Source organism: Pirellulales bacterium (assembly GCA_035546535.1).
GTDB lineage: Bacteria > Planctomycetota > Planctomycetia > Pirellulales > JACPPG01 > JACPPG01.
The window spans coordinates 1-43,693 of record DASZWQ010000123.1 but is presented as its reverse complement, the minus strand read 5'-3'; the positions used below and the strand labels follow the sequence as shown (position 1 = coordinate 43,693).

37 protein-coding genes are annotated in these 43,693 nt (G+C 61.3%); 2 read left to right on the top strand and 35 right to left on the bottom strand.

Features of this window, described 5'->3' with window-relative positions; all coding sequences use genetic code 11:
- Positions 1–191: 191 nt before the first annotated feature.
- From VHD36_15400 to VHD36_15335, 14 genes are all read right to left on the bottom strand, one after another.
- Positions 192–1,133, bottom strand: a complete 942-nt coding sequence (locus VHD36_15400; protein HVU88706.1) for a polysaccharide deacetylase family protein — start codon at positions 1,131–1,133, stop codon at positions 192–194.
- Between the two features lie 17 nt (positions 1,134–1,150).
- Entirely contained in the window at positions 1,151–2,269 is a 1,119-nt protein-coding gene (locus tag VHD36_15395; GenBank protein HVU88705.1) for a hypothetical protein, read from the bottom strand.
- A gap of 79 nt (positions 2,270–2,348) precedes the next feature.
- On the bottom strand, positions 2,349–2,579 hold the full coding sequence (locus tag VHD36_15390) for an acyl carrier protein (GenBank protein ID HVU88704.1): 231 nt from the start codon (positions 2,577–2,579) through the stop codon (positions 2,349–2,351).
- Positions 2,563–4,356, bottom strand: coding sequence for an HAD-IIIC family phosphatase (locus VHD36_15385; GenBank protein HVU88703.1), 1,794 nt, complete (start codon positions 4,354–4,356; stop codon positions 2,563–2,565). Before VHD36_15385 ends, VHD36_15390 begins: the two co-directional genes overlap by 17 nt.
- Positions 4,357–4,398: 42 nt before the next feature.
- Positions 4,399–5,832, bottom strand: coding sequence for a hypothetical protein (locus tag VHD36_15380; protein ID HVU88702.1), 1,434 nt, complete (start codon positions 5,830–5,832; stop codon positions 4,399–4,401).
- 32 nt (positions 5,833–5,864) lie between these two features.
- Positions 5,865–7,259, bottom strand: a complete 1,395-nt coding sequence (locus VHD36_15375; protein ID HVU88701.1) for a hypothetical protein — start codon at positions 7,257–7,259, stop codon at positions 5,865–5,867.
- A gap of 95 nt (positions 7,260–7,354) precedes the next feature.
- Positions 7,355–8,560: an acyltransferase gene (locus VHD36_15370; GenBank protein ID HVU88700.1), complete on the bottom strand. Its 1,206-nt coding sequence runs from the start codon at positions 8,558–8,560 to the stop codon at positions 7,355–7,357.
- A gap of 131 nt (positions 8,561–8,691) precedes the next feature.
- The gene (locus VHD36_15365; GenBank protein HVU88699.1) at positions 8,692–9,543 is read right to left on the bottom strand and encodes a phytanoyl-CoA dioxygenase family protein; all 852 of its coding nucleotides are present in this window, start codon (positions 9,541–9,543) and stop codon (positions 8,692–8,694) included.
- A gap of 65 nt (positions 9,544–9,608) precedes the next feature.
- The gene (locus tag VHD36_15360) at positions 9,609–10,979 is read right to left on the bottom strand and encodes an oligosaccharide flippase family protein (protein HVU88698.1); all 1,371 of its coding nucleotides are present in this window, start codon (positions 10,977–10,979) and stop codon (positions 9,609–9,611) included.
- A 43-nt stretch (positions 10,980–11,022) separates the two neighbouring features.
- A complete protein-coding gene (locus VHD36_15355; GenBank protein ID HVU88697.1) occupies positions 11,023–11,979 on the bottom strand; it encodes an NAD(P)-dependent oxidoreductase in 957 nt (318 codons plus the stop codon).
- Positions 11,976–12,698, bottom strand: coding sequence for an acylneuraminate cytidylyltransferase family protein (locus VHD36_15350; GenBank protein ID HVU88696.1), 723 nt, complete (start codon positions 12,696–12,698; stop codon positions 11,976–11,978). The genes VHD36_15355 and VHD36_15350 overlap by 4 nt, the downstream gene beginning before the upstream one ends.
- On the bottom strand, positions 12,699–13,883 hold the full coding sequence (gene neuC / locus VHD36_15345; protein ID HVU88695.1) for a UDP-N-acetylglucosamine 2-epimerase: 1,185 nt from the start codon (positions 13,881–13,883) through the stop codon (positions 12,699–12,701). It abuts the gene before it with no gap.
- Positions 13,876–14,931 carry an N-acetylneuraminate synthase family protein gene (locus VHD36_15340; protein HVU88694.1) on the bottom strand — a complete coding sequence of 352 codons (1,056 nt, stop codon included), beginning with the start codon at positions 14,929–14,931 and terminating at the stop codon, positions 13,876–13,878. Before VHD36_15340 ends, neuC begins: the two co-directional genes overlap by 8 nt.
- Positions 14,932–15,075: 144 nt before the next feature.
- Positions 15,076–15,639: a transcription termination/antitermination NusG family protein gene (locus VHD36_15335; GenBank protein HVU88693.1), complete on the bottom strand. Its 564-nt coding sequence runs from the start codon at positions 15,637–15,639 to the stop codon at positions 15,076–15,078.
- A gap of 680 nt (positions 15,640–16,319) precedes the next feature.
- Between VHD36_15335 and VHD36_15330 the strand changes: the two genes are divergently transcribed.
- Positions 16,320–18,491, top strand: a complete 2,172-nt coding sequence (locus VHD36_15330) for an alginate lyase family protein (protein ID HVU88692.1) — start codon at positions 16,320–16,322, stop codon at positions 18,489–18,491.
- Positions 18,492–18,542: 51 nt separating this feature from the next.
- Here VHD36_15330 and VHD36_15325 read toward each other — a convergent pair whose 3' ends face one another.
- The 21 genes from VHD36_15325 to VHD36_15225 all read right to left on the bottom strand — a co-directional run bounded on the left by VHD36_15325 (position 18,543) and on the right by VHD36_15225 (position 42,566).
- Positions 18,543–20,690 carry a bi-domain-containing oxidoreductase gene (locus VHD36_15325; GenBank protein HVU88691.1) on the bottom strand — a complete coding sequence of 716 codons (2,148 nt, stop codon included), beginning with the start codon at positions 20,688–20,690 and terminating at the stop codon, positions 18,543–18,545.
- 52 nt (positions 20,691–20,742) lie between these two features.
- Complete coding sequence (gene wecC / locus VHD36_15320) at positions 20,743–21,999, bottom strand: UDP-N-acetyl-D-mannosamine dehydrogenase (protein HVU88690.1); 1,257 nt, start codon at positions 21,997–21,999, stop codon at positions 20,743–20,745.
- Complete coding sequence (wecB, locus tag VHD36_15315; GenBank protein HVU88689.1) at positions 21,996–23,177, bottom strand: UDP-N-acetylglucosamine 2-epimerase (non-hydrolyzing); 1,182 nt, start codon at positions 23,175–23,177, stop codon at positions 21,996–21,998. The genes wecC and wecB overlap by 4 nt, the downstream gene beginning before the upstream one ends.
- The gene (locus VHD36_15310) at positions 23,128–23,760 is read right to left on the bottom strand and encodes an acetyltransferase (GenBank protein ID HVU88688.1); all 633 of its coding nucleotides are present in this window, start codon (positions 23,758–23,760) and stop codon (positions 23,128–23,130) included. The genes wecB and VHD36_15310 overlap by 50 nt, the downstream gene beginning before the upstream one ends.
- 9 nt (positions 23,761–23,769) lie before the next feature.
- Positions 23,770–24,534 (bottom strand): SDR family oxidoreductase, encoded by a 765-nt coding sequence (locus VHD36_15305; protein ID HVU88687.1) that lies wholly within the window; start codon positions 24,532–24,534, stop codon positions 23,770–23,772.
- An 89-nt stretch (positions 24,535–24,623) separates the two neighbouring features.
- Complete coding sequence (locus tag VHD36_15300) at positions 24,624–24,863, bottom strand: acyl carrier protein (protein HVU88686.1); 240 nt, start codon at positions 24,861–24,863, stop codon at positions 24,624–24,626.
- Positions 24,864–25,084: 221 nt separating this feature from the next.
- The gene (locus VHD36_15295) at positions 25,085–26,146 is read right to left on the bottom strand and encodes a ketoacyl-ACP synthase III (GenBank protein HVU88685.1); all 1,062 of its coding nucleotides are present in this window, start codon (positions 26,144–26,146) and stop codon (positions 25,085–25,087) included.
- A 61-nt stretch (positions 26,147–26,207) separates the two neighbouring features.
- The gene (locus tag VHD36_15290; protein ID HVU88684.1) at positions 26,208–27,590 is read right to left on the bottom strand and encodes a fatty acid--CoA ligase family protein; all 1,383 of its coding nucleotides are present in this window, start codon (positions 27,588–27,590) and stop codon (positions 26,208–26,210) included.
- The gene (locus VHD36_15285) at positions 27,590–28,291 is read right to left on the bottom strand and encodes an SDR family oxidoreductase (protein ID HVU88683.1); all 702 of its coding nucleotides are present in this window, start codon (positions 28,289–28,291) and stop codon (positions 27,590–27,592) included. The genes VHD36_15290 and VHD36_15285 overlap by 1 nt, the downstream gene beginning before the upstream one ends.
- On the bottom strand, positions 28,284–28,595 hold the full coding sequence (locus VHD36_15280; GenBank protein ID HVU88682.1) for an acyl carrier protein: 312 nt from the start codon (positions 28,593–28,595) through the stop codon (positions 28,284–28,286). The genes VHD36_15285 and VHD36_15280 overlap by 8 nt, the downstream gene beginning before the upstream one ends.
- 128 nt (positions 28,596–28,723) lie before the next feature.
- A complete protein-coding gene (locus tag VHD36_15275; protein HVU88681.1) occupies positions 28,724–29,395 on the bottom strand; it encodes an acetyltransferase in 672 nt (223 codons plus the stop codon).
- Positions 29,392–30,240 (bottom strand): FkbM family methyltransferase, encoded by an 849-nt coding sequence (locus tag VHD36_15270; protein ID HVU88680.1) that lies wholly within the window; start codon positions 30,238–30,240, stop codon positions 29,392–29,394. Before VHD36_15270 ends, VHD36_15275 begins: the two co-directional genes overlap by 4 nt.
- 32 nt (positions 30,241–30,272) lie before the next feature.
- Entirely contained in the window at positions 30,273–31,322 is a 1,050-nt protein-coding gene (locus VHD36_15265; protein HVU88679.1) for a GNAT family N-acetyltransferase, read from the bottom strand.
- 390 nt (positions 31,323–31,712) lie between these two features.
- Positions 31,713–32,345, bottom strand: coding sequence for a sugar transferase (locus VHD36_15260; GenBank protein ID HVU88678.1), 633 nt, complete (start codon positions 32,343–32,345; stop codon positions 31,713–31,715).
- Positions 32,305–33,576: a glycosyltransferase family 4 protein gene (locus VHD36_15255; GenBank protein HVU88677.1), complete on the bottom strand. Its 1,272-nt coding sequence runs from the start codon at positions 33,574–33,576 to the stop codon at positions 32,305–32,307. The genes VHD36_15260 and VHD36_15255 overlap by 41 nt, the downstream gene beginning before the upstream one ends.
- Positions 33,577–33,711: 135 nt before the next feature.
- Entirely contained in the window at positions 33,712–35,244 is a 1,533-nt protein-coding gene (locus VHD36_15250) for an SDR family oxidoreductase (GenBank protein HVU88676.1), read from the bottom strand.
- Positions 35,245–35,544: 300 nt separating this feature from the next.
- Positions 35,545–36,516, bottom strand: coding sequence for an NAD-dependent epimerase/dehydratase family protein (locus VHD36_15245; GenBank protein HVU88675.1), 972 nt, complete (start codon positions 36,514–36,516; stop codon positions 35,545–35,547).
- A gap of 134 nt (positions 36,517–36,650) precedes the next feature.
- A complete protein-coding gene (locus VHD36_15240) occupies positions 36,651–37,826 on the bottom strand; it encodes a DegT/DnrJ/EryC1/StrS family aminotransferase (GenBank protein ID HVU88674.1) in 1,176 nt (391 codons plus the stop codon).
- A gap of 481 nt (positions 37,827–38,307) precedes the next feature.
- Entirely contained in the window at positions 38,308–39,027 is a 720-nt protein-coding gene (locus VHD36_15235; protein ID HVU88673.1) for an exosortase-associated EpsI family protein, read from the bottom strand.
- 78 nt (positions 39,028–39,105) lie between these two features.
- Positions 39,106–41,181: a polysaccharide biosynthesis tyrosine autokinase gene (locus VHD36_15230; GenBank protein ID HVU88672.1), complete on the bottom strand. Its 2,076-nt coding sequence runs from the start codon at positions 41,179–41,181 to the stop codon at positions 39,106–39,108.
- Positions 41,182–41,633: 452 nt separating this feature from the next.
- Positions 41,634–42,566, bottom strand: coding sequence for an exosortase/archaeosortase family protein (locus tag VHD36_15225; protein HVU88671.1), 933 nt, complete (start codon positions 42,564–42,566; stop codon positions 41,634–41,636).
- A gap of 751 nt (positions 42,567–43,317) precedes the next feature.
- Here VHD36_15225 and VHD36_15220 point away from each other — a divergent pair.
- The coding region (locus tag VHD36_15220; protein HVU88670.1) for a hypothetical protein at positions 43,318–43,693 on the top strand (376 nt) is incomplete at its 3' end.

The window sequence follows — 43,693 nt, the reverse complement described above, 5'->3', positions numbered from 1 at the left end:
CAGGTCGTATCTCCCTTGGGCCCGAAAAAGTCGGCGCGCATGTTGTTGTCGACGCCGGCGATATCGAAGCCTAAATCGTCGAAGAAACGAACCGCTTCGGAACCAATCAGCCCGCTGGAGCCAGTGACAAGGACGCGCATGGATGACTCTCGGAGAGTTGAAGCGTTGATGCGAAAGACGAAACCGTTCGTTCAGACCGCCAGCGGTTCACGGCACCGGCCGTACGGAAAGGCATTGCAATCGTAGCGGGGGATGGCTTGTGGACGCGTGCGGAAATCCGCTGCTTCCGCGTCCCGCGGTTCGACGTTCAGCGAGAACCGGCAGCCAGCGGCCTGGAGTAGCTCCTCGGTCGTGGCGTTGAACGAGTGAAACCCGCCATAAGGATAACAGAATGAGCGCAGCTTCAGACCGCCGGTGGCGCTTTCCAGGAACTCGAAACACTCCTGAATCTCGTGCTGCTGTTCGGCGCGAGAAAGCCTGCTGAAAACGCGGTGGCTGACGCTGTGACCGCCCAGCAGCATCTGCCGCTCTTCGAATTCGGCAAGCCGGTCGCGTGGGATGTAATACTCGTCGATCAGTTCCTCTTCGCAAAAGAACCGCGCCATCAGCGTGTCGAGAACCTGCTCGCGAAACTCATAGGAGAGGTAGTAGTTCAGAATACGCTTGAATTCGGCGGTGGCGGCATCGTTATCCTGGCGCGCGTAGGTCCGCTCGCGGAATTCGTCGACGTGGCTGTGCGACAGCATATCATCGGAAACTAGCTCGCCGAGCGCGTCGAGCATGGCCTGGCCACCAAAGCGGCCGAGCAGGCAGTGAATGCGGTGTACGTCCAGAAGTTTCCGCCGCGCGTAGATACCCGTAGGAATGTAGAACAGCCCCCACAGGTTTCGTTGCTCGAGCTCGGGCAGCACGTACCGGTAATGATCGATCAAGCCGTCGTCGAACGACAGAACCACGCCCGAGACTGGTACAGCGGTGCCTTCGAGCGTTGCCAGGAACTCGTCGCGGGGGACGAATCCATATTCGGCGGCAAAATAGTCCAACTGCCGACGAAAATCGTCGATATGTAGATGCTTGAAGTACGGCAGATCCGGATGCGACGGCCGGACATAGTGATACATGATGAATTTCATGCGAGCGATGTCCGACGTCAGTTGGGCCGGTCCTGGTCGCCGTCCGAACGCGTCACGTAGAGCGTTTCCGGATGAGCAGTGGCGGCCGCTTCGAGCGCGCCGTCGAGCATGCTGTATGCCAAACGCACGCGAGTCCGGCGATGATCCAGGGGCTGAAATAGCATGGGAATCGTGGCCGGAAGCGATCGTTCGCGGTGGAAGCCCGCCTCGGTAAGTGGTGCAGCAATGCCAGGCCGCGTGCAAAAAAAGTCGGCGAAGGCGGCTCCCGCGGCGCACGCTTTCTCGCGGACCGCTGCGGCCAGGAGTGCGCACGCGTCTTCATTGCCGAGCAGTTCTAGAATGCGAACCACCTGCAGGTCCGAGGCCGCCACGCGCTCGTAGCGGAAGACGACCAGGCCCGAGATGGCCCCGCCGGCATCTTCCGCAAAAAGCAGTTGATATTGAAACCGGGGATGCTCGGCATACCGCCACCGCAGATAGTCGAAGTTCCGCCACGTTCCTATACATTGCTTGGACAATTCATGGTCCCATTTCGCGTTCCACCGATCGGCGAGCCCTTCGTCCCAGGCGATCAGTCGCGCGGCTGCCGTCGTGTGGCGGCTCTGATCGTGGCTCAGCGCCGCGACGGTCGCCTGCAGGTCGGCGGCGGCGTGACTCTGCTCCATCTCTAAAAGTGCCCGGAAGGCATCGGCATTGGCCAGGCAAATCCAGCGGGGAAGTTCCTCGATGACCGTGAAACGCAGGCCGCGATAAATACGCTCCGCGATATCGTTGAAACCCAGGCAGGCCACGACCTTCGCGTCTCCTTCCATCGCGGCGCGCAACAGCATCAATCCGGTGCCGGCAGCCGCGTGCTTGATATTGAACCAGAGGGCCAGCCACACTCCCGGCGTGCGTCGCCCCTGGACGCTGAAGTCAACCAGGTTCGTACCCAACACGCCGGCCAGCCCCTCTTCATCCCGCGCCCGCAGCACGGACAACACCGAAGGGTCTGTCGGATGGCGATATTGCCAGCGCAACAGCTCGGCGTCGCGTGCTAACACATGTCCGTTCCGCCAATGCTCGTCGATCACTCCCTGCAACTGAGGGACCTCGTCGGCGGGCCACCAGTCGATCTTTAAGTTGCGACCTTTCACGATACTAACCGGCCGGGGCTCGCTATGACCTTTAATATTAGAGTCCGCAGGACGCAGGGTTCGCTGTCCCGCCGCCAGGTTACCGATTATGTTGCGCGCTGATATAGCTCTCGATGGCGTCGATCGAATGCAGCTCGAGCATAGCGGCCGTATTGATGCGCGTGTTGAAGGCCGCCTCGATCGCCATCATTAGCTCCAAATGCTTGAGGGAATCCCATTCGGCGACCGTTTCGGTCGATGCATCATCGGCGATCGCGTCGGGCGAGATGCCCAGCACCTCGGCGATGACCGTTTTAATCTGAGTGCGCATATTGCGGGGCAATTAATTTGATTTCCGAGGGAAGCGGCAATTGGGTGGCCGCCAGGTCCAGGGCGAATTTTCCGTCGCCCGTCGTCGCGAACCCGCGATCGGTAAAAAATGTGCTGACCTGACCGTTTTTCGGCGTGGCGATGTATTTACCCACGAACTGGCTGGCACCTCGATCGCGCGCTCGGCTCGCCAGAAAGGAGAGCAAGGTGTCTTCGACACGGCGCCCCAGCACGCGGCAACTGAGAAGCAGCGTGTCGATTTCCGCGCCGGCTTCCGTGTACCGGACGATCGCCAATCCGGTAATGCCATGATCGCCGAAGCGATCACGGACCGAAAGCGTGTGGAGCTCTACGGCCGGGTTGCGCAAAAACTGCTCGAGATCGGCAAGCGTGTACCGGGGTGTCGTTAGATTGAACTGATTCGTCCGCTGGCAAAGCTGCACGGCGCGACCGACCGATGCCTGATTGACCGGCTCGATCGTGACTTCCTGCGCCAGCGAGGCGAGAAAGCCCTCGAACGTCGCCGACGAGGCGCGCAAATCGGTGCCTAGTTTCTGCACGCGGTACGACTCGCCGCGCTGCCGATCTTCGCTGGTGACGCGCAGACGGTGGAACCATGGTGCGCTGCGCACGAAATCCGGCCGCAGGGCAGGGTCCTCGGGCAGCTCCGGCACTAGCACCTCGGGGAGCATCTGCCGAATCAATTCACGCTCGACCGGATTGTCGTCCAGGAACACGAAGCTGTCGATTCCCAGGTTCAACTCTTTCGCAAGCTCGCGTAGGTTCGTGGCCTTGTCCTGCCAGTTGACGCGCGACGCGACCAGATGCTTGCGCTGGAGCACCATGCCGGGGTGCTGGTCGAAGGCGCTCCACGCGTCTTCCGGATTGTTCTTGCTGCAGGCGGCCAGCAGGATGCCCGTGTCGGATAATTTCAAAAGCTCGCGCTGCACGTCCTGGAACGCGCGGCCGATGCCATCTTCACCCAGGGCCAACCCCGCGAGCCCCACTTCGCCCACCACGCCACCCCAGATCGTGTCGTCGAGATCGAAGACCACGACCTTGCGTGGTGGTTTGCGGATAGCTGCTACGTGCAGGGCCACCGACTCGGCGACCGACGCCAGACCGACCACGTTCAATCGCATTCGGGCCAGATACCACAGCCGAGTGTCGCGGCACGGTGACGTACCGTCGCCGCGGGTGAGCCAATCCCAGTCGACAACGACGACTCGCGGTGACAATTGTCCAAGTTGACGCAAGGAACGCAGCATCGACTCCACGGCAGCCTGACCGCGCAGTGCGTCGTCCGGAGCGAGAATCGAGCTGCTTGGCGCCGTCTCCGCTCCGACAACCACCGGGTAGATCGTGGCCTGCGGCAAGCGTTCGAGCAGTGCCGAGATTACGCCCCGCATGCGATCGGCTTGTTCCTGCACGAGGTTTTCCGCGGCATCGTCAAGGAACCCTGCCGGGCGAGCATACAAGGCCGATAACAGGTCCTCGACGCTCAGCACGAGTACGATGCCCTCAGGCGCGGTGGCATAAAGGGGAGAGCGATCGTTAAGGATTTCCTCTTCGAGCTGGCCGAACGGCCCCGACTTCACCTCGATCCGAATTTCCTCGCGATCGAGCGCTTCGACCAGCAGCGGTTCGAGCATTGCGACGTGAAATGTGCCCAGAATGTAGTAGCGACCGGCGGGCTGTGCGTCGGCGCTTCCGCCCTGCTGCAGCTTGCGACCGCGGTTCTGGCGGGCAAGCGCCTCGGGCATACTCGGAACGCTCATCTTCGATTTCCTCTTGCTTCCGACGCTCGCAACGGCGTGCTGCTATTTCTCAGCGAGCCGCCAGAGCTCGTTCGCCGTACGAACGCCGGCCTGGCCGTCCAGGCGATGCATCTGCTGGCGGATCAAGGCGGCGCGCTTGTCGGCGTCGAGCTCAGGATCCTTGATGTAGGCATCGACCAAACGCACGAATTCGTCGATGTTCCAGGCCTTGGCGATTCCACCAGTTGTGAGAATCTTTTCCTGGTGCAAGTATTTCGCGAACCGCCTGGTCGACATGGCCGGGTGAATCGGCTCGTCGCCGTCAAAGAGCACGTTGATAACCGGCGTCCCGGCGCACACGGCGTCGATCATCAGCGTCGAGCCTGGCGTGGCAACCACATCGGCGGCGGCCATCAGCTGCGCCAGGTGTTCGGTCTCGGCCGCCGGCAAATCCCACGGCAGTTTTTCGGACTGGACGGGAGGTTCTTCGACGAATACGTCCGGTCCCGCCATCTCGCGGTAGGGTGCCAGTGACGTCGCGTAGTAGCCACGCACGACCTGGGGGTGCAGGCGGATCCAGAAAAACGGTCGCTTGGAATAGGACTGCGATCCAGCCGTCGCGACGATCTGCTTCAAAATGTTCGGCTCGTGAGGGAGCAGGGCGGGGTTGATCGTGCCATAGACGACCAGCGGTCGTCCCTCGGGAACGCCGTGCTCGCGCCGCCACGCCATGCGATCGAAACGTTCGCGAATGCCCTGGTAGTTGTCGAACTGCGCGGCGCCGCACCAATGAATGCGCTGCTGCGGGAAGCTGTGATACTGCATGGCCTCGTCGGCCATCAGGTCACTCCACACGAGCAGATGATCGGGCGTCGCGCCCATATATCCCTTGGCTGTGAGATTGTCCCACGAGAGCATCACCGTGGCGGTCGCGATTCCCAGCCGCCGGCCGGCCCGCAACAAGTGCATATCGTACGGATTGACGCCCGGCGTGCCGGTGACGATCAGGCTGGGGCGGTGGCGCTTGAGCAGATCATCGAACTCGGTACCGCGATAGATAGCCGCCTCGCCGGCACGATAGGCCTCGCGCAGGGGGGGGATTCGCCCTAGCACCGAGTTGGCGATGCGTGTCATCCAGTAGCGCTTCGGCCAGGAACGACGCATCGCCTCGTTTTTGAAGTTCAGCGTCGTTCCCAGCGACGGATTCATCAGCAGATACTGCCGCAGGTTGATCAAGTGCGACTCGATCCTGGAAGATTTATGCGGCATGTCCTCCAAAATGATGCGAGGATGCGAGAACTCCTTGCGAAAGTACTCCTCGCCGGCGGCGCCCGATACGATCACCAACGTCGCGCCGCGCGCGAGCAGTGTTTCCGAAATCGTCGACCGCAAGAGCAAGCGCGCCTGGAAACCGTGGGTGATGTTAAAGAGAATTTTCGGCCCTGCCGGGGCACTCTCTTTGTTTGCGGTCGCGTTCTGTGATGGTGCGGTGGCCATGCGATTGATCAGCGAGGACGTATACGCGTTCCTTATTTGTTGCGGCGTACGGCGAGCTCTGCCAGCAATTCGGCGGTGCGGGCGCCGGCCTTGCCGTCCAGACGATTGAACTGCTGCTGCAGGATGCGCGCCCGCCCGTCGCTGTCGAGGCGCGGATTCTCGACATAGGCGTCGGTCATGCGCACGAAATCGTCGATGTTCATGGCCTTGGCGATGCCGCCCGTTTCGAGGATGTGCGCGTAATGGGTGTAGGACATGAACCGCCGGGCGGACAGTGCCGGATGCACCGCCGCATCGCCATCGAAAAAGACGTTGATAATCGGCGTGTCGACGCAAGCGGCATCAATGCTCAAGGTCGAGCAGGGGGTGACGACGACGTCCGCGGCCGCCATCAATTGGGCCAGATGCTCGATATCGCGCCGCGGCAGATCCCATGCCAGCTTCTCGCTTTGCACGGGCGGCTCCTCGATGCGCACGCTAGGGCCTGCTAGCTTGCGAAAGGGATCAACCGCGCAACTGAATTCACCCCGCACCGCCTGAGGGTGCATGCGAATCCACAAAAGCGGTTTGACTTTGAACTTGCCGCTCTCGATGGCTTCGACGATTTGACGGACGGTGTGAATCTCGTGCGGCATGATCCAGGGATTGATCGTGCCGTAAACGATCAAGGGCCTTCCCTCTGGAATCCCTTCGCGCTTGCGCCAGGCGTCGCGGTCGAAGCGCTGGCGGAACTGGTAGTAGTAATCGAATTGCGCGGCGCCGCACCATTGGATCCGCTCGCGCGGGAAGCTGTGATACATGACCGCCTCGTGGGCCATGAGGTCGCTCCACACGAGCAAGTGATCGGGGCGGGCTCCCATGTATCCTTTGCTGGAGAGATTATCCCACGACAGCATCACCGTCGCGGTTTCAATGCGAGCGCGGCGGGCGGCACGCATTAAGTGAACGTCATTGCGATTCAGCCCCGGCGTACCGGTCACGACAAGATCGGGCTGATAGCGCCTGAGCAGATCGTCCCATTCGGTGCCGGGAAAGGCGATCGCCTCGCCCGCCTGGTAGGCGCGGCGCAGCGGAGGGATGCGTCCCAGCACGGAGTTCACGGCCCTGGCGAACCAATAGCGGCGCGGTCGCTCGCGGCGAAACACCTCGTTCTTGTGATTCAACGTCGCGCCCAGCGACGGGTTCATCAGGAAGTATTGCCGCAGGTTGATCAGGTGCGATTCGACGCGCGAAAACTTCCCGCGCATGTCCTCGAGCGTGATCTGCGGATGCGTGAACTCCTGCACGAAGTACGGCTCGCGCGCGGCGGCCGAGGCGATGACCAGGCGCGTTCCGCGCGCCAGCAAGCTCTCGGCGATTTCCGAGCGCAGGAGCATGCGCGCCTGAAAGCCGTGCGTAATGTTGAACAGGATCGTCGGTCCGGACACACCCACTTCGCGTGGCTTGGCGGCGGATGACGACGTAGCGGAAGTCATAATGGATTGGACGGTGGCGTAACGTGTGAAAACTACAGGTCACCTGCTCAGGCAACGTCAACGGCGACTACGGTTGGCGCCTTATCTCGTACGCCTTGACTCGTGGGGCTTGTCGCGCGCCGCGGCGGGTTCAGGAAATGTTTTTCCACAAGGACATGGAACGCGTAGCCTGCCGAAACCCCGGCGATCAAGGAGAGTGGAACGGTGATCATCACCGTTCGTAATGGATCCGTTACGCCGTGGAGAAACATCCAGCGAGCCACGAGCAACACGGTCGGCCAATGCGCAAGGTACAGGCTATAGCACATCGTGCCGCAAAACTTGATGGGCGCGAGCAGTGGTACGTTGGCAAGGACCGCGTCCCACGGCTGTAAGATCAAGATCACCAAGGCGAACGCAATGCCGGTACCATACTCGGTCTTGTTTTCGGAATGGACGGGCGCGAGGATGAGCGCCAAGAGCAGCGCCGCGAGCGACCCCATCGCGGCGTAGCGAAAGAAAGTCTGGCCATAGTTGACGGCGTAGTACACCGCGATTCCCAAAGCGAACAAGAGCCAGCGGCCGTCGAAGAAGAAGCCGGCGACGCTGAAACCCATCCGGCTCGAAACGACACGCGCCAGGACGGTGCCGATGCTGACCAAGATCGCGGCGCGAAAGAAGCGGTTGGGCGTAAGCAGCAGAATGATGCCCGTCACGAAATAGAATTGCTCTTCGTAACAGAGGGTCCATGCGGGTCCGAACACAAGGCCCTGCTCTGGATCCCCAAAATGCCAACGCCATTTCTCAGTCAGCGTCAGGTTCCCGATCCATTGATCGAGGGAAAGCTCGAACGGGCCGCGGATTCTGTTCCGCCAATCGTCGAAGTATTCGGCGCTGACCACCAACGTCAAAAGCAGAACGATGGCCAGCCACACCCAATAGGGCGGGTAGATGCGCCGAAAACGGCGCGTGAAATAGTCGCGGACGCTATGTCCGCCGGGGCGCAGTCGGCTGGCGTCGGCCGTGGCGCTAATGCAATAGCCAGAGATGACAAAGAACATCGGAACGCCTATCCAGCACTGCAGAAAGACACGGACAGCCCAGGACGCCGCATCATCGCCCAGCGGAATCAACTGGCAGACCGAGTGGTAAACGACCACCAGCAGGCATGCCGCACCGCGCCAGATGTCCAAGGAATAGTAACGCGGCGCGCGCGGACGCGGCCCCTGGAGGGCCGCGGACGACGTCAGGCTCTCGGGCGAAAGCTTTTCCATGGACGGCTTCTCAGGGCCGGAGGCGAGCGGAAAGGCAAATCACACAGGGTTCACTCGGCGGCAACTCCCGGAGACATCCACGGCTAGTCCGCGGCCACCCGCCATCGGGAAATAACTGCCGCCGAACGCGGTCAACTGCGGGCAAAGAAAGGATTGGTGCGCATGCCCGCATGCAGGGCCAGTCGCTCGTGCCCCGGCGTGCCGCGGTTGCGCCGGTGGAAACCAAAGGTGTTTCCGACCACGAAAGTTCCCTTGGGGCAGGTGAGCACCATTTCCTCGAGGTGCAAATCGTCCAGCTCGCGCTGCGTGATGCGCCGCGATCCCTTGTTCCCGTTGCAGCTTTCGCGATACACGTACGAAAGCAGCTTGGGGGATAATCGATGTGATCCTTTGACGTAGACGAACGGTCCGCACTCGGGCGTGACGTCGGTCAGGTACAGCCAACCCTTGTGTGAGGTGAAAAAAATGTCGCTGTGCAACTGCGTTTCCGGATCTTCCATCTCGACGGGGCCGTTCTGGCACAACCGCTCGATATTCATATAGCCGTGGGTGGCGAATCGGCCAGGACGCCGCTCGGCCGCCTCGATCAAGGCCGGCACGCGCGGATCCTTGAAGAACTCCGGCAACTCGTCGGGGATTTCCGGACGAATCTCGCTGTTCAAGACGTTGAACGTATTCGGACCATGGTGATACACCTTGGTGCGGGCCCGGTCTTGCTCGCAAATCTTCTTGGCGCGGACGCGTAAGTCGTCGATGACGTCATCCGGCAAAAAATTGGGAATCACCACGAGGCCATCGCGTTCGAGCGTCGTCACATAATCGCGTACGCTTGCCGCGACATGAGCACGCGGCGCTCGCATGGTGTGCATCATTCGCGCAAGCACCGTGCGGGCGACTTGCGCGCCAAGGCGATTCAGGACCGGACTGTCGACGGTCTTGTCACCCGAGAAGAAGCGTACAACCGATTTGGCTGCCGAGGGCATCGTTTTTCTCCGCTACTGAAAACGTCGCACGATGTGTCGCATATCAAGTGGAGATGTCTGGTTCGTCAGGCTTCAGCAGGCTGCCGCCCACGAATCAGGCGAACCTGTCCTTCAAGCCACGACAGATCCCCGATTTTGAGCAAATACAGATGGGGTCGGCGCGGCGCGATCAGGCGGCGATAAATGTACACGGCCGTAACCGCGGTCATAGTATAACAGGCCGAGTGGGCAATGGCGGCTCCCGGCGCGCCAAAGAACTTGATCATCGGCAGATAAAGAACCAGCCCCGTCAGCGCGCCCATGGCTACTGTGGTTCCGGAATGATGCGGAGCACCGGTGCCGGCAAAATATTTCGTCAGCACCTTCTGCGTCGTGAACGTCACGGTGCCGATCATGAGCAAGGCCAGCGGCAGGGCACTGGCGGCGTATTGCTGGCCATACAACAGGGTAATGACCCACGGTCCTGCAACCGCCATGCTGACGCTGGCCAGCGTCATCGTCCAGAAGATGATGCGGTTCAGCCGTTCGACCAGGTCGGCTTGTTCCTCAGGATCTTTTGCAGCAGCGATCTTGTTAAACAGCACGAATCCTAGCGAGTCGGGGATCATCCATAGCAGTTCGGAGATGACAACCGCCGGCGCATAGATGCCCAGCGCTTGCGGCGCGTTGGCCATCCCCAGGATCCATTGATCCAGCCGCAAGTTCGTCGTTCCGGCCAGGTCGGCCAGCCAGGCCTTCAGGCCGTACCGCCAGGACTCGCGAACGTACTGCAGGTTGAGCGCAAACTTGGGACGATAATGCCGGATCGAGGCGATCAGGATGCCCGACGTGAGAATCAGGTTGTTCACGACAATGCCGACCACCGCCCCCTGCACTCCCAGCCGCAGGAAGACGACCAGGGTGAGTAGCATGCCGCCTGTGAGGAGGGCCGTGCTAAGCATGACTCGATTGTTGAGTGCGTACCACGAATCGCCCAGCGCTACGCGCGTTCCCATGTTGACCGCGCCCTGCAAAGGGAGAGCGATCAGTACCGGGATGAATAAGCTTGGTCCCGTGGCATTTGCTGTCGCTCCCAGCAGACCGAGCAACCACAGGGCTCCCAACAGGATGGCCCCGAGTGTTCCCTGCAGGATGCCGATCATAAAACAGGTTAGAAAGATGTCGGCCGCCCGATAGCGCTTGCTGGAAATGAAATACGTGGCCGACGCGCCCGAACCCAGCATGAGAATCGGGAGCGCAAAGGCGCCGATCAACACCATGAAGCCATAGATGCCGCGTTCCTGCGGCCCCAGGATGCGCGCGACCAGGATGCTGGTCACTACGGTCAGCGGTAACGTGACCACTCGCATCGTGAAGATGTTCACGGTGTTGCGCGCCGAGGAAACCGTACGCGCAGGCGCCGTTGGTTTTTCTTCCGCGGTCGGTACGTTGCTCAAATTCGAAATCCTTTGAATCTGACGACCCGGGGGATCGTGGCTGTCATGAGGTGGCGCCCGCCGCCAGCTTTGCCACGAGCCGGCCGGCCAGGAACCGCTCGGTCTTTTCCATCGATTCGTGGGTACAGCCGCCGATATGCGGCGTGATGATCAGTTGCGGGTGCGTTTTTGCATATTCGACCAGTTCGTTGTGTCCCATTCCGGTTGATTGCTCATCGCACAACACGTCGAGCGCCGCGCCCGCCAATCTGCCTGAGCGCAGCGCGTTGAGCAGGGCCTGTTCGTCGACCAGTTCGCCGCGGGCCGTGTTGATGAACCAGGCGCCGGGCTGCATGGCGTCGAATTCGTTGCTTCCGAAGAACCCATAGGTATCGTCGCAAAGATTGACGTGCAGCGAAACAATGTCCGAATCGCGCAGCAGCTTGGCCAGCGGCACGCGGGTCAGCCCCGGCCCGAGCTCTTCGGAGTCCAGATCCGGGTCCGTGACCAAGACGCGCATGTCGAAGGCTTGCAGGTAGCGTGCGACAATATGTCCGAGTCGGCCGTAGCCGATGATGCCGACCGTTTTGCCGTAGAGCTCATGACCCTGGAAGGCGTCGCGATTCCAATTTCCGCGCAAGCTATCGGTCGCCGCTGGCAGCAGGTTGCGCATGAGCATGAGCATCAATCCAACGGTCAGCTCGGCCGTCGCGCGCACGTCCTTCAGGAACGCAACCTCTCCCTTGAGCGAGACGATGCGGATGCCGCGGCGGGCGGCCTCCTGCTGATCGATATGATTCAAGCCGGTCGTGGGCGTGACGACCACTTTTAGTTGCGGCGCCGCATCGAATACTTCGGCATCGATCTGGTTTCGCAACCGCACCCACAGAATGTCGATGTCACCGCAGGCTGACAGCAAACCGGCGCGATCCAGGTCGGCCTCGACGACTTCGGCAACGCCACGCAAGGTTTGCAACGCCGCGGGCGAGAAACCGCGCGACTCGGCAATCAGTATCTTCACCGGGCGCCGCTCCCGGCGTGAGCCGCATGGTATTGCAGCAGGCACTCGACCAGGAACAAATCAAACGGGACGTCGACGTTGCACGACCGTTCGGGCGGAATCATCCAAGCGCGGCAGTCCTGTCCCTTGACCGAGTTTTGTTCCATCAATACGTCGCGTCGGGTGACATAGACCGATCCGTCGCGCAGATACAGTTTCGGCAAATCCTGACGGCGCTGCCCTTCGAAGGCTTCGGCAAAGGGTGGATCCTCCACGCGGCCGGCGGTGTCGATGAACTTCATCCGGGCCGGGTGCCGCTCGCCAACGTCGGAAAACGAGATGACCGAATCGGCGCCGGTCCGCTCCAATAGCTCGATGGCGCCGTCAATATCCTCCGGCAGCCGCAGGGGATTCGTTGGCTGCAAAATGAAGATGGCGTCGTAGCGCTCGCCGGCCGCTTCCAAACGCCGCACCACGTCCTGCAGGACCGGCAATGTCGGCGTGTCGTCCCGGGCAAGCTCGGCCGGACGCATGAAGGGAACTTCCAGTCCTAACTCGCGGCCGACGCGCGCGATCTCCTCATCGTCGGTTGACAGCACGACGCGCGTCAGGTGGCGCGAGGCGTGCGCCGCGTCGGCCGTATACGCCAACAGCGGTTTGCCGCCGACGAAAACCGTATTTTTGCCAGGGATGCCCTTCGAGCCCCCCCGGGCCGTCACGATACCAAGAACACGCAGCATTTAGCGGGTCGTTTGCCGGTCGTCGTGGATGAAGTGGAGTCGCTTTTGCACGTACGGGGTCAGAGCGACCAGTCCCTCAGCGATTCGTTCCGAGACATGGCCGTCGCCGTACAGCGTGCTCGGCGTGTAGCGGCCGTGAGCCAGGTGCTTGCGGACCGTCGCCTCGATCGCGTCCGCCTCGGGAATGGTAGGTATGACGTGAACGTCGTGCTCGCGCCCCTCCTGCCGATGTCCGACGAGCACGACAGGCGTTCCAAAGTAACCGGCGTCGCGGACGAAGCTACTCGAGTTGCCGATGGCACAGGCAGCGTTGGAAAGCACCTTCAGATATTTCTCAGGCGTGAGGTTCGTGAGCGTCCGCATCCACCCTGCGCTATGCTTCTCGCGAAAGATGCGGATCGCTTTGCTGATGTGATCCGAGCCGGCGTCGATATTCGGCCACAGCAGCACGGTTTGCGTCTTCAGGCGTTCCAGAGCCGTGAGCAATGCTTCGATTTGCGCCCGTTCGCCACCGAATTCAGTCGTCGTCGGGTGAAAGAGCACCAGCAGGTACGGCTTTGTAACGTCGATCGTGGCACCGCCGCCGCGGGCATTGATGATTGCCGGATCGAGCGTCCGATCCAAGGAGCGGGCAATGTCGCTCGACGGGCAGCCGATTCCCAGGATCGTGTCGGGGCGTTCTCCCATCCGCACCAGGTATTCGGCCGCGCGCTTGGTGCTGGGAAAATGAAAGTGCGCGAACTTGCTGATCGCGTGCCTAGCGCTTTCGTCGATGGACCCCGAGACTTCGCCCCCCTGCACGTGGACGATGCACAAGTTCATGTAGGCGGCCGCAATCGTGGCGGCCAAGGCCTCGTAGCGGTCGCCGATGATCAGCATCACGTCCGGCTTGAGCCGTTGAAATTCGCTGGAGAACTCCACAATGCCAAAGCCGACGCTTTTGGCCATCGTCGTGGGGGTTGAACCTTCGAGCTCCATGTAGACTTCGCCGTCCACGCGAAATCCGTCTTCGCGTACGACGTTGATCGGCTGATGAAAACGCTCGAGCACCATCGTGCCCGAGCAGACAACCTGCAAGTCGATTCCAGGTTGCGCCGCGATGGCGTGCATCACCGGCTTCAGTCGGCCGTAATTGGCGCGATCCACCAGGACCACGCAGACTTTGCGACGTGGGGCGTTACTCAAAATCGTCCTCCGACAAAAGTGTGTCGGCCGCGATACTTCGTTTGGTCGTCGTGCCAATCACGCTTTGGTAGCGACTGGCGGGAATGCCGGTCCCCGGCTTTTTGAAGGCCAGATCCTCGGCCGTGATCTTGTAGCCTGCGGGCAGGGGGCGGGCCGCTACCACGCTTTTGCCGAAGGTCAGCCGCAAGCTCGCCAGATCTTCAGCCATGGCTTGCTTGTCGACCGGATGCGCGAGCGCCGTTTCGATGAACCGCGTCCCTTCGACAAGCTGACGCAATTCGTCCGTCGTCAGCGACGCGGGGACGTCGGGCCCGAAGCACTCGCGCGAAAACGTGACATGCACCTCGATCAGATTCGCGCCGAGCGTGATGGCTGATAACCCCGCGTAGATCTTGCCCGAGTGATCCGACAGGCCTGCCGGGCAGTCATAGCGGCTGCGAAGCTCGGCGATGACATTCAGCCCGGTCTTCTCCGGGGGGCAGGGATAGGCCGTCGTGCATTGCAGCACAGCGACGGGTGCGTCTTGCTTACGCACGCATGCGACCGCCGCGTCCATTTCCGCCCACGAAGAGAGGCCACTCGACAACAGTACCGGCCGGCGCGTGCGCGCCATGCGCTCGAGCATGGGCAAGCTGCCGATCTCGCCGGCGCCCACTTTCCAGGCCGCCATATTCAGCCGCTCAAGCAGCTCGACCGCTTCCAGCGAAAAGGGCGACGAGAGAAAGATCAAGCCACGCTCGGCAGCATGATCGGCCAGGCCTTTCCACTGCTCGGCCGTGAACTCCATGCGCTTCCAATAGTCATAGCGCGTGGCATCCTGCGGCGAGAATTTGACGCGGAACTGTTCGGCCGGTGTCGATTCGGCGGCGGCAATGTGCGTCTGGAACTTGATGGCGCTGGCGCCCGTGCGCGCCACGGCATCGATATAGGCGTGCGCCGTTCCCAGGCTGCCGTCATGCGCTTGCCCGATTTCGGCGATCAGAAAGGCCGGGTGGCCCGCGCCGACGAGCGTGCTGCCGAGAGAAAATGTCGAGGGAAGTGGGGGCACGGGCAAGTGCGAGGTTTCCGGCCCGAGCTTAGAGATCAGCTCATGGCCTGACGTCGAGGCTCGCACCGCACCAGTTCCGTGTGCCGGCAGCCTATTTTTTTCGTACCGCCGACCGGCCGTGGTCAGCGAAGGAGGAGGGAGTTGTTAGCTGAGTCGTTCCAATTGACAATCTTCGACGAGCACGGACGCGCCGCGCTGCAGAAAATTGACCGCCACGAGCAAGCGAGTTTCATTGGCCCGGCGAATCACCACGCCCTCGAGCCCCAACAGCGCGCCCGAGCGGATGCGCACCGGCTGACCGGCTTCGAGCCGATCCTCGGCCGTGAGCGGTTCGCCCGAGGCGATCATCGTCTGAATCGCTCGTAGATCGCGTGTTAGCTCTTGGGCATTCGACACTTCCAGGCAGCGCGAAACGCAATTGGTCGTCATCGCCGCGTGCCGTTGAGTGCCGGTTCCGTAAAGAAATACGTAGCCGGCGAACAGTGGCACATGCGAGACGCGCACCCTACCCGACGGGGCGCGACTGCGCTTGGCGACGATCGGGGAATAGAACGGCGTGGCGAGCGCATGCAATCGGCGCATGAGCTGCTTTTCCTGCCGGGGCAAACTGTAGAGCGCCCACCAACGCGCCTCAGGATCGGCGGCCGCATCGGCGCGATCGAACAGGTCAGCGGGGTACAGGCTTAGTTCTGGGGCCAGAATGGGCATGATTCGATAAGGTCGCTCGTATCCGGACAGGCTTTTTCCGTGGACAATTCTATGCGGTGCGTCGGCTTGGCGATCGGTTTCGGATTCTCCTGCGGCACTACGATGCGTGCTCCGCTGGACACCCAGCGCCTGGCGACCAAGAATTGCTGGTTGTTGATCGGCCGCGCGCACTCCGTTCCCGTGGGTGACAGGTAGTCCCCAAAAAGACGAGCATAAGGTTGTTCGTACGCGTCTGCCGAGGGCCGCTTGCATTGTCCTGGTTCGACAACCGCGCGCCGCTCGAACTTCAATGGTAGCTTAGATTACCGGCTTGTGCCCGAAGCGCACCGGCTGGGCCCAAGGGAGCTCCGAAGGCAAGTCAATCCCGGCAGGGATCGACCGCGACGTTTCGGGTGTGTAGGCACTTGGAAGGGTGAAGATTTCTAGCTTTTAGACTACACATCGGGAACAGAATTGTCGATGGCCGGACGAGCCCGCGATCGCCGCACTCGGAGGGGAGAAAGAAGGCGTACTTTGCCTTGGTCTTGGATTCGTGCAGAAGACCTCTGCAGAGGGGCATTGCAGGTTGGCACGGTCCCGATCGGCCACCGTGCAGCCTGCCTAGCTTCGCGTGCTTCTCGGCGGAGCAACCGCACGGATCGCGCGCCGACCGACGGCAACGATTGCAACGAGCATAGTCGATGAATCGATTCGCCAAGATGTACTGGATGGTCCGCGCTGTCGGCTGGGAGAATGTCCCGCGCCGCGCTTGGCACATCGCCAAGGGACGCCTCGGGCTCGACCGTAGCGATCGCCTGAAGCACGAGCTTGCGGACGGCCATCTTGAACGCGCCTTCACCGAGGACTATGCGCCTGGCGAAGCTCTGACTCATTGGCGCCGTCGCGCCGAGCGGTTCTTCACCGGCCCCGCCCAGTTGGATCGCATACGCCCCGTGCTGCGCGAGGTCGCGGACGATGCCCGCTGGCACGAGCAGGTTGGTTCGCTGGTCGAGGCGCTGCCGACGGGCCGGATGCTGCTCTTTCACCATCATCTCGCCAACGTCGGCTGGCCCGTCGACTTTCATCGCGATCCGTTGCACGACGTGTCCTGGCCGGCCGGCCAATCGCGGCGCAGCTATCGACAGTTCGATCCGCGCTTCAAAGACCTGAAATGCCTGTGGGAGGCGTCGCGCTTCCAGGTTGGTTTCCTGTTGGCGCGCGATGCGGCACGCGATCCGGCCTCACCTGCCGGCGAGTTGTTCTGGCAGTTGGTCGACGCCTGGGATCGGCAAAACCCGTTCGGCGCGAGCGCTCAGTGGGTATGCGGGCAGGAGGCGACGTTTCGCCTGATGTCCTGGCTATTCGTGGCATGCGCGTTTGTCGGGGAGCATGACGCGCGGCCCGAACGATACCACCGCCTCACCGAGCTGGCTTATCTCACCGGCCGGTTGATCGAAGACAACATCGTTTACGCCCGCAGTCAAAAGAACAACCACGCCATCAGCGAGGCGGCAGGGCTGTGGACGCTCGGCCTGCTCTTTCCGGAGTTGCGTCGTGCCGAGGGCTGGCGCGCCTGGGGGCGCCGCGTCATTTGCGAGGAAGTCGCGCGGCAAATCCAGCCCGACGGCTCCTACGTGCAGCACAGCCTGAACTATCATCGGGTCATGCTCGACGACATGCTGTGGGCTATGCAACTGGGGGCGCTGCACGGCGACCCGATTGCCGAAGTCCACGGGCCCATCGGCAAAGCGCTTGCCTGGCTGTTGGCCATGATCGAGCCGACGACCGGCGGAGTACCCAACTACGGACCGAACGATGGGGCTCTGATCTTGCCCCTATCGACGTGCGACTACACCGACTTTCGTCCCGTGGCGCAAGCCGCGCACTACGTGCTGCACGGCACGCGGGCCTTTCCGCCCGGGCCCTGGGATGAAGAGATGCTGTGGCTATGCGGCGCCGGCTCGAGGGCCGCGCCGATCGAACCGGCGGGCCATTCCGCGCCTGGAAAGCGCCGCGCACCGCAGTTCCAGGCGCCGCAGGGAGGGTATTACACGACGACCGGTCCTAACTCTTGGTTGTTTACGCGCATCCACTCCTACCACGATCGGCCCACCCAGGCCGACATGTTGCACGTTGATCTCTGGTACCGCGGCGTGAACCTGTTGCGCGACGGCGGTAGCTTTCAATATTACTGCGAGCAGCCGTGGCAGCATTTCTTCGAATCGACCGCCGGACATAACACGGTCGAAGTCGACGAACTGGATCAAATGGAACGCGGCCCGAGCTTCCTGTGGTTCCGCTGGACCGAGGCTCGCTGCCTGGCGGATGCGTTTTCGCTGGACGGGCAGGCGAGCTTCATTGCCGGTGAGCACTACGGCTATCGGCGGCTACCGGGGCGCGTCGTGCATCGCCGCTCGATTTTCCGAGCCGTCGACACCTACGTCATCATCGACGATCTGCTCGGTTCCGGGTCTCACCAGGTGGCGCTGCGCTGGCGATTGGCGCCGCTTGCCTGGCGCGAAGAAGGGCATGCCTGGTGCGCGAGCGTGGAAGGACAAGAGCTGTCGCTCAACACGACGTGTCCTGACGGCTTTACAACCGAAATGTGCCGGGGCGTGGAGGGCACGCGGCCCGAGGGCTGGGAATCGCTGTATTACGCCGAACGCGTTCCAGTGCCCACGTTGGTTACGCGAGGGACGGCCACGCTGCCGGCGCGCCTGGTGACGGTCGTCGGGCCCGCCGATGCCGGCATCCGGCTGGCGAAGGGAGCGGCGCTGAACGCAAACGGCAAGTTGCGGCTCGCGGGGGTGGCTACGCGAGAGTTAGCGACCTTCGCGGCTCGCTACGGCATGGAAGCCGTGCCAGAAGACTGAGCCGTGCGGCAGCTTCCGTGCTGCTTTGCGGTCTTCGCGGAGCGCGCTTCGTCAGGACGAACATAATACGACGCGCGAATGGTCGGCCGCGGCTTCCTCGGCGGCGAACGAGGCTTCGGTGACGTTCCACAACTCGGCCGGTGGAATCAGGGGCGGGCCGCCCTCGGCGACCCGATCGATGAAGGCCGCGATTTCGGCCTGATGCCCCTTATCCTGGCGGAACAGATTGAACTTCTTGAACCCCGGCCAGCCGAGACCGCTCAGGCGGCGGAAGTTGTCCATTTCGAGCACGCGCCCCTGGCAGAAGACGGTGAGCATCTCCTTGGGGAACGCCCGGTGCCCGTTGGCCAGGTAGTGCAGGTTGGCGATCGAGCCATCCGCGAGCGACATGCTGATGGTCATAATATCGTTCGCGTCCGGCGCGCCACCGACCCCGCCGAGCATGTTCGCCTGCACGGCCACGACGGGCGAGCCGGCCAGGAAGCTCAACAAGTCGATCCAGTGGCATCCTTCGCCGATGATGCGACCGCCGCCGACGAGTGGATCCTGCGTCCAGTGGCTGCGGGGAATCTCGCCGGCGTTGACGAGCATGTTGAAAACGGCCGGCTGCGAGCGCGTGGAGAGCAGTTGCCGCATCTTCACCGCATGCGGCGAAAAACGGCGGTTGAAACCGACCATGAGTTGCAAGCCGCGGCTGGCGGCGTATGCCTCTTGCACGCGGTGCAATTCGCCGCGCGTGATCGCCAAAGGCTTTTCCACGAAGACGTGCTTTCCGGCGGCCAGAGCTTCGACAACCATCGACGCGTGCGAGTTGTGTCGCGCCGTGATGAACACGCAATTGATGCTCTTGTCGGCCAGGATCGTGCGATAGTCCGTCGTGCTCGACGCGAAATTAAACTTCCGCGCCGCATGTGCCGCGGTCACGCCGCCGGCGCTGGCAATCGTTGCCAGCCGGGCCCCGGTTTTGGCTAGTGCCGGCAGCACCACGCGCTTTGTGAATGCTCCGGCGCCGATGACGCCCACCGTGACCTGGCTCGTGGCAGTCGAGGGAGCGGCCGTTGCCGCCGAGCGAACGACGCGCTCGGTCAACGGTTCGCCGCTTGGGTAATCGAGGACGATGCCCAACTGACTTCGATCGCTGGAAAGCAGTTCGTAGGCCGTCGCCGCGTTTGCGTGCGGAATGTGCTTCGTGATGAGCGAGCTGACGTCCAGGCGTCCGGCTTCCATCATGCCCAGTACGGCCTCGATGTTGCGCTGCTCGGTCCAGCGAACGAAGGCGAACGGATAATCGACGCCCTGGTCCTCGTACTGCGTGTCGTAGCGGCCAGGGCCGTACGAGCAGGAGACCTGGAACGACAGCTCCTTCTCGTAGAACTCGGCCCGGTTGAGCTCCATGTTCACGACGCCGACCAGCACGATTCGGCCACGCTTGCGCGACATGCGCGCCGCCTGGCTGAGAATATCGTCGTCGCGGGCCGAAGCGGTCACAAGCACGCCATCCACGCCGCGCCCCGCGGTCTGTGCGAGCGCCGCCGCGACGACGTCACCGGCGGTATCGATCGGAGTAGCGCCGAATTCGCGGGCCATTTCGCGGCGACTGGGATCGGGATCGATGCCCAGCACCCGAGCGCCGCTGCCGGTCAGCATCTGCACGGTCAACAGACCGATCAGCCCGAGGCCGAAGACGGCCACGGTTTCGCCCAGCTCGGGGCGCAACAGGCGGATGCCTTGCAGCCCAATCGAGCCCAGCACGGCGAAGCTGGCCGCTTCGTCGCTGACGCCGGCCGGTATTTTGGCGCAGAGGTTGACCGGACGGCTGACCATCTCGGCATGCCCACCGTTGCTGGCCACGCGGTCGCCGGCGGCAAACTGCGTGATACCGGGACCGACCTCGACCACGACGCCGGCGTTGGAATAGCCCAGCGGCATGGGTTCGTCGAGCTTGGCAAAGACGGCTTCCATGGTCGGCATCAGGCCTTCGGCGCGGATCTTATCCCATACCTGCTTGACGCGTTCGGGGCTTTGCCGGGCCTTGGAAAGCAGCCCGGCCCGGCCGAACTCGACCAAGGCCCGTTCGGTGCCGGCCGAGATCAGGCTGGCGCGCGTCTGGATCAAGAGCTGCCCGCGACCCGCCGCAGGGCAGGGGACGTCGAGCAGCTCGAGCACGCCGGAGCCGAAGTTCTGTACGACTTGCTTCACTTTTGTTCGTAGCCGAGTTGCTTGAATGAAGTGTTGGCCGTCGTGGACGTCGTTACCGCCAGACGCCACGCGTGTCGACGACGACTTTTTCCTGCAAAACCTTTTTGGGAATGTCGCGGAACTGCCGGTGATCGGTAAGCAACACGAGCACCTGGCTCTGTTGCACGACGTCAGAGAGCGCGTGCAGCGGGAATTCCGTAAAGCGCTTGGGCGACACGTAAGGATCACAGGCCAGCACCTCGCCCAGGTTCAGCTTTCGCAAGTCGCGCACGATTTCCAGCGAGGGGCTTTCGCGCAGGTCATCCACGTCGGATTTGTAGGTCAGGCCGAGACAGCCGATCTTCGGCGCGTGGAACTGGCGCGCCAGGCGGGCCACGTGCTCAACCACGTGATGTGGCTTGGCGTCATTGACTTCGCGGGCCGTGCGGATCAAAGGCGTAAATTGCGGCGCCGTGTGTACGAGGAACCACGGATCGACGCTGATGCAGTGTCCGCCCACGCCGGGACCCGGATTGAGAATGTTGACGCGCGGGTGGCGGTTGGCCAGCGAGATCAACTCCCAGGGGTCGATTTCCAGGTGATCGGCCAGGATCGACAGTTCGTTGGCGAACGCGATGTTCACGTCGCGATAGGCGTTCTCGACGAGCTTCGTGACCTCGGCGGTCTTGGCGCTGGTGGCGAAGATCTCGCCGTTGACGAACGTCTGGTAGAACTCCTTCGTGATGCGAGCGCAGGTCGGCGTTATGCCGCCCACGACACGGTCGTTTTGCACCGCTTCGAGCAAAATCCGGCCCGGCAAGACGCGCTCCGGGCAATGAGCGACGAAGATATCGCGACCGGGCACCATTCCGTCAGGAACGGCGTGACGCAGCACGATGTCGTCGGTCGTAAGCGGAGGGCTGGTCGATTCGAGAATGATCAAGTTGCCCTGCCGGACGTGCGGCCGAATCGCGCGCGAGGCCTGCTCGACAAAGCTCAGGTCCGGCGAATGATCGGGATTGATCGGCGTGGGAACGCAGATGAAGAAGATATCTGCCGGTTGCGGTTCGAGCCCGGCCTTCAATTGGCCGCTGTTGACGGCCGAGCGCACGAGAATGTCGAGGTCAGGTTCTTCGATATGGATCTGGCCACGATTGATCGTGTCGACAACATCGGGGCGCACGTCCACGCCAAAGACGTCGTAGCCCTTGTTGGCCAGAATGCTGGCCGTGGGCAGGCCGATGTAGCCCAATCCCATGACGCAGACTTTCGATTGGCCTGGGGCGAACTTCCGGCCGCCACCGACCGGACGGTTCTCTTCTACACTCATGAATTCCAACCTTGCTGGAGCATAATATCTACGATGCGGCGGGCTGCCTGGCCGTCGCCGTACGGATTCTTGTCGAGCTGACGCCGCGCGTATTCAGTCGGATCGGTAAGCAGACGGCTGACCGACGCCACGATCCGCTCGACGCTGGTGCCCACCAGTTCCACGGCGCCGGCATCCAACGCCTCCGGACGCTCGGTCGTTTCGCGCATCACCAGGATCGGCTTTCGCAGCGACGGCGCCTCCTCTTGCACCCCTCCCGAATCGGTGAGGATGACCGTGCTACGATCCATCAGCCACACGAATTCAGGATAAGGCGCCGGCTCGGTCAAGTGTACGTTGGGCTTGTCCCCCAGAAGTTGGCGGACGGGGGCCTGGACGTTGGGATTCAAATGTACCGGATAGAGGAACTGCACGTCCGAAAAACGCTCGGCCAGCGTGGCGATCGCCTGGCAAATGTCCTGAAAGCCCTGGCCGAAATTCTCGCGACGATGGCCTGTGATGAGCACCAATCGCCCCTGGCCCAGCTGCGCGTACTTGTCGCGCCAGCGGGCATCGCCGGCCCGCTCGCGTTCGACGGCCCACAGCAGTGCGTCGATGACGGTATTGCCGGTGACGAAGATGCTTTTCTCAGGGACGTGCTCAGCGCGCAGGTTTTGAGCGGACTGTTCTGTCGGGGCACAGTGTACTGCCGTGACGACACTCGCCACGCGGCGGTTCATTTCCTCGGGCCAGGGGGCCTGCAGATTGCCGGTTCGCAGGCCTGCCTCGACGTGGACGAAAGGAACCCGCCGGTAAAAGGCCGCTAGCGCCGCGACCATAACGGTCGTGGTGTCGCCCTGCGCGACGACGCAGTCGGGCGAAAACCGATCGAGCGCCTTATCGATGCCTAGAAAACAGCGCGACGTCAGCTCGGCCAGCGTTTGATTCGGTTGCATCAACGCCAGGTCGAGGTCCGCGTGCAGGCCAAAATAGTCGGTCACCTGTGCGAGCATCTCGCGGTGTTGACCGGTGAGGCATACGATCGGCGCGACCTCGGCGCTTCGGCGCTGGCACTCGTGAACGACCGGCGCCATTTTGATGGCTTCGGGTCGTGTGCCGAATATCAGGAGCGGACGAAGTGGGCGCACGCTAAACCCTATGGGCGGGTACGCCCAACACGGTGTCGCCGGCGGCGACATGGCGCAGCACCACGCTGCCTGCGCCAATGCGGGAATAGGCCCCAACATGGCCGCGGGGCAGTACGACGGCATGCGAGCCCATGAACACGGCTTCTTCGACGATCACGGCCCCGGTGATGTCGGAATGGCTATTGAGCGTGGAATAGGAGCCGACGATCGAATCGTGCCCGACGGTGACCTGCAGATTCAGGTGTACATGATCGCCGATCGAAACATTCGTCGTGAGTACGACCCCTGGGCAGAGGATGGAACCGACGCCGATCTTGCAGTGTGAGCCGACGATGGCCGTGGGGTGAATGATCGTAGCGAACTGGGCGCGGCCTTGCAGTTTTTCCACGATCTGCATCTTCACCCGTGGCTCGCAAATGGCGACGAATACTCGGTCTGAGGACGTGAAGTTGTGCGATTCGACGTTGCCGACGACCTGCAAATCACTGGGGAAATCACCCAGCGCCGTGGGATTGTCGTCGAGAAAGCCGACGAGTTCCCAGTCCTTTTCCGCGGCGCAGAAGTCGCGCGCCCAGGTGGCCACCTCGCGGCCAAATCCTCCCGCCCCGGCGATGAACAATCGCTTTTTTTCCATATGACTACCTTACTGGGCCGAATAGCCTCCGTCGACCGTCAGACACGTTCCGGTGATCCAACGAGCAGTGTCACCAAGCAGAAAGACAATTGCATGAGCCACGTCCTCGGGTTGGCCGATTCCCAACGGGTGCTTGCCACGTATGGTTCGAACTTGATCCTCGGCCAGCGAAGACAAGTATCTACGCGACATTTCGGTGTCCACGATTCCTGGCAGCACCGCATTGACGCGAACGCCAGCGGTGGCCAGTTCCAACGCGGCCGACTTTGCCAGGCTGACTACGGCGGCTTTTGACGAGCAATAAGCCGCCAGGCCGACGGCCCCCAGCGTGCTCATCACCGAACCGACCAGCACCACGGAGCAACCCTGAGGGCTGGCGACGCCCCGTTTGGCCACGGCCGCCAGGAGAGTTGCCGCTCCCAAGGCATTGGTGCGATAGTGGGCCAGGAAATCCTCGGTACGAGCAACGCGCAGCGGGGTCGCCCGCTGCACTCCCGCGGCGTGCACGATTCCCGCCAATGGTCCGTTAGCGGCCACGACCGTCTCGACTGTGCGGAGCAAGCCATCGGTGTCGTCGACGTCGGCCACGTGGTACGCGTGCCCCTTGCCGGAAAGCGTAGCGATCGTTTCTGTCAGGCGCTCTTCGTTCCGGCCCAGGCCGATGATCGTGGCGCCAAGCTCGGCGCAGCGCTGCGCCGTCGCGCGGCCGATCCCCGCCGACGCACCCGTGATCAGGATGCGCCTGCCATCAAGTTGGTACGGATTGCCCGTCACGGAAATCTATTCTGCGGGGAATGGAGCGGGAACGACTAACGAGTGGTGGACGTGCGTCGAGCCACGAAGATCGAAGATCGGTGCGCGGCCTAGCGCTGCGCCTTGCCGTTGATGAGTTGCAGCAGGTCGCCGACGCGCTGGCATTTGCGCAGTGCGTCCACGTTAATGCGCTGATTGAAGCACTCGTCCACCAGGGCGATGACGGCCAGTTGGCCTACCGAGTCCCAGCCTTCGAGGTCCGCCAGCAGGGTGCCTTCCTGCATCTGGGCGGTATCCTCGTTCAGGGCCTCGGCAAGTCGGCGAACGAAATCGTTGTTGGTAGCCGCCATAGGTTCCTCGTTACCGACCAGACCGCCGGCAAAACGACTGCGCCCCACACGCCGGGTGTGTCGAAGCAGTTAGTTTACAATAAGATACGCTGGAAATGTCCCCTCGATGCCCGCGGATGTCGCGGACGGAAAGGTCATTGCCAATAACGCACACCCGCCACGAACGGGCGGCGAAACAACAGGAATCGTTCGGTACAAACGCCACGACGCGCATTGTTGGACTAATCCGCCACGGTAATCAGGGGTGGTAGACAGAGCGAGTCGCACTCCAGAACCGACGCCCCCCAGGCGAAGCCGGCCCCGAACCCGGCCAGCAAGACGCGGTTCCGCCCGCCGGACAGGGGTTCGCGCAGCTCCGTTGTGATGGCCAGTGGAATCGACGCGGAGCTCGTGTTTCCGTAGTTGGTCAGACCGATCGCCACCCGATCTGGCGGCAGTTTCAGCCGCTTCGTCAAATGATTCAACATGAAGCGATTGGCCTGGTGGAAAACGAAGTGGTCGATATCGGCTACCGCGGTTTCGGCCGCCGATAGGACGTTTTGCACCAGGCGGGGCACTTCGCGCAGCACAAACGTGAAGACCTCGCCCCCGTCCATGAATACGTCCTCGTCGCAGCGCACGTTCCCGCCGGCGCGCTCGGTGCGCTCGCTCGATTGCGGGGAATGAGGCACGCGAAATGCGCCGCCGGGAACCATCAGGCAACCCTTCCCCGCGCCGTCGGTCCCCAGCGCGAAATGCATAGTCGCGGCCTCTTCCGACAGTTCCAAAGCCGTGGCTGTTCCGGCATCGCCGAACAGGCTTGTCACCGTTCGATCGCCCGGAGAAACCAGGCGACTGGTCGTATCGCCGACCAAGAGCAAGAGTCGCCGGCATCCACCGCGGACCAGGTGCCCGCCGATCCACAAGCCGTACACGTAGCCCGCGCAACCCTGATTCACATCGAAGGCCGCGCACCCATGCCCTAAACCCAATCGGTCTTGCAGGACGCAGGCCGTGGCGGGCATGAAATAGTCGGGAGTTTGCGTGACGAAGATCAGGGCATCCACGCTATCGCGCTGCCAGCCAAGCTCGTCGAGCAGCCGATCTGCCGCCGCAAAGCATAGATCTGACGTACACGTCGTGCCGTTTACGACGTGGCGCTGCTGCACGCCGATATTCTGGCTGATGCGCTCGATCTCGGTCTGACCGAAGATGCGAGCGTCGTCTTCCAGTGTTAAGACGCGCCGCGGAACGGCACTGGCGATGCCCGCGATACGCACCTGATTCAGTCGACCACCAGCCATGATTCAGTTCAGGGACATTTTCTTGTTCAAAGGGACGATGTCGCCAGTGCGGGCAGTTTGTTCACCCGGCGGACGAGGATGTTGTCGGCGGCGTGGCCGGTGCGTGGGGCCGCATTTTCTTAAAGCGGCCACCATGTTGGGCGCGGTCCACGACGCGCACTCTCACGGGGATTTTAAATAACTCGAGGCGCCCCCGACAGAACTGCTTCAAGCGGCGGGCGAAGTCCGCGGGCGCTTCGTCGGCATGCAAAGAAACGTTCACGCAGACGATCTGGCCCGTGATGGCGTTCCGCTCACCATAGACAGCGGCGTCGCTGACCCCCGGCATCTCCTCGATCACTCCCTCGACCTCGGCGGGATAGACCTTCTGTCCGCCGACGTTGATGATCTCGCTCTTACGCCCGAGGATGCGCAAGTATTCGCCATCGACTTCGACTTCGTCGCCCGTGACGAACCAACCGTCGTCCGTAAAAGGGCTGGGAGCATTCAAATAGCCCAGCATGCTGGAGCGGGCCTTGATCTCGAGAATGCCCTGCACGACACGGGTCTGGAAACCTTCGCCGCCGATCTTCACCCATAGCGAGTCGGAACTCTTGGATTTCGACCGCAGGATGCCCACTTCCGACAGGCCGTACGTTTGCACCAGTTGCAGCTGGGGAAACAGGGCGTGCAGCCGCCGCAGTGTGCTCTCGGGCATGGGCTCGGTGCCGTAAGTCACGGTGCGAAGCGTGGAGAGATCGTGTCGGGCGAATGCCTCGCTCATCAGCACCATATTCAAGAACGTGGGCGAGGTCGGCAACAGCTCGACGCGATGCCGCGCGATCGCCGTCAACACTCCATCGGGCGTGCGATCCTGCACGGTGACCAGGCAACCATGGTTCGACAGCGTGTAGAGCATCGTGTTGATGCCGCCGATGTGGTCGTAAAGCAAAAATGAAATGGTGCGCAAGCGGTGCCGGGGCACGTGGAATTTTTCCAAGATCCCGCAGAGATCGTGTACCGCGCCTTTGCTCTTTCCCGTCGAGCCCGAGGAGAAGAGCACGAGCCCCGGGTGCCCGAGGCTGCGCAGGCGGGCGTAGAACTCGTGCTGCGCCGTGCGTTCGCAGCGGGTGGCGGTCGCCACGTCCTGCGAATCGATGCTGATGACCCACTCGGCCTCGGCGATTTCCAGCAATTCGCTGCGCTGCGCTGCAACACTCGAGGTGAGAGGAACCAGGATTGTCAGGCGTTCGATCAGTGCCAGGAACAAAGCGACGGAGTTGGGCGAAAAATCGGCCTCGATGGCCACGACCGCGCCGGCCGGGATTTGCCACGCGGCCAGCTCCGCTCGCCAGTGCGCGACACGCTCCGCCAGCCAGGCATACGAATACGTCTGGTCTCGCCAGATGATGGCGTCTGCCTGGGGATCGGTCGTGAACGAGGCGAGGAGAAAAGCGAGTGGCATCAAATGCCGCCCAAAAAAATGGTTTGACCGGTTATAAAGTCACTGTCGGCGCGCAGAAAGAAATCGATCACATTGATCACGTCGCGCATCGCGCCGAAGCGGCGAATGGCTTGCCGGGCGATGAGGTTCTCAAGCTTTTGCGGCGGCACGCCGGCAATCAAATCGGTGTGTATCGGCGTGGGCCCCACGGCATTGACGGTGATGCCGAAATCGGCGAGTTCGCGCGCCAGGATCTGCGTCAGCGAGATCACGGCCGCCTTCGAGGCCGCATAGATCGCCTCGCCCTCGAGCCGTAAGGGCGTGGCTACGGTGGCAAAGTTGACGATGCGTCCTTGTCGCTTGCGCTGCATCAGTTTGGCGGCCTCGCGGCAAAACAAGAAAGGAGCCGCTACATTCGTGTGCAATACGTCCAGAACCGTCTTGAGCGGCGTCGTGAGCACGTGGTTCATGCTGGCGATGCCGGCGTTGTTAATCACCGCGTCGAGCCGACCATAGCAACTGCGGATTTCGGCAAACATTTGCTTCACGGCCGGCTCGTCGGTGACGTCGAGCTGGAAGTGTTGATAGTTTTGCGGCATGCCTGTCGCTTCGCGACGGCTGCAGCCGACCACCTGGAAGTCGTGCGCGGCATAATGCTCGGCAAGGCTTCGGCCAATACCTTTGCTCGTGCCGGTGATAAGCAGTACCGGAAGATCAGGCATGGGTCGCGCGGTTCATCAGGTCTTGCACATAGTCGCGCAGCGTTTGCACGTTGCGGAAGGGGCTGCGGCTATAGGACATGGCTTTCTCGTCCGCCAGCGTCAGCGAGATCCCGAACTCGTCTTCGATACGCTGCTCGAGCGCCACGACCAGGTTCACTAACCCAAAAGAATCCAGTGCCCCACCTTTGCCAAGGAGTACGGCGTTCTCTTCCAGGGGTACGCGCGCGTCCTCAGGCAAAAGCTCGTTGACTTCGGCAATGGCGTCCCAAATTAGCGGCGTGATTCGATCAGAGTCGTGTGTCAAATCTCATGTTCCTCGTGTTTCGCGTGCTGCACGATTCCCCGTATCCCGGCCTTCACGATGGATCGTTCGCGGACGATCGAGATCGCCTCTTTCATCCGCCCGGGAGCCGTCCCTGCTAATCGTTGTTCTCACTCATAATCGACGCCGGTCGCCAAAGGCTTAGACTCGACGGATCGAATGACGCGCGCCGGGCAGCCGACCGCCACGACGCGATCGGGGAGGTCGTTGGTCACGGCCGCGCCTGCGCCGACGGTGGTCCAACAGCCGACACGAACGCCCGAAGTGGCTACCGCGCCAATCCCGAAAAATGAGCCTGTGCCGACGTGAACTCCGCTTGCCAGATCAACGCCCGGCGCCAAATGGACATATTCTTCCAGGACACAGTCCTGGGATACGGTGGCATTGGCGTTGAGAATGACATGGGCGCCGACGCGGGCATCGGCCTGGACCACAACGCCGGCAAAGGCCACCGTGCCCGGTCCGATCTCGACGGTGGAATCGATAATGGCGGTCGCGTGAATGAGCGTTCCCCATTCCAGCGGCAGGCGATCGACCAAGGCCTTGCGCGTGGCCGCGTCGGCGATGGCGACGAGGACCGGGATACGGGGAGCGTCGAGAATGCGATTGATGGGCCCGAAGATCGGCACGCCCAGGATGCTCTTTCCCCATTTCGCTTCGTCGTCGTCGTAAATGGCGCGTACGTCGTAGCCGGTAACTTTGGCCGCGCCAACGACAGCCTTAGCGTGCCCGCCGGCGCCGATCACCAGGATGGTTCGCGGGGAGTTGAAGCTCGCGCTCATTTCTCAGTTACTGGCACGACGTTGATGCCCAGTTCGCGAAGGTATTGGCCGTGGATGTCAGGACACATGCAAAACACGTTGCCGTGCAATTCTTGGGCGCTCGTGAGTACCTTGAGATCTTCTCCGAAGGCGATGTAGCCAGCGGATTGCAGGATGCTCCACACCTCTTCCGGATGGCGCGTGACTTCGACCATCAACTTCGGTCGCTGCGTGCGCAGCACTTCGCGCATACCTTGCAAGACTTCGGATTCAAAACCTTCTACGTCGATCTTGATGAGATCGGCTCGCAGGGAATGTTCGGCCGCAAAATCGTCGAAGCGCACCAACTCGACGGGGACTGATTCGCGTAATTCATCGGCGTTGAATCCGTCGAACGCGGCATTGGCCTTCAGCAATGGCGACTCTTCAACGAACGTGTTATTCAGGCCCGTCAAACGTTCCACGAACATCGTCCGCTGGGTAGAGACGTCGCCGACCCCTTTAGGAACAAGCGTGACGTTGGGTTTGCCGTGCAAGTTCCGTTCGATATATCTCAAGTTGTTCGGGCCAGGCTCGAAGACGTACACGTGTCCAGGACCGACCAGGCGGGCCAGCCATAATGCCACGTAGCCAATGTGCCCTCCCACCTCGACCACGGTGTCGCCTGGATGAACCACGCGGCCGAGCGTCTCCATGATCCATTGTTCGCGGTTGCGGCCGTGATACCAATAGCCCTTGTGTCGATAGGAGTGCAAACGCAGCCGATCGCCTGTCCAATGGTGCCGGATCGTGATGTCTCCCGGGTTGAGCCGGGAGAAAAGGGCCAGGGTCGGCCGGCGGAGAAACTTGACGAGGTGCAGTTTCACGAAAGCCTGTCGTCCGGGAACGCGCGCGGTGGTCAACCGCGGTACACCGGAAAAAACTCACTATTGGGAGCGTCGATATCGAGACCAAGGCGGCGTTCGGCCAGACGGGTGTATTGATCCGTCGAGAAAATGAATTGCCAGGTATAGAACGGATGCCGGCCGGAAGAAAACCCGGCTTTGAACTCAAATACCGAGTCCTCCTTGGCGCCGAAACCGCCGCCCAGGTGGAACACATAATTTCCGCGCGCCTTGCCCCAGGTGCGGGCGTAATCGAGCATCAACTTGCTGGGCCGTAGCTGGATGGCCGCATTGAACGTGCCGCTGAGATGGTATTGCATGATTCCCGAGCACTCGGTCAACAGGGCGCCGGCGAGAATCTCCGCGGTTTCGCTGCGCACGAGACAAAGCGAGAGGTGATCGCCGAGAGCCTCCTTGAGCGAGCGAAAATATTCCGCCGGGAAATAGTAGTAAGGCGAGGCGCAGGTCCGATCCATCGTCTCTTTGTACATATCCAGGAACACGTCGAGATGGCTGTAGAAATCCTCGACCGCCGCCACCATGCCTGTGCGGCGGGATTTCAAAATGTTCCGACGATGATCGGCCCGCGTCTGACTCCACATCTCTTCCGCCGACAGCCGTAGATCGATCGAAACCGTGCGACCGCGCTCGACCAATTGGCCGCAGGCGCTGGGGACGTCGGCTGCCGTGTTCAGTAGCGGATGCAAACGCACGAAGCCGCTTACGCAGCCGCGCTGCTGCATGAGACGCTGCCACTCGTCGATCGCCTGCCGATGGAAGACGTCGTCGCCGCTAAAAAGTGGTCCCGGGTAACCATAAGGCGAGACGATGTCGAAGAGCGTATTCCCCTCGGTGCCCAACCACGGAATGTAGGACAGCGGCCGCACGATGTAGGGCAAAAAGAAGTAGCAATCGGCCTGGCGGACAAGCACGGCCTCGGGCTGGCCGCCGTCGTAGGGGCCCATCATTTTGGCGTAAGCCGCGCGGTGATAGAAATCATGCCGGACGCCATCGAGAAACTGGTCCCATTCGGCGCGATCAGGCGTCAAGAAGGTCAGATTCATCGACGGTTTCTCACACGTTCCCTGGTGGAGAGAAACCGTTGGAAATGTACGCATCTTTTGACAAGTCTCGCGCAAAGAGCGGGAGTCGCACGGCGCGCGCAGGCGCGAACGATCCCAGGGCGGCGTTCAACACGTCCGCCTGCTAAACCGAATCCGCTTGCCTTTCCCCTGCATCGCAGCGCGCTACCGGACGCGACGGATGCGTTTGACAGCGGAATTCGGAAATTCGTAACTCGTGGAATCCCGAACAGTCCCAACGAGCCCCCAACCGGCCCCTCGACAAGCCCCACGCTCCTGGCACGGCGAAACAGCATCAACTGTATGCCGCCGCTTCCTTCGCTCGCCTATACCTAACCGTCGGCTAGCGGGAAAGCAATGCCTACGACCAGCTTAATTCCGCGCTTGTAATTCTTTGGTCCCTTCAAACTCGGGCGCCGTAGCATGACCCGTGGCACTAACGCCTACGCCCCGCATGGTCTTTAACACGGTCAGCCACAGAATCTTCAAGTCCAACCACAAACTGCAATGATCAACGTACCACACATCCAGCTCGAACTTGCGTTCCCAGGAAATGTCGTTGCGTCCATTAACCTGGGCCCAGCCGGTAATGCCTGGCAAGCAGTCGTGCCGGCGGAACTGTTCGGCGGAATAGCGCCCGAGATAACGCATCATCAAGGGGCGCGGCCCCACCAGGCTCATGTCTCCGCGGACGACATTCCATAATTGAGGCAGCTCATCAAGACTCGCGCGGCGCAGAAAAATTCCAAACGGCGGCAGTCGCTCGGCGTCGGGGAGCAAGTTGCCTGCGCTGTCGCGCGCATCGGTCATCGTCCTGAACTTGTACAACTCAAACGGCCGACCGTGCTGCCCCGGTCGCTCTTGCCGGAAAATGACCGGCGCTCCCAGCCGCCACCGCGCCAGGATCGCCACTAGCGCAATCAGGGGGCTGGCCAGGATCAAAGCGGGTAGGGCCACCGCCAGATCAAACGCACGTTTCCCGAACTTCTGGTACAGGCGGTTCATGTTCCGTCGGTGATCCGTTTGCCAATCGCTCCAAGAGCCGGACAAAATCCTCGGCCTGGCGGTGGCGATTAAAATTCTCGACGACGTAGCGTCGCGCAGCCATGCCCATGGCGCGGCAGCGCTCGCGATCGTCGCACAAGGCCTGCACCGCGGCGGCTAATGCGCGATCGTTCCCCGGCTCGACAAAAATGCCACCGCCGGCCGCTTCGACAACCTGCCGGATCACGCCGTCGATGGCCAAAATCGTCGGGCGCCCGGCCGCCATGTAATCGAATACCTTGTTGGGGTAAGTCGTGCGAAACATGGGGATGTTCTTGAGCGTGGCCAGGCAGGCGTTCGAGCCGGCGAGCACGGCGCGCATCTCGGCCTTCGATCGCGAGCCCACGAACTGCAAGTTGGCCAGCTCGAATTGTTTAGCCTTGGCTTCGAGATTCGGCCGCTCTTTGCCGTCGCCGACCAGGAGAAACCGCACCCTGGTTTCGCTGCGCAGGCGAACAGCGGCGCGAAGTATGGTCTCGATGTCGTTGGCCATTCCCAGGGCGCCGGCGTAAGTGACGACGAACTTGTCGCTAACCCCCAGCTCCTCGCGGAAGAACTTGCCGTCGGCTTCGGGTGTGAACATCTCGGGATCGACGCCATTGGCGATCACGCTGATTTTGCTGTCAGGCACGCCTTTGGCCAGCAAGTAGTCGCGATAGGCCGGCGAGTTCACCAGCAGATGGGTGGCCCGCCGATACAGGAAATTCTCGACCCACCGCGCCATCTTGATCAGCAGGGGATTGGTAAGGACGCCGATGTCGACGGCAAACTCGGGCCACAGGTCGCGAATCTCCAACAGCAACGGCCGGCGACGGACGGCGGCCACGAACCAGGCACTAAGGGCCTGAAACAGCGGCGGCGAAGTTCCCATCACCAGATCGATATTCTTGGCCCGCAGCGCTGCCCACACCGAGGTGAACATGAAACTGACCAAGGCGACGACGCGCCAGGTAAAGCTGCGGTGCAACGACGGATAGGTGTAAGCGCGCAGCACGCGAATGCCATCGATGTTCTGTTCGACGACCAGCCCGCGCCCTTCGACGACGCGCTTGCCCGAAGAGAAATTAATCGTGCTGGCGACGATCGTGCACTCGTGCCCTTGACGCACGAGGTGCGCCGCGAGCTCGTAATGGCGGGTTCCGCCGGGCTCGGTAGGGCCGGCGAAATACTGATGAATCAGGAGCAGACGCATGTACTGGCGATGGCGACGGAAACAGGCGGTCGTGCGGCGCAGTTACGAGTGAATTGGGCCGCGGACGTGTGTGAAGATGGCGGCCTCGCCCGGCGCCGGCAAACCCGGCGCACGCGGTAAATTGGCAAGAGTTGACTATTGCGAGGCGATGACCTTTACCAACTCGTGCGCCCAATTGTCGCGAACGACCGATTTCTTCTCGCTCAAGAATTTGACGTTGGAGTAGCGACTGTCGGCGTAGTCGGAAATCTCGCCGTTGGCGATGGCGTCCAAAACCTGCTGGATACCCTGCCGCACGGTCCACTGTGGGGTGAAGCCGAGCTGGTTGCGGATTTTGTTGAAGTTGACGCGGTAGTTGCGCTTATCGGTGTCGCCAGAATTGGCGATCAACTCGGCGGAGAACACGCATTCGTGAACCATCTCGCCGATTTGCTGGATGGTGTAGTTTTGATCGTTGCAGCCGACGTTGAAGATCTGGTTGGCCACGATTTCTTCGGGAGCCTCGAGCACGGTGGCCACCGCCAACGCCGCATCGTCGACGTGTACGAACGGCCGCCATTGATCGCCGCCAAAGACCGTGATCTTTCCTTCCAGCTTTGCCTTGGCAGTCAGCAGGTTGACGACCAGGTCGAACCGCGTGCGGCCGGAAAGCCCGTAAATCGTCGAGAACCGCAAGATCGTCGGGCGGAATTGATCGTTTGCCATCGACAGCAGCACTCGCTCCGAAGCCAGCTTCGTGTGGCCGTACAGCGAGATCGGCTTGACGATGCTCCGCTCGTCGAGCATTTCTTCGGTTGCTCCGTAGACGGAGCACGTGCTGGCGAAAACGAGACGCTGCACGCCGGACGCCTTGGCCAGTTCGGCAATCATGCGCGTGGCGGTCAGGTTGACTTCGATCGTCAACTCTTCGTCGAGATTGCAAGCCGGATCGCCGACGATCGCGCCCAAATGCACGACCGAATCGACGCCGCGCAGGGCGTCAGCCACCTGTTCCACGTGCCGGAAGTCTCCGCGACGCACCTCCAGCCGGGGATGATTGAGCACGTGACGAATCGGATCGTCGCCGAAGATCAGCAGATCGAGCAGGCGGACGTGGTAACCTTTTTCCAAGAGCTTCGGCAACAAGGCCGAACCGATATATCCGCCGCCGCCGATGACCAGCACGCGTCGTTCGCCGCGTAGATTCTTGACAACAGCCTCGCGCTCCGGGCTGACGATCGTGGCCCACAGGGTGGTCCAGATGCGCGATCCGACCAACAGCAGCAGGCAAAACAGCCACGACAGAACCAAAGCCGTTCGAGGTAGAGTAAAGCCTGCGCCACTGAATAGATACGACAGCGAAGAAAAGATCAAAAAGCCCAACGTCACGCCTTGGGCCACGATCAGAGCCTTGTAGCGACTCTGGTAGGCGCGCCCATAGGTGTAAAAGCCGCTTAGGTAGAAAACTACCAGGCACACCGCCGTCAGTGGCCAGACGGACGTGCAGAAATGGCTGAAAAGTCGCCAGAAATCCGCGTTGTTGTCGACAGCGGTCCGCGCAGGGCCAAAAGCCACCAACGAGAATAAACGCAAGCCGAGGGCGGCCGCCACCGCGGCATGAATCATCACCGTATCGGCGCCCATCCGTAGCAGGGTACCGGTGGTGAAACGCAGTTTCGAAGAGTTCACGCCTGTTCCTCCTGGGTGCAACTTCGATGCGGTTGTTGGCGCAAAGCGGAATGGCGCGCAAGGTCCTTTTGAGACGCGAGCGGCCATCGTACGCTAGGGGGAAACGCGATCGCGAAAGATGTGCGGGACATGCGCATCGTTAGCCCGATCGAGCAACCCCGAATTGCCCTCTTCGAGGTCAATTGTGTCGGGGGCGCCAGAAAAAAGCAATGAAAATTAATAATTAATAAGCTAGGGGATATGGACGACTCGTTCCGACGCCAGCACGGGCGCTTGCTGTCGGGGCATGACCAGCCCCTTCTATAGCCAGTCGCGGAAATCGTCCAGGTTTTGGCGGTACCAGTCGATGGTGGGTAGCAAGCCAGCATCCAGATCGAACTTCGGACTATAGCCCAACAGCTCGCGGGCCTTCTGGGAGCTGGGGGCACGCACGCCGATATCGCTGAACGTGTGGGCGGTCGTCGTGAGCTTCGAGCTGCTTTTGGCCAGCCGAATGGTCCGCGCGGCCAAATCGTAGATCGTGACCGCGGTGACCGGATTGCCGATGTTGAAATCTTCGCCGATCGCCTTTTCCGATTCGATGCAGCCCATCATGGCATCGCAGAAGTCGTCGATATAGCACCACGACCGGAGCTGGCTACCGTCGCCGATCATGGTCACGTCTTTGTTTGCCACGGCGCGAACGCAGAAACGCCCCACCGCGTTATCGGTCTTGCGCATCGGTCCAAAGATGTTGAACGGTCGGACGATCACGGTGGGCATCTTGAAATCGCGATGGTAGGCCCACACGATATGTTCCGCCGCTAGTTTGCTGGATGCATAGCAAACGCGGGCATCATTCGCCGTGCTGACCAGGCAGTTGGCACCTTCGCGAGCATCCATGACGTTGCCGTACACTTCGCTCGTCGAGATGTTCACGATCCGCTCGATCTTCGGATTGTGCCGCGCGGCTTCCAGCACGTTTCGCGTGCCGATCAATACGGTATCGATCGTGTCGCGGGCGTGGTCGATGACTTTCCGCACGCCGAGAATCGATGCATAGTGCAACAGGATCTGGCAGCGGGATACCTCCTCCTGGACGGCCGCGGCGTCGCGCACGTCTCCTTGCACCTTGCGGACTCGGCTGTCCTTCGCCAGCCGGCTGTAGGTCAGCGCGCCATTGAGGTCGATATCGAAGAGCGTGACGTCGTTCCGCTCGACGAGACGCTCGGCCATGTGCGTGCCGATGAAGCCGGCCCCGCCCGTGATCAAGATCTTCTTGCCTGTAATCATTCAGCACTCCTAAAACCTGAGCGAGCAGCTACGCACGACTCGGCCGCTGTTGGCCGGCTTGTATGGGCAGGTGGGCCGGCACTCCGCTCGCTTGTTAACCAAATAATCTGAGATTGTCTTTGTGCGATCTCTCGTCACTTGCGATGATGTCGCACGACCTTTAGCAGCGACGCGCTGACGTAGTCCTGCTCGTCCTGCGTCAAGCCCGTGAAAATCGGCAGCGACAAGGCCGATCGTTCGAATTCCAGCGAGTTGGGGAAGTCGCGATCGTCGAACGGGCCGAAGGGCGCGAACACTTTTTGCTTGTGAAGCGACGGATAATAGAGCCGCGTCGCGACCCCCAATTCGGCCAACTCGTCGGCAATTTGATCGCGGCCGACATCGAGCAAATCGAGCCGAAATCGCACGGTGTAAAGCTGGTAGTTGATGTCCTCGATCGAGCGGCGCCAGGGCCGGATGATGGCCTCTTCCTCGGCAAATTGCTGGTCGTAACGAAGCGCCTTTTCGCGCCGCATGTCGATGATTTTTTTCAGCTTGCGCAGCTGGCAGATACCGACCGCGGCGGCCACCTCGTTCAAGCGGTAATTGAAGCCCAGCAAATCCCACTGGAATTTTCCGGAATCGCCGAAGTTGCGAATCAGCCGGCATTGTTCGGCCAGGTGGTCGTCCTGCGTGACGATCATGCCGCCTTCGCCGGTCGTCATCGGCTTGGTGGGGGTGAAGCTGAAGATGCCCATCTGACCGATCGTGCCGGCGAATTTCTCGTCGTTGTAGCGTGCCAGATGCGCTTCGGCGGCGTCTTCCAGAACCTGCACGTTGTGCTTCTTGGCCAGGTCCATGATCGGGCCCATGTCCGCGGACTGGCCCGCATAATGGACGGGCACGATGACCTTGGTCCGGGGCGTGATCAGCGCGGCCAACCGATCAACGTCGATGCAATAGTTGGTCGAATTGATGTCGCATAAAACGGGCCGAGCGCCCAGCACCATCGCCGCGGTGGCCGACGAAATGAAGGTCATGTTCGGAGCGATCACTTCGTCGCCCGGCCCCACTCCCATGGCCTGCAAACAGACCAATAGCGCGATCGATCCATTCGAGACCGCAATGGCGTGGCGCGCTTCGATCGTTTTGGCGAATTCTTCTTCGAACTGCGCGACCTTCGGACCTTGGCAGAGCCAACCGGAGCGCACGACTTCGGCGGCCGCGGCCGGCTCGGATTCATCGAACCAGGCCTTGGCCAGAGGAACCTTCTTGCCGGCGTCAACGAACAGCCAGTTCTTGTTAGCGGCAGGAGCGGACGGAGTCGTCATACGCTACATCTCGAGGGCTGCGAGTGATGTGAAAATCGAGTTTAATTGCGGCGAACGAATTGAGAACGATCCAAGTTGGGGAGCGCGCTGCGCGCACTCCGTTCCCGTGGGTGACAGACACCCATTAATAAGCCGGGCCGAAATCGGCTTCGAACGCTCCGCTGAGCGTCATGGCTCGGTTCAGCCCTGCGGTAATGGCAAACCCCGTGCCTCGATTGGATTTAGACGGTCGCGCGGACGATCGGTACGATTTTACGGCCCAAGCGGCGGGTGTGAACGGGCTGCAACGGATTTATTGAAAACAGCACAATAGCCGCGGGTGGCCCTGGGGCCTCATGGCGTTGTCGTTGTGCAACGCCACCACCGCCGCAAAGGCTACAACAGTTGACGATTCTGTGAGAAAGGGATTTCGGGCCGCCACCGTGTGCGCGGACTCTCGGCTGGCCGCCCGATCGTAGCAGGCGGGCCGACCATCCGAATCTCAGCCAGCAGCCGGTGCGGCAGCGGACTCATCGGTGGGAGAAGGTTCCGAAGCGGAATTGGATTGATCGGGGAAAAGGACGGCGTTCGCTTCAGGGATAAAAGTGCGTACGAAGTCAACCGATGCGGTTTGTTCGATCGGCTGTCCCGGCATGGGGATGACCTCAATGAAATACATCTTGTACAGGGCGGGCTGTCCCACCAAGGCGACACGCGGGAGGTCCGGAGCGATCCACTTACCGTCATAGCTCCAGGTCCAGAAGACGCGCAAATAGGTAGTTCCGGTATGTTCGTCCTTCTTGAACACCGTGGTGTAGCACTTCACCGGTCCGACGTCGGTTTCGATGTCGTATTGAATCTCCGGATTCATCATCTGGTAGCCGGCCGCGACGTAGCACTGTGTCGGCACGTGCTGGGCCACACCGCGGAATCGGCCGCTCACGAGCGAGACATTGACCACCTTGCTCGACAGGCGGTTTGTATAGCTGCGCCCTAAGGACGCGTCCGCCTCGGCCACCTCGCGCTCGCGCGGGTCCATTTCTTCCTGTTCGACGCCTTCCCAATCTCCGACCTTCATGGGTACTTTCGTCAGGCGGTCGGCAAAGAGCTGCAGGATCTCCTTGTCGTTGCCGGCACCGAAAGCCCCTCCCCAATAGGCGCGCACCAGGCCGGTGCTAATGATCAACAGGGCCGCACACGCGGGCGCGAGATAGGTCTTCATGTTTTTCCCAATTAAGCTCGGTCGTCCGAACAGCGCGTGATTGCGGCGCGTCGGTCGCAGTGGATGGAATGTTTACGTTCAGGTATGGGCGGCATAAGCCCGATACGTCGCTTCTGTCCGTTCACCGTTCATGACAGCACCGAGCACGTGCACGCCCACCGAGCGCAACTGCTCGCTGGCTTCATGCACCTTGACGGCCTGGCTTACTTCGCGCATGACACTCAAAATGGCCGCATCGACGTTTTGGCCCATCAACGACGCGTCGGCGATGCTGAGCACCGGCGCCGAATCGACGATGACGAAGTCGAAACGCGACCGTAAAACGTCGAAAACTTCGCCGACGCCTTCCTTCGACAACGCCTGGATACTTTCCAAGTCATATTGGCCCGCCGAGATCATCCATAGACCGGCGACGCGCGTGGGTCGGATCACGTCGTCCACCTCGGCCTCGCCCCGCAACACTTCGCAGACGCCGGGTTCCAGCGGCAATTCGAACAGCTTATGCGCCGAGGGACGCCGCAGATCTCCGTCGACCAGCAACGTGCGCCGTCCGCAACGGGCCAGGCTCGCCGCCAACTGGCTGGCGACCGTCGTCTTACCCTCGCGGTCCGAGGCGCTGGTGATCATCACCACGCGCATCGGCTCGGAAACCGCGCTGTGGATCAGGTTCGTGCGCACCGTGTCGATGGATTCGACAAGCAGACGATTCAAATCGCCGTTGGCCGCCGCCAGTGCCTTGCGACCGGGGCGCGTGACCGAGGGCAGTGCCCCGACGACACGCAGCCCCAAGCCGTCGCTCAATTGCGTTGAGGAGCTGATGCGCCGGGCCTGGAACTCGAAAAAGGCGACAACGAAGCCCACCATCGCGAAGGCCGCGAAGCCGCAGAAGCCTACCAGGCCGATTTTGCGCTTGATACTGCTCTCGCCGGGAGGGATCGCGTCGTCGAGCTTTTGCACGCGCGGGGGAGCCGATTTTTCCACCGAAATCTTATAGAGGTCGCTATTGAGCTCGTCGACGAGATGCTGCAGCGCTTTGACCCTTTGTTTCTTGTTGTCCAATTCGGCCGTATCACGCGTCATCGTCTTGAGCTGCTCTTCAAGTTCTTTCTTTTGATTTTTGAGTTCCTCGATCTGTTGCGCGACGCTGTCCCGATGCCTTTCCGTCGATCGTTGTTTGCCCTCGTATTCCTTGATCTTGATGGCTTCGTTGGAGTCGGAGAACCGCTTCAACAATTCGTCGCGCCGCAACTCGACCTTCTCTTCGACGACGGCCAGGCTCTTCAATAGGCGCTTGAGCGTCGGGTTGTCCTTGTTCTTGATTTGCGTCTTGGCCTCGGCGATGCTCAGCTCCAGGTCGCTACGTTGCTCTTCCAGTTTTCGCAACTTCTCGTCTTTGTGCATCTCTTCTTCGGCGCGCGCTTCACGTGCCGAAGGGTCCCGGGCCAACTCGATGTCGAGCTTGTATTTGTCGATCTCGACTTCCAGGTTGCCTTGCTGTGCAGTGTGGGAGAACAGCGAGTTATTGACCACCCCCAACTGCTGCTGCATCAAGCCGGCATGCGTGGCGGCCGCCTGCTGATCCAGCACCCCGATCGACTTTTGCAACCGTTCGACATCGTGCATGTCACGGAGCAGTTCCTCGGTCTTTTGCTGCAGCAGGTCCCGCAGCTTTGCCTCTTTCTTGCTGCGATCCGTGATGCCCTTTTCGACCACTTCCTTGAAGTACGCGGCGATCACGGCGTCGACGATCTTGACGACCTGCGGAATCTCGTCCGGTTCGCCGCTCATCGTCACTTGCAGCAGTTCCGCGTCGTTGGGGTATTTCATCCCCAACTGATCCTGTAGCCATGCCACGGGGTCCGTTTGTTTCTTGATAATCGGCAGTTGGGAAATCGACGGATCGCGGATCGCCCGGGTCAGGAGCGGCTTGCTCTTCATCGTTTCGATCGTTGTTTGCCGAAAGGTCAAGAATTCGTGCGCGTCAGCCGCGCCTGCCTTGGCGGTCATGGTCTCCGGAGCGCGCATGACTTGCACGTAGGCAATCACCTGCCCTTTTTGTGGAATCAGAAACCAGGCCGCGGACATCGCGCCGAGCGCCGCCAGAATGCCCAGGCCGGTTGCCAACTGCCAGCGCCGCCGAAAGGCCCGCAGCATCGACATAGGATCCGGGGCCGCCGAAAGCAATTCTGGGCGGCCGCCGACGGCGAGCTGCCAAGGCGCACCCGCATAGGGTGCGACCGGAAAGCTGCCACTAACGGGAACTAGATCGCCCCCCTGCTGTTCATCGGGAGGAGCAGGAATCGTGTTAGTCGCGGCTGTATCTGAGTTGCGAGTCGTAGACACCGAGAAACTCTCCAAAGTTGTGATCGCGATGCGGTTTCTTGGCATTCCATGCTGCGATTTGCCGCGTTGAGCGTGTCGGGGCACCGACGCAATTCACGTCCTGCCGTCCCGGCGGGAAAACGTGCTTGGCCGTGTATGACGAGTAGCTGTGTGCCTCGTTAACCTTCACCTCATTTTTCGAGACCGTTTGGATCCGTGTCGCTGCTGTATCGCACTCTCATGTTGCTCGTCTTTTGAGTCACTATTCCCGCTCGAATCGGTTTCTAACGGAGACCGGGACTGGGGATTCCGCCACGCGACGTGGGACCGACCATGACGGGGCCCTTTTCTTCGTCTTCGATGAACAGATGCTGCAACAATTGCAATTCCAGGAACAGGAAGCCCATCGCCATGGGCATCATGATCCAGCCCGCCAGATCATGAAATACCGCGTCCGCGATCTGCGTGCCTACCGTTTTATGCAGAATGCCGGTCACCGTGATGCGAATGATGTTTACGAGAAGTGCAATCGGCACGGCACTAAGAATGATGGTAATGCGCTCCCACCAAGGGCGCACCGTGACCAGCGTGATGGCCACGGCCAGGGCGAGAAAGATGGTCGACATGCGCAGCCCGCTACAAGCGTCCACCACGCCCAAACGGAGCTCGCCCAGAATGATGTGGTTGCCGGAACGATGTGCGGCCACGCCCATCGTCTGCAGCGCATAGGTACTGCAAATGGTTGCCACGCGTTGTAACGGATCAAGCAGATTCCGTTCGACCGCGCCGGGCAAGGGATACATGAAAACCAGGAAGGCGAGTGCAGGACCCGACCAGCGTAACAGCGGCCATCCACCGACTATCAAGAAAATGGCGAACAAGCAAGGCAGTAGGGAGATCATCTCGATGTAAGGGTAGGCGTAGTACCCGCCGATCATGCGGAAAGCCAAACCGAACGCCAACAGGCCGACACCCGCCCAGCGGGCCTGCGGCGGTGCATCTTGAATCGGTTCGCGGCGCATCCACAGCAGAACGGCGGCGAAAACCGGCACGAGCCAGCCGTGAGAATAGGCGGGCGTGTTCCACACCGTGGATATGGTGCGTAACGTGTTCCAATAGACCACGATCAGCAGCACGACCAGGGTCGCCAGGATGGCGATAGGGCGTTGCTGATCCTTACGTATTTCGAATTGCGACAGGAAGGATTCGTTCGCCATCGTAAGCTGCTTGTCCCAGGTGTTGTTACGCTACTCGCGATACGCGTGCTGTCTGTTACCAGGTCGCGAATCGCGTGTGATATTTACTGACCATGCACGCTCGATTCGCCTGGTCGCCCATGCGTTCGCAACCGCCCACCGGCCAGTGGCGCCAAATGCAATCGAAGCGGCGTCGTCATAGTTCCGATCTTGTAGACTGCGGGCCGCAATCCGCTCGGGCCGCTGTCGAGCAACGATGCTCTCAGGACCACCCGATGTTGCCGAATGGCACGTAACTCCCCTGTCCGCCATCTTGATCGGACCGGCCGTCATGCCCAGAAGCGCACGGGGCATCGACGTTTTTGGGGCCTTGAATTGGGCTTGCGACTGCGTCTTGATGTCACGATATCCGCGTCGAAAAATGCTGTCAAACAGATTCCCCCCTTGTTGTGTTTAGGACGCATGATCCTGTAGCGACGGCGTTCAGCTCGTAACGGTCGTGACGTTGCGGGACCTTCTGGTGTTAGCGCAAATGACGCATTTTGTGCCGATTCTTGCGATCTCAGAAATCGGAATCTGTGCGTTTGCAAAAAGCGGGGAAAGAGTTCAGGAAAGTTCTGGGAATGCCGATGGTAGGGGCTGTATGGAAGCCGGGTTCTCGCGGGGGGGTGAGGGCGGCGTCCAAGCGGGCCGTGACGGCGCGCTTTTGTGAGCGCGTGATGAGCGACCGGTTCTGGGCGTTTGACCCCTGGCACCAGGAAAGCCTTTCCGCATGCCCCTGCGTGGCGTCATTGCTCGATCGATCTGCGTCTCGCTGGCGGTGCTGGTATTGGCCGCCGCCGGGGGCTGCCGCCTGACGCGCAATCAGGTTCTCATGTCGCAGCTTCCGCCGGGAGGGCCCAACCCTCGCGAGCTGACCAAGATCAGCTTACCCACCTACGTCATCGAGCCCCCGGACGTTCTCTTGATCGATGCGGTGAAGGTGGTCCCCAAGCCCCCCTACCATGTCGAGCCCTTGGATACCCTGGAAATCTTCGTCCTCGGAACGCTACCCGACCAAAACATCGCCGGCCCCTTCCCGGTCGAAGCCGACGGCACCGTCATGCTCGGACCCGCCTATGGCGCCATCAAGGTTTCGGGCATGACCC

Coding starts and splice junctions, on each gene's coding strand:
- VHD36_15310 (HVU88688.1), bottom strand. CDS start 23,760: ATGGAAAAAAAGCGATTGTTCATCGCCGGGGCGGGAGGATTTGGCCGC.
- VHD36_15400 (HVU88706.1), bottom strand. CDS start 1,133: ATGAAATTCATCATGTATCACTATGTCCGGCCGTCGCATCCGGATCTG.
- VHD36_15330 (HVU88692.1), top strand. CDS start 16,320: ATGAATCGATTCGCCAAGATGTACTGGATGGTCCGCGCTGTCGGCTGG.
- VHD36_15370 (HVU88700.1), bottom strand. CDS start 8,560: ATGGAAAAGCTTTCGCCCGAGAGCCTGACGTCGTCCGCGGCCCTCCAG.
- VHD36_15350 (HVU88696.1), bottom strand. CDS start 12,698: ATGCTGCGTGTTCTTGGTATCGTGACGGCCCGGGGGGGCTCGAAGGGC.
- VHD36_15390 (HVU88704.1), bottom strand. CDS start 2,579: ATGCGCACTCAGATTAAAACGGTCATCGCCGAGGTGCTGGGCATCTCG.
- VHD36_15255 (HVU88677.1), bottom strand. CDS start 33,576: ATGCGTCTGCTCCTGATTCATCAGTATTTCGCCGGCCCTACCGAGCCC.
- VHD36_15285 (HVU88683.1), bottom strand. CDS start 28,291: ATGCCTGATCTTCCGGTACTGCTTATCACCGGCACGAGCAAAGGTATT.
- VHD36_15380 (HVU88702.1), bottom strand. CDS start 5,832: ATGGCCACCGCACCATCACAGAACGCGACCGCAAACAAAGAGAGTGCC.
- VHD36_15260 (HVU88678.1), bottom strand. CDS start 32,345: ATGAACCGCCTGTACCAGAAGTTCGGGAAACGTGCGTTTGATCTGGCG.
- VHD36_15365 (HVU88699.1), bottom strand. CDS start 9,543: ATGCCCTCGGCAGCCAAATCGGTTGTACGCTTCTTCTCGGGTGACAAG.
- VHD36_15240 (HVU88674.1), bottom strand. CDS start 37,826: ATGACGACTCCGTCCGCTCCTGCCGCTAACAAGAACTGGCTGTTCGTT.
- VHD36_15300 (HVU88686.1), bottom strand. CDS start 24,863: ATGGCGGCTACCAACAACGATTTCGTTCGCCGACTTGCCGAGGCCCTG.
- VHD36_15335 (HVU88693.1), bottom strand. CDS start 15,639: ATGCCCATTCTGGCCCCAGAACTAAGCCTGTACCCCGCTGACCTGTTC.
- wecC (HVU88690.1), bottom strand. CDS start 21,999: ATGAGTGTAGAAGAGAACCGTCCGGTCGGTGGCGGCCGGAAGTTCGCC.
- VHD36_15230 (HVU88672.1), bottom strand. CDS start 41,181: ATGCTGCGGGCCTTTCGGCGGCGCTGGCAGTTGGCAACCGGCCTGGGC.
- VHD36_15385 (HVU88703.1), bottom strand. CDS start 4,356: ATGAGCGTTCCGAGTATGCCCGAGGCGCTTGCCCGCCAGAACCGCGGT.
- VHD36_15295 (HVU88685.1), bottom strand. CDS start 26,146: ATGGCTGGTGGTCGACTGAATCAGGTGCGTATCGCGGGCATCGCCAGT.
- VHD36_15265 (HVU88679.1), bottom strand. CDS start 31,322: ATGAATCTGACCTTCTTGACGCCTGATCGCGCCGAATGGGACCAGTTT.
- VHD36_15225 (HVU88671.1), bottom strand. CDS start 42,566: ATGGCGAACGAATCCTTCCTGTCGCAATTCGAAATACGTAAGGATCAG.
- VHD36_15275 (HVU88681.1), bottom strand. CDS start 29,395: ATGAGCGCGAGCTTCAACTCCCCGCGAACCATCCTGGTGATCGGCGCC.
- VHD36_15245 (HVU88675.1), bottom strand. CDS start 36,516: ATGATTACAGGCAAGAAGATCTTGATCACGGGCGGGGCCGGCTTCATC.
- VHD36_15290 (HVU88684.1), bottom strand. CDS start 27,590: ATGCCACTCGCTTTTCTCCTCGCCTCGTTCACGACCGATCCCCAGGCA.
- VHD36_15235 (HVU88673.1), bottom strand. CDS start 39,027: ATGAAGACCTATCTCGCGCCCGCGTGTGCGGCCCTGTTGATCATTAGC.
- wecB (HVU88689.1), bottom strand. CDS start 23,177: ATGTCGCCGCCGGCGACACCGTGTTGGGCGTACCCGCCCATAGGGTTT.